The following is a 56490-nucleotide window of genomic DNA, read 5'->3' as shown; positions in this document are numbered from 1 at the left end:
TACTGGCGGCCAGCCTGCGCGCCAACCGTGCCACCTCCGATCGCGACGTGAGCCAGTTGACCCCGCGCGAGCGCGATATCCTGAAGCTCATCGCCCAGGGGTTGCCAAACAAGATGATCGCTCGCCGTCTGGACATCACCGAAAGCACGGTCAAAGTCCATGTGAAGCATATGCTGAAGAAGATGAAGCTGAAGTCACGGGTCGAAGCGGCGGTCTGGGTACACCAGGAGCGCATTTTCTGAGTTTACTCGTCCGACAGCAGCGTCCAGCGCGGATCCTCCTCTGGCAGCGCCAGTAGCGGCTCCGTCAGGGCAAGCGTGATCTCATTGGAAGAGACACGCTGCCCCGCTTCATCTTCCACCACCACCGACAACCGCCAGCGGTTGCTTGCCCCCTCACTGCTATCCCACGCCGGCAGGATAATGCTCCAGCCTTCGCTGTCACTGGCCTTCGCCGGTGAGGTCAGGCTCAGCGCCTGCGTATCGCCCTGCCAGTGCAGGGAACGCACCCCGTTACGGCTGCGAATATCCAGCTTCAGCATGACCGTTTCGCCCGGCTTGAGATCCCACGGCGGCGTCGCCAGCCATACCGAGAGCGTTTTACGCTGACGGAACTCCAGTACCGGCAGGTTCTGACGTTCAGGTGGATCGTAGCGGCTTCCCCGCAGGGAGCGGCTTTCGGCCACTTCGCTGGCGGAGAGCTGTTTTTTCAGCGGCACCCCGAAGCGGTAGTTGAGTTTCAGGCCGAGGTTGTTCTGGCTCACCCCGCTCTCCCCCTGCTTATGCCCGGCGGAAAGGGTCACCAGCGGCACCGGGGTGTAGTTCAGCCCGAGGTTGACCGCCAGCGGATTGTGGTACCCGGTGCCGGTGTGAAACAGATCCACGCTGTCGCCAAAATATTGTTCAAAGCTGATGCTGGTGTTGAGGTGATGATAAAAGGGCAGCCTGGCGTTGGCGCTGATATCGTACCCGCGCGCCATGCGCTGCTCCTGCACCTCCGAGCTGTCACGCCAGCTGGCAAACGGCTGATAGTAGTTGGCCGACAGGCGCAGGTATTCGCCCCAGGCTTCGGCGCCGAGCCCGGCGCGCTGGAGGTTTTCATCGAGCAGATTGTCATAAAAGGTGTTGTAACCCAGCAGCCATTTGCCCGCCACCCAGCGCTGGCCGATACCCGCATTGCTCACCAGACCGTCCTCCTGCTGGGTCAGGCCGAGCTGACTCCAGGTGAGGTAGTGGTTGTTATCCTGCCAGGGTATAAACCAGCTCCCCTTGCTGCCGGTGAAGCGCCCCTCGTCATTGACCAGCAGATCGACGCTGGCATTACCCCACGGCGAAAGCCAGGACTCAATATGCTGGTTCACTTCCTGGCTGACGGCGTCCCGCACCTTGCCCAGGGCAAACTGCCGGGCCTGCTCCTCGGTGGTCAGGCCGTTGTCGGTCATGCTGGCTTCGCCGAACGCTTTCGCCATCTCCGCCAGATGCTTCTCACCTTCCCCCGTCGGGGTCGCCATGCCTAAGTCCGGCAGGCTGTCGCCATTATTATCGAACGGATTTTGCGCCTGATGGATAAACGAATTCGGGGCAGCGTGAACGGCTCCGGCATAACAGAGGAGAAGAAACAGCGAACGAATACGGGGGGAAACAACCATCACCGTCGTGTAAGGGTGCCTGTGTTGAAAGAAAACGGAGTTAACACCTTAGCGTGCCTGAGAAAAAATTTCAGCCCTAAGGTAAATTTCAGGAATATCCTGAAGATTGCCGGGTGGCGATAACGCTTACCCGACCTACGATCCTCCAGGCCTGATAAGCGCAGCGCCATCAGGCATTTACACCTTCACCCCCAGCATACCCTTCAGCTCCGGCACACAGGAGCCGCAGTTGGTGCCGCAGCGCAATTTTACCCCCAGCGCTGCCGCCGAGTCGCATCCCCCCGCAATGGCCTCGCGGATAGCGTTTTCGCCGACGCTAAAGCAGCTACAGATGATGCGCCCCGGATCGCTGAGCTCGCCAGGATCCTGCCCGTCAAGCAGGGCGTGACGCTCCGCCAGCGCGACCGGTGCGGCGTGAAACGCGGCTTCGATAACGCTGTGCGCCAGCGCCGGTACGCCGGTGCCTTGCCAGAATCCCAGCATCAATGCCCCGTCATGCCAGGCCAGGAGGCTGCTGCGCTCGCCCGTCTGCGCGATTTGCAGCTGCCAGCCCTGCCCGGCGCAGTGTGCCAGCAGCCACTCCAACAGCGGCTTGTCCCCCGCCAGGGTCAGGCGCGACACCCCATTTGCCGCTTTGCGCCACCAGTGGACGTACGTCGGCAGGGTCAGTTCCTCCCGGCTGTAAAGCTCCCCCTGCCATGCGGGCTGCCACGGCATCAGCCGCACCGCGGTCTGTTTGCTCTCCGGCTGGCCGGAGTGGGGATCGCAGCGCCCTTCAACCAGGGCATTTACTTTGCCCTGGCGCGAAAAACAGCTGTTCCAGTGCATCGGGACAAACAGCTCCCCGGGGCGCTGCCCATCGTTTATCCGCGCCCGGGCCACCATCAACCCGCGCGGGGCGCTGATGCGCGCCAGTTGTCCGTCGCGCAATCCCAGCCGGGCGGCATCCTGCGGCGAGATCTCTACCGTCGGTTCATCGCGGTGCTGCATCAGGCGCGGCACGTAGCCGGTGCGGGTCATGGTGTGCCACTGATCGCGCATACGTCCGCTGTTGAGGGTAAAGGGATAGAGCAGATTCGGCGTAGCGCCATGCGGCTGCGGGTTGACTGGCACCCGGTGGGCGCGGGTTAATGCCTCGCGGTTGATCGGCCACTGCCAGGGCGTCAGACCATCCCACTGCGCACGGGTCAACTGCGTCAGGGCCGCGAGGTTAAGCTGCCGTTCGCCATGGTTCTCAAAGGCCGTCAGCGCGGCGTGTTCGGCAAAGATGGCGTGAGGATGATCCCAGGCGAAGGCCGCGCCGTGGCCCAGTTTCTCAGCAATACGGGCGATGATCCACCAGTCGGGTTTCGCCTCGCCGGGCGCGGGCAGAAAGGCGCGCTGGCGGGAGATGCGCCGTTCGGAGTTGGTCACCGTCCCCTCTTTCTCCCCCCAGCCGAGCGCCGGAAAACGGATGTGGGCGAAGCGGCTGGTGTCGGTGTCGCGCATCACTTCGGAGACCATCACCAGCGGACAGGCTGCCAGCGCCTGGCAGACCGCATGGCTGTCCGGAAGCGACACCGCCGGGTTAGTACCCATGATCCACACCGCCTTCACCTCGCCGCGGGCAATGGCCTCAAACAGCTCCACCGCCATCAGCCCCGGCGTCTGCGCCAGCCGCTCCGTACCCCAGAAGCGCGCCACGCGGCTCAAATCGTCCGGCGTGAAGTTCATGTGCGCCGCCAGCTGATTCGCCAGCCCGCCCACCTCGCGCCCGCCCATCGCATTGGGCTGACCGGTCAGCGAAAAGGGTCCGCAGCCTTCGCGCCCAATTTTTCCGCTCGCCAGATGGACGTTGATAATGGCATTGCACTTGTCGCTGCCGCTGGTGGACTGGTTGATCCCCATGGTGTAGAGCGTCAGCGCGCGCGGGGCGGCGATAAACCAGGCGTAAAAAGTGGCGACATCGTCGGGCGGCAGGCCGCAAAATTCGGCCACCCGCTCAGGCGGCCAGTCGCTGGCCTGACCGGGGTCGACCGCGTTGAGCAGCCCCACGAACAGCCCGGCGTCGCTGCCCGGCGTCAGGGCCAGATGCAGATCGGCAATGTCGCAGGTTGCGGTACGCCGCGGATCGATCACCACCACCTTCATCGCCGGATTATCAATCTTCGCCTGCGCCAGGCGCTGATAGAGCACCGGATGGGTCCAGGCGGCGTTCGAGCCCACCAGCACCACCAGATCGGTCGTTTCAATATCCTCGTAGCTGCACGGCACCACATCTTCGCCAAAGGCGCGCTTGTAGCCCACCACCGCCGAGGACATGCAGAGCCGGGAGTTGGTGTCGATATTGGCCGCGCCGATAAAGCCTTTCATCAGCTTGTTGGCGGCGTAGTAATCCTCGGTCAGCAGCTGGCCGGAGGCATAAAAGGCCACCGCCTGCGGCCCATGTTTTTCAATAATCTCCCCCAGCCGCGCACCCGCGATATCCAGCGCCTGCTCCCAGCTCACCGGCTGGTTGTCCACCTCCGGGTGCAGCAGGCGGCCCACTAAACCGGTGGTCTCCCCCAACGCCGAGCCTTTGACGCACAGCCGACCGAAGTTGGCTGGATGGTTGTTGTCGCCGCGCACGCTCACCTCGCCGTTTTCGACGCGGGCGATCACGCCGCAGCCCACACCGCAGTAAGGACAGGTCGTTTGGGTTTCCGTCATGAGGCCTCCGCGCGCATCACCAGCTCTTCGCTGCCTACCAGCACCCGGTCACCGTCAACCTTGACCGGCCAGGCGCGCACCGCCACTTCCCCGGTTTCAACATGGCGCCCGTCGCGCAGGCGGATCCGCGTTTTATACAGGGGGGAGATCACCACCGGCTCGCCCCCGGCATCGCCGAGAATCCCGCGCGACAATACGCTGGCGCTGCCGCCCGGCTCGCGATCCTCCAGGGCATAAATCGCCTTGCCGAAGCGGAACAGCGCAATGGGCTGCGTACCCAGACGGGCACCAATGCCCGCCTGTTCCGGGATCTCGTCCAGAGTACAGATATCCTGCCAGCGTTTTGCGGATGCTGGCGCGGCGTCGAGGGTGCGGAACTGCGCCAGGCGGCCCGGGTCCTGCAAAGTGGTCTGCCATTCGCACTGATAGGTATCCACCACCCGCTGCATCTCCTGCTCCAGCTCGGCGGCAATGCCGAGGCTGTCGTCGATGATCACCTCGCGCAGGTATTCCAGCCCGCCCTCGAGGTTATCCCGCCAGGTGCTGGTGCGCTGCAGGCGGTCGGCGGTGCGGATATAGAACATCAGGAAACGGTCGACGTAGCGCAGGAGCGTGGCCTCATCGAGATCGCTGGCGAACAGATCCGCGTGGCGCGGCTTCATCCCGCCGTTGCCGCACAGATAGAGGTTCCACCCTTTGTCGGTGGCGATCATCCCCACATCCTTGCTCTGGGCTTCGGCGCACTCGCGGGTGCAGCCGGAAACAGCCATCTTGATCTTGTGCGGGGCGCGCAACCCCTTGTAACGGTTCTCCAGCGTCACCGCCAGCCCGGTCGAGTCCTGCACGCCGTAGCGGCACCAGGTGGAACCGACGCAGGATTTCACCGTGCGCAGGGATTTGCCGTAGGCGTGGCCGGTTTCAAACCCGGCGTCGATCAGCTGCTGCCAGATCTCCGGGAGCTGTTCCAGCCGGGCACCAAACAGGTCGATACGCTGTCCGCCGGTGATTTTGCTGTAGAGCTGGTAGCGTTTGGCGATCTGCCCGATGGCGATCAGCCCGTCGGCGGTCACTTCGCCAGCGGCCATGCGCGGCACAATGGAGTAGGTGCCATCTTTCTGGATATTGGCAAAGTAACGGTCGTTGGTGTCCTGCAGCGGCAGGTGGGCCGGTTTCAGCAGATATTCGTTCCAGCAGGAGGCCAGCACCGATCCCACCAGCGGCTTACAGATCTCACACCCGTGGCCCTGGCCGTAGCGGCTGATAAGCTGATCAAAGGTGTGGATGCGGTTGACGCGCACCAGGTGGTAGATCTCCTGCCGCGAGTACGCGAAATGCTCGCAGATGTCCTTTTTCACCTCCACGCCCTGGGCCGCCAGCTGGAACTCCATCACCTGTTTCACCAGGGCGCTACAGCCGCCGCAGCCGGTAGCCGCTTTGGTGCACTGTTTTACCGCCCCGATGTCGGTGGCGCCGTTGCTGACCGCCTGGCAGATATCGCCTTTGCTGACGTTGTGGCAGGAGCAGATCTGCGCGCTCTCCGGCAGAGCCGCCACGCCCAGCGCTTTCGGGGCGCTGCCCGCCACCGCAGGCAGGATCAGGGTTTCAGGATCCTTAGGCAGGCGAATGTCGTTGAGCATCATCTGCACCAGGGTCGCGTATTCGCTGGCATCCCCCACCAGCACCCCGCCGAGCAGGGTTTTATTGTCGGCACTGACCACGATCTTCTTGTAGATCTGCTGCGGGCCGTGGGTCCACTGGTAGCTCTGCGCCCCTGCGGTGCGGCCATGGGCATCGCCGAACGACGCGACATCTACACCTAACAGTTTCAGCTTGGTGCTCATATCCGCACCCATAAACGCGTTCTCTTCTCCCGCCAGCGCGGCGGAGGCCACCCGCGCCATCTGATAGCCCGGGGCCACCAGACCGTAGATTTTGCCTTCCCAGAGGGCGCATTCTCCGATAGCGAAGATGTCCTCGTCGGAGGTGCGGCACTGGTTGTCGATAGCAATCCCCCCACGCTCGCCTAGCACCAGGCCGCAACTCCGGGCCAGCGCATCCTGCGGGCGGATCCCGGCGGAGAAGACCACCATATCGGTCGCCAGCTCGCTGCCGTCGGCAAAGCGCAGTACCATCCCGCTGTCGGTTTCTGCGATTTCGGTGGTGGCCTTGCTGGTATGCACCCCCACGCCGAGGGCTTCAATTTTACGGCGCAGCATCGCGGCGCCGTCGTTATCGAGCTGCACCGCCATCAGGTTCGGGGCAAACTCCACCACGTGCGTATCCAGCCCAAGCTGTTTCAGGGCGTTGGCGGCTTCCAGCCCCAGCAGGCCGCCGCCAATCACCACCCCGGTGCGCGAATTTTTTGCATGGGCGGCGATGTTATCCAGGTCGTCGAGAGTACGGTAGACAAAACAGCCCGGCAGATCCCGGCCCGGCACCGGCGGCACAAACGGGTATGAACCGGTCGCCAGCACCAGCTTGTCCCAGTGGGTTTCATGCCCTGCTCCCGTGCGAATCACCCGGGCGTCGCGATCGATGGCGACCACCGGCTGGGAGAGGCGCAGCTCAATGCCGTTATCGGCAAAGAAATCTCCGGCCACCATCGACAGCGAGTCGGCGCTGCGTCCGGCAAAATATTCCGACAGATGGACGCGATCGTAGGCGGCATAGCGCTCTTCGCCGAAGACCACAATCTGATACTGCTGATGCAAACCGCGATTGACGCAGTCTTCAAGAAAATGGTGGCCGACCATACCGTGCCCAACCACAACCAGAGTAGGTTTTGTCATAGCGTTCTGTCCTGCAACCTGCGGCTGCGTAGTGAATCGATCGAACAGCCAGTCCGCCTGAGCGGGTTCTGACGTTGCCAGTAAATCGGTGAGGGTGGCCGCGCTGCGACACTCCCCCATCAGCAGCACGCCTGCCAGCGTGCCGTTGCGAACCAGTAGACGGCGGTAGTGGCGGGTCAGCGGGTCCCAGCTGGTCCACACCGCATCTTTTTCCTGCGCGATAACCTCACCAGCGCTGAACAGCTCAATACCGGTCACTTTCAGGCGCATGCCGTTTTGCGCGGGGATAAAGGGGGCGACGCACTCCCCCGCGAGACGGGCGGCGAGGATCTCCGCCTGGGCGAGGCACGGCGCCACCAGCCCCCAGGTCTCGCCGTTTAATTCACAGCACTCGCCGATGGCGCTGATACCCTCTATTGCGGTGCGCATCTGGTTATCCACCAGGATCCCCCGGCCGCAGGGCACACCACTGGCCTGTGCCAGGGCGATATTGGGCAACACGCCCGTCGCCAGTACCACCCGGGTGGCGGCCAGGGTGCGCCCGTCGCTGAGGGTGACGCTGTCGGGGGTGATCTGCGACAACCCGGCGTTCAGTTCACAGCCGATACCCCGCTCGCAAAGCGCCTGCTCCAGCAGCAGACCCGCCTGCTGATCGAGCTGCTGCTCCATCAGCCACGGACCGCGGTGGACTAACGTGACGTTGTCACCATGCTGTCTTAACGCTGCGGCGGCTTCCACGCCGAGTACGCCGCCCCCCAGCACCACCGCCGGGCCGGGCGTCGCCAGAATAGCGGCCACATCCTCCAGAGTGCGAAAGGTGAAGACGTGGGGCAGATGGCTGCCAGGGATGGGCGGCACGAACGGCTGGGAACCGGTGGCAAAGACCAGTTCATCCCATACGAGCTGTCGGCTGTCGGTACGCAGCGTTCGGGCGCTAAAATCCACTGCCCGCACCCGCTCGCCGCACACCACGGTGATGCCGCGCGTCCGATACCAGCTCTCATCATGAAGCTGTGTCGCCGCCGCCTCTTTCTCGCCCCCCAGCACCGGCGAAAGCTGTATGCGGTTGTAGGCGTGTACGCGCTCCTCGCCGATGAGGGTGATCTCAAAGCGGCCAGGCGCGCGCTCGGTCAATGACTCAACCAGCCGCGTTGCCGCCAGTCCGTTTCCAATGATGACCAGGCGCATGGTTATGCTCCTCAGGCCGCTTTCGGCTGTTTTTCATAGAGGAAGTGCAGGATCTGCTGGCGCATATGGTGATAGCGGCTCTCCTCCGCCAGCTGCACCCGGTTGCGCGGGCGCGGCAGATCGACGCGCAAAATCTCGCCTACCGTTGCCGCCGGGCCGTTGGTCATCATCAGCACCCGATCCGAGAGCAGCACCGCTTCGTCCACATCGTGGGTGATCAGCACGATGGTGGTGTTCAGCTCCTGCTGAATGTGCATCACCGAATCCTGCAGATGGGCGCGGGTCAGGGCATCCAGCGCGCCAAACGGCTCATCCATCAGCAGCACTTTTGGCTTCATCGCCAGGGCGCGGGCAATCCCCACCCGCTGCTTCATGCCGCCGGAGATCTCCCCCGGCCGCTTGTGGATGGCGTGCCCCATCTGCACCCGCTCGAGGTTGTGTTCGATCCACTCCCGCCGCTCGGCTTTGCTCATGCTGCGGCGGAAGACCTGATCCACCGCTAGCGCTACGTTGTCAAAACAGGTGAGCCACGGCAGCAGGGAGTGGTTCTGGAACACCACCGCCCGCTCCGGTCCTGGCCCGGCGATCTCGCGGTTATCGCAGAGAAGCCCGCCTTCTGTCGGCAACGTGATGCCGGCGATCAGATTCAGCAGCGTCGATTTGCCGCAGCCGGAGTGGCCGATCAGGCTGATGGTCTCCCCTTCGTGAATATCAAAAGAGACGTTCTGCAACGCCAGGAACTCGCCGCTGGCGGTGGAAAAACGCTGGCTGACGGCCTGGACCTGAATGAGAGGTTTCATCATGTGCTCCTTATTTTTCCTGCCAGCTGAAACGGCGGGCGATCAGCATCAGCCCCTGCTCCAGCAGCAAACCCACCACGCCGATAATGACGATGGCGATGAGAATGTTTTCAACGTTGAGGTTGTTCCACTCGTTCCAGATCCAGAAGCCGATCCCCAAGCCCCCGGTGAGCATCTCAGCGGCGACAATCACCAGCCACGCGATGCCGATGGAGAGCCGCACCCCGGTCAGGACCGCAGGCAGCACGGCCGGGAAGAGAATGCGGCGCATCACCGTCCACTCGGAGAGCTGCAGCACCCGCGCCACGTTGAGGTAATCTTCCGGAATGCGGCGCACCCCTTCGGCGGTATTGATGACCATCGGCCAGATCGAGCAGATAAAAATGGTCCAGCTGGAAGCAGGCTCCGCCTTCTGGAACAGCAGCAGGCCGATGGGCAGCCAGGCCAGCGGGCTGACCGGGCGCAGCAGCGCAATCAGCGGGGTGAACATGCGGGACATAAAGGTGAACCGGCCAATCATAAAGCCCAGCGGGATGCCGACGATCGCTGCCAGGCCAAAGCCGATAGCGACACGCTGCAACGAGGCCAGCACGTTCCAGCCCACCCCCATATCATTGGGGCCATCTCGGTAGAACGGATCGGCAAATAGCGTGATGGCCGAGTCCAGGGTGCTGAGCGGCGTCGGGAACCCTTTGCTGTTGATAGCCGCCAGCTGCCAGGCGATCACCAGCAACCCCAGGCCAAGCAGCGCCGGAATGATGCGCTGGAGCAGATCGTTGGTCCGGCGGGCAAACCCCGGAGTGCGGCGGCGAACCTGCACCGGCGGCAGGGTAATCACTTCCCCGCTGACCGGCTCGGCGGGTACGGCGGGTGCGGCTTTAATGTTGACGTTTTTCATATCAGGCCCCTGTACGGTGAATGGCGAAACGGTTGGCGTAACCCTTCGGATCGGTGCCGTCCCAGACGGTGCCGTCCATCAGGGTGCTGCTGCGCAGCGGCGATGAAGGTGCGCGAATGCCGCCCACGGCAGTGGCGGCATCCTGCCAGATGTCGGTGCGGTTGATGCGCTGGGCGATAGCGGCGTAATCCGGGTCGGTTTTCAGTAGTCCCCAGCGGCGGAACTGGGTCAGGAACCACATTCCGTCGGAGTGCCACGGGTAGCTCACCGCCCCCTCCTCAAAGAAGCGGATCGGGTTGGCATCCTGCCAGCGGTTGCCGGTTCCGCTGGCGTATTCGCCCAGCATCCGGCCCGTGAGGTACTGCTCTTTGGTGTTGAGCCAGGCGCGCCGGGCCAGCAGCTGCGCGGTCTCCTCTTTGTTCTGCGGTGAGGCGTCGATCCAGCGCTGGGCCTCCAGTAGCGCGCTGACCAGCGCCCGGGCAGTGTTCGGGTATTGCTCTACCCACTCGTGGCGGGTGCCGAGCACTTTTTCCGGGTGTTCCGGCCAGATGGACTGGGAGGTGGCGGCGGTAAAGCCGATGCGATCGTTAATGGCGCGGGCGTTCCACGGCTCGCCGACGCAGAAGCCGACCATATTGCCGATGCGCATGTTCATCACCATCTGCGGTGGCGGCACCACCACGGTGCGCACGTCGTCGAAGGGATTGATACCCGCGCTCGCCAGCCAGTAGTAGAGCCACATGGCGTGGGTGCCGGTGGGAAAAGTGTGGGCGAAGGTGTAGGTGCCCGGAGCCTCCCGGGCGATGAGCTTCTTCAGCCCCTCGACGTCGCGCACGCCCTGCTGAGCCAGATCGCTCGACAGGGTGATCGCCTGCCCGTTCCGGTTGAGGGTCATCAGGTTGGCCATCGGTTTGGCTTTACCGGCGATCCCCAGCTCCAGGCCGTACAGCAGGCCATAGAGAATATGCGCCGCGTCCAGCTCCCCAGCCACCAGCTTGTCGCGTACCGCCGCCCAGCTCGCCTCTTTGCTCGGCACTAGGGTGAAGCCATATTTCTTATCGAACCCTTTCCAGGCCGCGATCGCCAGCGGCGCGCAGTCGGTCAGGGGGATAAAGCCGACGCGCACCGTGTCCAGCTCCGGTTTATCGGAGCCCGCGGCCCATGCGCCCTGCATCAATCCCGGCAACATCAGCGCCCCGCCCGCCAGCGCACTGGCCTGTAAAAAACGCCGTCTTGTCCATTCCACCATGCTCACTCCTGAAAAAATGGCAAAAAAAAGCGCCCGGCAGTGCCGAAGCACCGCAGGACGCCTTTATCCTCAAGAACGACACACCGCCGTTGGCGCGTCGTTAAAATTGTTATGTTGATTAATGCAAGGGTGATGCCAGGTTTTAAATGCTTAAAGGACGGGGCTTTTCTGCCTTCCGACAGCGAGAACGCACCTCAACCATGCAGGCGTTGCCCATCCGGGGTGCATTTACGGCTGCCACAGGGCTTTGACCGTCAGCAACGCGCGGGCGATATCTACCATCCGTTGATTTTTATCCATCGCCATCTTGCGCAGCTGGCACCAGGCCTGCTCCTCACTCATCTGCTGATGGGTCATTAACACGCTTTTGGCCTTCTCGATCACCTTGCGCTCCTCCAGCGTGTCGCGCATCGAGGCCAGCTGGCGGGAGAGCTGCTCAATCTCCTGCGCCTGCTGGCGCACCAGCGGCAGCAGCGGTTTTTGTGGATAGAGAGCCAGCGGCTCTTCCGTCTGCGGCTCTGCACGCGGCTCGTCGTCAGCCCGGCTAATCAGCGCCTCCACCGCCAGCATCAGATCGGCAATCTGCATCTCTTCCAGGGTGCGCAGATGTTCGAGGCGTTCGGTTTGCAGCGAGAACCAGTGCAGCGCCAGCACTCCCTGATCCGCGGCGGGTTGCCGGGTGCAGGCCAGCCGCCGCAACTGTTCGACCTCCGCCCCCGGTACGCTGAGATTGAAAGGATCGTGCAGGCTGGGAGGGGTCAGGGAGAGAAAGACCTCGAAACAGGTTTGCTGGCCGTCGATTCTGTCTACCAGCGTCTGGCGCATCTCATCGCTGAAAAAGCCCTGGGTAAAGCCTATCGCCCCCAGCGCCCGCTCCTGCCCCACCAGCTCTTTGCCCTGCATCAGGCTGTAGAGCGCGACAAATCTGCCCGCGATTTGCGGGTCATCAATGCTGTCATTGAGTTGCGGCACAATACTGAGCAGGTTTCGCAGCATACGGCTATAACGCTCCATCGCCGCCGTAGCGGGCAGCGCGCAAGCCGTAATCGTCTCACGCAGCGCGGGAAGCTGCTCCAGACTTTGCAGGGCGTTGGCCACCCGCTCGCACAGGGCACCACTGGCCATCATCGGCGAGCCGAGCGCCTGGTGCAGCGCCTGCACATGCTCGTCGACCAGCGCGCGGCTGGCTTTACACTCCAGGGCATAGAGCGCCCCTTCGGAACAGAGCCAGATGTTGGAGGCGCCCCGCTCGCACTGTAGCATGTGCGCAAGATGGCTGATCCGGCTCACCAGCGTACCCAGCTGTGCCAGCTTGCACAGCTGCTGTTTACGCAGCAGCCTGGCCTGCTGGAACCATTCCGTGGCGCCGGGTGGACGGCCTGTGTTTATCGTCATGCTTACTCTCCCGGGTCAGTGTCTGCCGAAGAGAGAAGCAATTTTCATGCCTTTTCATTATTCAGGAGTCAACATGCAGAAGATTGTGATTGTCGCTAACGGTGCGGCCTATGGCAGCGAATCGCTGTTCAACAGCCTGCGACTGGCGATTGCCTTACGCGAGCAGGAGAGTGACCTGGATCTGCGCCTGTTTTTAATGTCCGACGCGGTCACAGCCGGACTGCGCGGGCAAAAACCGACGGAGGGCTATAACATCCAGCAGATGCTGGAGATCCTGACGGCGCAGAACGTGCCGGTGAAGCTGTGTAAAACCTGCGCCGATGGCCGCGGTATCAGCGCCCTGCCGCTGATCGACGGGGTGGAGATTGGCACCCTGATGGAGCTGGCGCAGTGGACGCTATCCGCGGATAAACTATTAACTTTCTAATAATCCACAAGAAAAAATATTTTTTTCTTATGAGCGCGGTTCCAGCTTCAAGTTTGCCTGCCCGATGCCGATAGGCTTTTTACAACAACACAGCAGGTATTTCATTATGTTCAGGTCAATTCGCGCTCGTATTATTGCGGCGACGGTCGGATGTCTGATCGCCGCGCTTTTACTGAATACCGTGATTAATTTCCAGGTCACGCGTCAGGATAATCAACAGTCCCAACGTTCGATACTGGCCAGCACCAGCGCCAGCCACAGCATGGCGATTGCCGACTGGGTCAGCAGCAAGACGCTGGTGATCAACTCCCTGCAGAACGTCGTCCTGACCGACGATCCGGTACCGATGTTTAAACAGCTGGCGCAGGCGGGCGGGTTTATCAACGTCTATGCCGGCTACGCCAGCAAAACCGCGAAGTTTTCCAATCCTGAGGGGGTACCTGCCGACTACGATCCAACGGTGCGTCCGTGGTATCAGCAGGCGGTGAGAGAGGATCGCGCCATTGTCACCGCCCCGTATGTGGATACCGGCACCAAAAAGCTGGTGGTCACTTTCGCCGTGCCGGTGAAAGAGAACGGCGAGCTGAAAGCAGTGCTGGCGGGCGATGTGGCGATGGACAGCGTGATCGCCAACGTGCGTGGCATCCATCCGACGCCAGCCAGCAGCGGGCTGCTGGTTGACAGCGAGGGTTCGGTCATTGCCGCCAGCGATCCCGAGCTGACCTTAAAGCCCTTTAAAGCGGTCATCAGCGGCGTCGATCTGGCTGCGCTGAAGAATGGCAACAGCGCCGAGGGGGAGTACAACGGCGTGGCGAAAACCTTCTCCGCAACCCCGATTGCCGGTACCCAGTGGCAGCTGATTGTCGCGCTTGACAGCGATGATGCGACGACAGGTATGCGCACCCTGCTGAAAGCCTCCTCCCTGTCGCTGGTTGTGCTGGTGCTGCTCAGCGCGGTGGTTGTGCATTTCGTGATTGCCCGCCTGCTGAAGCGCCTGTCGGATATTCGCGATGCGATGCACGCCATTGCCAACGGCACCAACGATCTCTCCCAGCGTCTGCCGGAGAAAGGTGACGATGAGGTGGCGCAGATCGCCCATGCTTTTAACGCCTTCAGCGATAAACTCGCGGTGGTGATGGTGCAGTTGCGCGACGCCAGCGCCTCGGTGAAGAACGCCGCCCAGGAGATTGCCGCCGGGAACCAGGATCTCTCTGGCCGCACCGAGCGGGCCGCCTCCAGCCTGCGTGAAACCGCCAGCGCCGTGGAGCAGATCACCGCCTCCGTGGCGCAATCCACCGAATCTGCCGCCGTGGCGAACGCGCAGGCGGGCAAAGCTGCCGAGGCCGCGACGCGGGGCGGCAACGTGGTGTCGCAGGCGATCACCACCATGCAGTCCATCGAAGCCGCCTCGACCAAAATTGGCGACATCACCAGCGTGATTGACGGCATTGCTTTCCAGACCAACATTCTGGCGCTGAACGCCTCGGTTGAAGCGGCGCGTGCCGGTGAGCAAGGGCGCGGCTTTGCCGTGGTAGCGGGCGAAGTGCGCAATCTCGCCAGCCGCAGCGCCCAGGCGGCAAAAGAGATCAAAAGCCTGATCGACTCCACTACCGACAGCGTGGCGACCGGTTCGCGCTATGTGCATCTTGCCGGGCAGAGCATGAATGAGATCGTCACCAGCATTGGCAGCATGTCGGGGATCATGCGGGAGATCACCGTGGCAACCAGCGAGCAGATGAAAGGCATTCAGGAGATTAACCGCGCGGTGCTCAATCTGGACAGCATGGTGCAGCAAAACGCCGAACTGGTGGTGCAGTCGGCTGCCGCCGCCAGCGCCCTGCAGGGTCAGGCAGGCGACCTCGCTGAAACCGCCGGTCATTTCCGCATTTAATTTTAATCCGCTGCCTGAAAGCCGCGTAAAGCGATGTCCGCTGCGCGCTTTCAGGCATTTTGTCATTTTTGTTTAAGGCTTATGCCATTTTTTGATCAAAATCAGCACTCCGACCCCTCCCCTTTGGTGTTATGCCATGAGTGAATTGTGAACAACATCACGCTCAGGATTAGCCGCAAGGAGAGCGTTGTTTCCGGATACGGGGTAAAAAAATGGCACTGGTAAAAGCAAGTCTGAAGTTGTTTGGCGGGGATACGGTCGTGGTGCGCTGCTCAGAGCGTTGTCATATTCATCTGATGAGTAACAAAGCGCCACGTAAAACGCAGGCAGATATTTTAAGCGTACAGAACAGGGACAGCGCCTGGCTCACGGTGCCTTATACCGGAACCTGGGAGGTGCTCATCGACAGCCACAGCCAGTCGCTTGAGCACTCCATCAGCTACGTTGCAGCCTGATCACTCTTCGCCCGGTGGCGCAATGTCACCGGTTTTTTTTTCAGGCAAAGCCGGGGCGCAGCTGACTTTCCGGCGATTCGTTATCCAGCAGTGCCCGCACCCGCGACACCAGCTCGTTCAGACAATCATCCTGCATGCCGAGACGCGTCAGCTCCTGATCGAGCGAGAAGAGATATTGTGCGTTGGTGCCAAGCGGGCCGCTGGCGGCGGCGATCAGCGGGGCGATGACCTGCGCGCGCGTGTCGGCCTCAAACAGCGGATGGCGCGGGTCCATAATAAAGACCAGGGCGTTAACGGTGCGTCCATCATCCAGCTCCAGCCTACACCAGCTCGGTATATAGCAGCCCGTGATCATCTCACGCTTCCATAGCAGCGCCAGCTCCTCTTCAAGGGTCGCATCCGGCAGACGGTAGGCCACGCCGGTGGTGCGTCCGCCCTCTTTTAGTGCAAGCATACGGCCTGGCTGGCAGGCGCTGCCGCGTCCGGCGGTCAGGCGCAAACAGAAGGCACGATGCCAGCCCGGAAGCGTCCCGGTTGCCGATTCAACATACTCCAGCGCCGGGTTCCACATCAGGGAACCATAGCCGAAGAGCCATACCGGACCGTTGTCCGGACGGCAGGCCAGGGTCGCAGCCAGCGACGCTGCGCGCTGCTCGGCTGACCACAGAAGCGACTCTTCGATCGCACCAAAGGCCGTTCTGCAGTCGGCCTTCATAAGAAAATCTCGCGTTAACATATTGCACCTCCGCCACTGCCTGCATCCCTGCCCTCACTTTATGAACCTTCCGGGTCCTTTTACTGCTCAATTAGAAAGCAGTAGGGTGACGATATGCAATAATCTCGCCGGGTGCAACAGAGCGCGAGGCCGACCGCCTTAAAAGTCAAAGCCGACGGTGCAAACTATTAAGCACAGCTAACTAAGCAATGACTATTTCTTCTTATGCCACTTATCATCGTCTCCCTTTTCGTAGTCCTGCTTCACCGCCGCCCAGGCCACCTTGTGAGCGGTCTCCTCACGACTGTCATCGCCCCGACGGTCCTCTTTATCTTTGTACTGATCCCAGGCGCTGTTAAAGGCTTCTTTGTAAATATCCTGCGCGTGGGCAGGCAGTACGTTCTTAACGTTATCCGGTAAATCAGTTTTCGATTTGTATGGCATAGCAACCCCCTCTTTTTATTCACTTAATAAGTGTGGTCGACAATGCCGCAGGCTTCCAGTCGAATCGATAATCCTGGATTTAATTTTCTTAATGCACTGTTATTAAGACCCTATTTAACAAAAATATATTATTATGACGCTCTCGTGAAATAATTCCCCTGTACCGTAAAATTAAGTAAAAGATACTCAGAGATTAACGGCGATCTGTTAATTTAACCTCCTCTTTTTCTATCTATAATTACAAGCACCTGCCAAAACGGAGAAATACATGACAACCGCACACGAGACGGTGAAAACCCGTCATAAGGAGACGTCTCTCATTTTCCCGGTGCTGGCCCTGGCCGTGCTGCTCTTCTGGGGAAGCGCGCAGTCACTGCCAGTGGTCATCGGGATTAATATTCTGGCCCTCGTGGGTATTCTGAGCAGTGCTTTTAGCGTTGTACGCCATGCCGACGTGCTGGCCCACCGCCTGGGCGAACCTTACGGTTCCCTGATTTTAAGTCTTTCCGTCGTTATTCTCGAAGTGAGCCTTATTTCCGCCCTGATGGCGACCGGTGACGCGGCGCCTACCCTGATGCGCGATACGCTCTACTCCATCATTATGATTGTCACCGGCGGGCTGGTCGGCTTCTCGCTGCTGCTGGGCGGGCGCAAATTCGCGACGCAATATCTGAACCTGTTTGGTATTAAGCAGTACCTGATCGCTCTCTTCCCGCTGGCGATTATCGTGCTGGTATTCCCGATGGCGCTGCCGGGGGCCAATTTCACTACCGGTCAGGCCCTGCTCGTGGCGCTGATTTCTGCGGCGATGTACGGCGTGTTTCTGCTGATCCAGACCAAAACGCACCAGAGCCTGTTCGTGTATGAGCATGAAGATGAGAGCGACGACGATGACCCGCACCACGGCAAGCCGTCCGCGCACAGCAGCCTGTGGCATACGGTCTGGCTGGTGGTGCATCTGATTGCGGTCATTGCGGTTACCAAGATGAATGCGGCGCCGCTGGAGACGCTGTTGACGGCGATGAACGCGCCGGTGGCCTTTACCGGCTTCCTGGTGGCGCTGCTGATCCTCTCCCCGGAAGGGCTGGGAGCACTACGTGCCGTGCTGAACAACCAGGTGCAGCGTGCCATGAACCTCTTCTTTGGCTCGGTACTGGCGACCATCTCCCTGACCGTGCCGGTGGTGACGCTGATCGCCTTCCTCACCGGTAACGAGCTGCAGTTCAGCCTGGGGGCACCGGAGATGATTGTGATGGTGGCCTCGCTGCTGCTGTGCCAGATTTCGTTTTCCACCGGGCGCACCAATGTGCTCAACGGTGCGGCGCACATGGCATTGTTTGCGGCCTATCTGATGACGATATTTGCGTGACGCAGTATTACCACCGAACCCGTAGGCCCGCGCAAGCGCAGCGCCGCCGGGCATAAAAAAACCCGCCTCGGCGGGTTTTTTCTTTCATCAAATTAGTTGGACGTATCCAGCTCTTCAAAGCTCTTGACCAGATCGTCAATCGCCTTGATCTGCTTCAGGAACGGCTCCAGCTTATCCAGCGGCAGCGCGGATGGGCCGTCGCATTTCGCGTTGGCTGGATCCGGGTGGGCTTCAATAAACAGACCCGCCAGACCGGTTGCCATACCGGCGCGCGCCAGTTCGGTAACCTGAGCACGACGGCCGCCGGAAGCTGCGCCAAACGGGTCGCGGCACTGCAGGGAGTGGGTCACGTCGAAGATGACCGGCGACTGGTTAGAGACATTTTTCATCACGCTGAAGCCCAGCATGTCGACCACCAGGTTGTCATAACCGAAGTTGGAACCACGGTCGCACAGGATCACCTGGTCGTTACCGCCTTCGATAAACTTATCGACGATGTTCCCCATCTGGCCTGGGCTGACGAACTGCGGTTTTTTCACGTTGATCACTGCGCCGGTTTTCGCCATCGCTTCGACCAGATCGGTCTGACGGGCAAGGAACGCGGGCAGCTGGATCACGTCAACCACGTCTGCCACAGGCTGCGCCTGGCTTGCTTCATGGACGTCGGTGATCACTTTTACGCCAAAGGTCTGCTTCAGCTCCTGGAAAATTTTCATCCCCTCTTCCAGGCCCGGGCCGCGGTAAGAGTGAATAGAGGAGCGGTTGGCTTTGTCAAAAGAGGCTTTGAACACGTACGGGATACCCAGCTTCTGGGTCACGGTCACGTAGTGTTCGCAGATACGCATCGCGAGGTCGCGGGATTCCAGTACGTTCATGCCGCCGAACAGCACGAACGGCAGGTCGTTCGCCACGTTGATATCGCCAATGCTAACCACTTTTTGTTTCATAGGATCGCCTTATTCAGGTGTGAATCGGAATTAAGATTAATGCAGTGTAATCTGTTTGTGCGCGATGGAATTAATCTGCGCGCGGATCATTTCGCTGATCGGATCTTCCGGACACTGCTCAACAAAATAACTCAAATCATTCAGCGCAACGTGGTCACACTCAAGCTGCACGTAGATAAGGCCGCGGTCGCGGATCTCGTACGGATCTTCCGGGTTAAACTGCAGCAGCACCTCACTGGCACGCAAGGCCAGCTCCATCTGCCGCTCTTCCATCAGGGCTGACTTCAGCGTATCCAGCAGCTTGCGGACCACCTCGGCGTTATCCGCTTCGTCCAGATCTTCGTTGTAGAGCTCCGCCATCGGGCTGATGTTGCCCTTCAGCCAGACATCCAGCGTGTGATCGTCGAGCGTGTCGCCATTAAAGGGATTGATTAACCACATCTCGCCGTCCAGCCACTCGGCGCGCAGCAGCATCTGCGTCGGGAAGATGACCGGCACCAGCGGAATATCAAGACGGTGCGCTACCCATAATAAAATCGCCCCCAGGGAGACAGCGCTGCCCTGACGGTTTTTCAGTACCTGATCGAGCCACAGCGCGTCGGAGAGCCGATACACGCCACGCGTATCGCAAAAGCCCCACTCGCCATAAAAAAGCTCAATCAGTTTCTCCAGTTGCCAGTCCTGAGGGCGCGCCTGATTAATCTCTTCACGCGCCAGACTCACCAGTTTCTCCAGTTCATCGTAGACGTATTGTGAAATGAAATCATCGCGGATCATCTCTGATACCTTAATCATTCCATCGCACAGCGGCACTTTGTTAAATTCGAAATCGGCCAAGGACTCCATGACTTACCCCAGTATCGGTATTCTTGTGGTGGCGAGTTTAATGATGATGTACAGCACCACCAGCCCCAGCAGAAAGGCAACAAACCCCGCCTGCTGGCTGCGCGGACGGTGACGTCCCAGCGCAATAAAACCCAAAACGATGTAGATGATAACGCCAAACAGCTTTTCAGTCAGCCATGACCCTTCATCTGTAAACGGCAGATAACCGGTCACCCACATCAACCCCGCGCCGGAAAGAAACAGCACGGTGTCGATGCAGTGCGGCAGCACCCGCACCCAGCGCGCGTTGATAAGGGCGTTATTGCTGTAACGCCACCAGTAACGCAGCGCAAAAAAACTGACGGTCAGGACGACTGCCGTCAGGTGCAGGGCGATCAGTACAGAGAAGCTATTCATGCCATTTGCCCACGGTCAGGCGCTCGTTGCCGCCATAGTCACAACAGGTTTCGACCTGGGCAAAACCGGCCTGCAGGAAGAGATTGCGCACCGCTTCGCCCTGCGTCCAGCCATGCTCCAGCAGCAGCCAGCCATTGCTGACCAGGTGTTGGCGAGACTGGATAATAATATGGCTGAGATCTGCCAGTCCGTGATCCGCCGCAACCAGCGCGCTGCGCGGTTCAAAGCGCACATCCCCTTCGCCGAGATGCGGATCGCACTCATCGATATAGGGCGGGTTACTGACGATCATCTCGAACTGCTGGTCAGCAAGAGCGGTAAACCAGCTGCTCTGCTGCACCGTCACGTTCTTTAACGCCAGGCGCTCAAGGTTACGCTGTGCCAGCGCCACCGCATCGGGCATGAGATCTACTGCCGTCACCTGACAGTTCGGACGCTCGCTGGCCAGCGCCAGGGCGATGGCCCCGGTGCCGGTGCCGAGATCCAGAATGCGCGCGGGGGTGGCGGGCAATCTCGCCAGCGCTTGCTCCACCAGGCATTCGGTATCGGGACGGGGAATTAACGTTGCCGCAGAGACATAGAGCGGCAGCGACCAGAACTCACGCTCGCCCACCAGGTGCGCCACCGGCTCACCGGTTTTGCGGCGCGCCAGAAGCGCGTCAAGCTGAGCCTGCTGGTCAGCAGTCAGCTGCGTTTCGCCAAAGGCGAGAAGATAAGTGCGTGCTTTACCCGTCACATGCTCCAGCAGGATCTCCGCATCGCGACGGGGGCTTTCGCCCCCCGCCAGCGTGCTTATCGCCTGCTGTAGCCAGTGCTGAAAATCCATTAATCCTGCTCTGCCAGCGCTGCCAGCTGGTCGGCCTGGTACTCCTGCACGATAGGTTCGATCAGCAGATCCAGTTTGCCTTCCATCGTCTCATCCAGACGATAGAGGGTCAGGTTGATGCGGTGATCGGTCACACGACCCTGCGGGAAGTTATAGGTGCGGTTGCGATCGCTGCGATCGCCGCTGCCCAGCAGGTTGCGACGGGTTGAGGCTTCCGCCTGCTGGCGTTTCGCCATCTCTGCGGCGTGAATACGGGCACCCAGCACCGAGAGCGCTTTGGCTTTGTTTTTGTGCTGGGAACGTTCGTCCTGACACTCCACCACGATGCCGGTTGGCAGGTGAGTAATACGGATCGCGGAGTCGGTGGTGTTAACGTGCTGACCGCCCGCGCCGGAGGAGCGGAAGGTATCGATACGCAGATCCGCCGGGTTGATATCCGGCAGCTCAGCTTCCGGCAGCTCAGGCATGACCGCCACGGTGCAGGCGGAGGTGTGGATACGCCCCTGGGATTCGGTGGCCGGGACGCGCTGGACGCGATGGCCGCCGGACTCAAACTTCAGGCGACCGTATACGCCCTCGCCGCTGATTTTGGCGATCACTTCTTTATAGCCACCATGTTCGCCTTCGTTGGCGCTCATGATCTCCACGCGCCAGCGGCGGGATTCAGCATAGCGGCTGTACATACGGAACAGATCCCCGGCAAACAGGGCCGCTTCATCCCCGCCGGTTCCGGCGCGGACTTCGACAAAGGCGTTGCGCTCATCGTCCGGATCTTTTGGCAGCAGAAGCACCTGAAGCTGCTGCTCCATCTCTTCGGAGCGGACTTTCGCTTCCTGCAACTCTTCCTGCGCCATCTCGCGCATTTCCGGGTCGTCGAGCATCATCTGCGCGGTTTCAATATCTTCCTGAACCTGTTGCCAGGCGGTAAAGCAGCGCGCAACGTCACTTAATTGTGCATATTCGCGCGACAGGGCGCGGAAACGTTCCTGGTCAGCAATGGTCGCGGCATCGCCGAGCAGCGCCTGAACTTCTTCATGGCGCTCGTGCAGCGCTTCCAGTTTGGCGACAATAGAGGGCTTCATAGGCGTAAGTGCACCTTTTAATTATAAAATGGGTATGGCGCGCTATTCCAGCCCGAGGCTGTCGCGCAGAATATTCAGGCGTTCGTCGTCCCCGTCACGGGCAGCCTGTTGAAGTGATTTGGTTGGGGCATGGATCAAACGGTTGGTCAGTTTCCATGCCAGTTCCTGCATGATGACCTGCGGATCGCCGCCCTGCTCCAGGGCCGCCATCGCTTTGGCAGTCAGTTCATTACGTACCTGTTCCGCCTGACCGCGGTATTCGCGAATCGTCTCGCTGACGCTTTGCGCGCGCAGCCAGGCCATAAATTCGCTGGTTTCCTGCTCGACAATCGTTTCGGCCTGCACCGCCGCCGCTTTGCGCTGGGCGAGGTTGTGGGAAATGATGCTTTGCAGATCGTCCACGCTGTAGAGATAGGCGTTCGCCAGCTTGCCCACTTCCGGTTCGACATCACGCGGAACGGCGATGTCCACCAGCAGCATCGGCTGATTGCGGCGGGACTTAAGGGCGCGCTCTACCATACCTTTGCCGATAATCGGCAGCGGGCTGGCGGTGGAGCTGATGATGATATCCGCCTCGTTCAGACGGGCGTCGATGTCGCTGAGGGCAATCACTTCCGCGCCGACCTCATCCGCCAGCGCCTGGGCGCGTTCACGGGTGCGGTTGGCGATAATCATCTTCTTCACTTTGTGCTCGCGCAGATGACGCGCGACCAGCTCAATGGTTTCGCCTGCGCCGACCAGCAGCACAGAGACCGTCGAGAGGGATTCAAAGATCTGTCGCGCCAGCGTACAGGCGGCAAACGCAACGGAAACGGCACTGGCGCCAATGTCAGTTTCGGTTCGCACTCGCTTGGCGACAGAGAAGGATTTCTGGAACATGCGCTCCAGCTCGCTGGCCTTAAGGTGGCCTTTTTGCGAGTCGGCAAACGCTTTTTTAACCTGCCCGAGGATCTGCGGCTCGCCGAGTACCAGCGAATCAAGGCCGCTGGCCACACGCATCAGATGGCTGACCGCATCGTTATCCTGATGCCAGTAGAGGCTGTTACGCAGCTCTTCTTCGTTCAGGTTGTGGTATTCGCATAACCAGCGGATCAACGCTTCGTGTAGATTATCCTGCTCTTCCACGCTGAGATAGAGCTCAGTACGGTTGCACGTCGACAGCACCACGCCCCCCTGCACCATCGGCTGGGCAAGCAGACTTTCCAGCGCCTGGTCGAGCGTATCCGGCGAAAACGTGACGCGTTCTCGCAGTGAAACCGGGGCCGTTTTGTGGTTAATACCGAGTGCTAAAAGGGTCATATGAGCGGGAGTAGTACCAGCGTTAATAGGGTTAGCAGGGCGCATCATACAGGATGCGCGAGATCAATAAAAGAGACTGCCCCCTTTCGGAGTAATAGGTTACCAGTTCATATTAACCAAAAAAGTTCGCGATGCAGCCAACGCGGCTGAACCTGAAGTAGCATGGTTAATTCTATGATTTAGGATAACTTGAGCGTAGACGCTGCCGCATACGGGCGCTAGCATTAAGAACTATAACCGCCACGTATCTCAAGGATTTGTCATTATTATGACCAGACTGATTCGCCTCCTGCCCCTCGCCGCGCTGGTACTTACCGCATGTTCCATTACGCCGCCCAAAGGGCCAGGCAAAAGCCCTGACTCACCGCAGTGGCGTCAGCACCAGCAGGAGGTGCGTGGTTTAAGCCAGTACCAGACCCGCGGTGCCTTTGCGTATCTGTCGGATCAGCAGAAAGTGTATGCCCGCTTCTTCTGGCAGCAGACCGGCCAGGATCGCTATCGCCTGCTTTTGCTCAACCCGGTGGGGAGCACCGAGATGGAGCTGATTGCCCAGCCAGGCAGCGCGCAAATCACCGATAATAAAGGGCAGAAATATACCGGCACCGATGCCGAAGAGATGATCGGCAAGCTGACCGGGATGCCAATTCCGATTACCAGCCTGCGCCAGTGGATCCTTGGTCTCCCGGGCGACGCCACCGACTACAAACTCGACGATCAGTACCGTCTGAGTGAAGTAAATTACAGCCAGAACGGTAAAAACTGGCACGTGGTCTACGGCGGCTACGACAGCAACACCAAACCGGCTCTGCCAACCAGCCTGGAACTGACCGAAGGCGGCCAGCGCATCAAGCTGAAGATGGATAACTGGATTGTCAAATGATGACCCACTGGCCTTCACCCGCAAAACTTAACCTGTTTTTATACATCACCGGCCAGCGTGCAGACGGCTATCACACCCTGCAGACGCTGTTTCAGTTTATCGACTACGGCGACACCATTTCGATTGAGCCACGTCAGGATGGGCAGCTTCGTCTGCTCACCCCGGTGGAGGGTGTGGCCGATGAAGATAACCTGATCGTGCGGGCTGCACGGCTGCTGATGGCGGCGGCGCAGCAAAGCGGACGTCTGCCAGCAGGCAGCGGCGCGGATATCCGCGTGGAGAAACGGCTGCCGATGGGCGGTGGGCTCGGCGGTGGCTCGTCAAATGCCGCCACCGTGCTGGTGGTGCTTAATCACCTGTGGGGCTGCGATCTCTCGGTGGATGAACTGGCCGCGCTCGGGTTAACGCTCGGGGCCGACGTGCCGGTGTTTGTCCGCGGGCATGCGGCCTTTGCCGAAGGGGTGGGCGAGATCCTCTCCCCGGCCGAACCTGCGGAAAAATGGTACCTGGTTGCCCACCCGGGCGTCAGCATTCCTACCCCGGTTATCTTTAAAGATCCGGACCTTCCACGCGATACCCCCGTCCGGTCAATAGAAACGTTATTAAAATGTGAATTCAGCAACGATTGCGAGGATATCGCAAGAAAACGTTTTCGCGAGGTTGATGAAGCGCTTTCCTGGCTGTTAGAATACGCGCCGTCGCGCCTGACTGGCACAGGAGCCTGTGTCTTTGCTGAATTTGATACGGAATCCGCTGCACGTCAGGTGCTCGAGCTGGCTCCAGAATGGCTGCATGGTTTCGTGGCGCGCGGTATGAATATCTCCCCGCTACAGCAGGCCATTCTGGCGCAATCTGAGTTTCGGTGACAACGTCACCTTGTTCCAGACGTTGCATCGCGCTCTTTAATACACCGCCTGGATAGCATTCGCCTGGCCCGCACAGTTTACGGCGAACTATCCACCACTGGACGCATGCCTGAGGTTCTTCTCGTGCCTGATATGAAGCTTTTTGCTGGTAACGCCACCCCGGAACTAGCACAACGTATTGCCAACCGCCTGTACACTTCTCTTGGCGACGCCGCCGTAGGTCGCTTTAGCGATGGCGAAGTCAGCGTACAAATTAACGAAAATGTACGCGGTGGTGATATTTTCATCATCCAGTCCACCTGTGCTCCAACTAACGACAACCTGATGGAACTGGTTGTTATGGTCGATGCCCTGCGCCGTGCTTCCGCTGGCCGTATCACTGCTGTAATTCCTTACTTTGGCTATGCCCGTCAGGACCGTCGCGTCCGTTCCGCACGTGTGCCAATTACCGCAAAAGTTGTTGCTGACTTCCTCTCCAGTGTTGGCGTTGACCGTGTTCTGACGGTTGACCTGCATGCCGAGCAGATCCAGGGCTTCTTTGATGTTCCGGTTGATAACGTATTCGGCAGCCCAATCCTGCTGGAAGATATGCTGCAGCTGAACCTGGACAACCCGATTGTGGTTTCGCCGGACATCGGCGGCGTGGTTCGCGCTCGCGCTATCGCCAAACTGCTGAATGACACCGACATGGCGATCATCGACAAACGTCGTCCGCGCGCTAACGTTTCTCAGGTGATGCACATCATCGGTGACGTTGCTGGCCGTGACTGCGTGCTGGTTGACGACATGATCGACACCGGCGGCACTCTGTGCAAAGCCGCCGAAGCGCTGAAAGAGCGTGGTGCTAAACGCGTATTCGCTTACGCAACTCACCCGATCTTCTCCGGCAATGCCGTGAACAACCTGCGCAACTCCGTTATTGATGAAGTTGTGGTGTGCGACACCATCCCACTGAGCGACGAGATCAAAGCGCTGCCAAACGTGCGTACTTTGACCCTGTCCGGGATGCTGGCAGAAGCGATTCGTCGTATCAGCAACGAAGAATCTATCTCTGCAATGTTCGAACACTAATCGGACGCAGTCAGAAAACCCGCTACGGCGGGTTTTTTTGTCTGTAGTATTTATTTGTATGATTAATGCCTCCTTCACCTGCCATTGATATGACAGATGATGCGCACATGGATGATGATTGTGAAAAACGCTTCCTCTCATGTTCTTCCCTTCCGCGCCCTCATCGACGCCTGCTGGAAAGAGAAATATACCCTGTCACGCTTCACCCGTGACCTGATCGCCGGGATCACCGTCGGCATCATTGCCATTCCGCTGGCGATGGCGCTGGCCATTGGCAGCGGCGTAGCGCCGCAGTATGGCCTCTACACTGCCGCCGTCGCCGGGATTGTGATTGCCCTGACCGGTGGGTCGCGCTTCAGCGTCTCCGGGCCGACCGCGGCCTTTGTGGTGATCCTCTATCCGGTTTCTCAGCAGTTTGGTCTGGGCGGATTGCTGGTGGCGACCCTGATGTCCGGGGTATTTTTGATTTTGTTCGGTCTGGCGCGCTTTGGCAGGCTGATTGAGTACATTCCACTTTCCGTGACCCTGGGCTTCACCTCCGGGATCGGCATCACCATCGGCACCATGCAGATTAAAGATTTCCTTGGCCTGCAGATGGCCCACGTGCCGGAGCATTACCTGCAAAAAGTGGGGGCGCTGGCGATGGCGCTGCCGACGACAAACCTGGGCGATGCGGCGATTGGCGTGGTGACCCTGGGCACGCTGATCCTCTGGCCACGGCTGGGCATCCGCCTGCCTGGACACCTGCCCGCCCTGCTGCTGGGCTGCGCGGTAATGGGGATAGTCAATCTACTGGGCGGCCACGTCGCCACTATCGGCTCGCAGTTCCACTATGTGTTGGCGGATGGCTCCCAGGGTAACGGTATCCCGCAGCTTCTGCCCCAGCTGGTGCTGCCGTGGGATCTGCCCGGCTCCAGCTTTACTTTAAGCTGGGACTCTCTGCGCGCCCTGCTGCCAGCCGCATTTTCGATGGCGATGTTGGGGGCGATTGAGTCGCTGCTCTGCGCCGTGGTGCTGGACGGCATGACCGGCACCAAACACAAAGCCAACAGCGAGCTGGTCGGTCAGGGGCTGGGGAATATCATCGCGCCGTTCTTCGGCGGCATTACCGCCACAGCGGCCATCGCCCGTTCCGCGGCCAACGTGCGCGCAGGCGCCACGTCGCCGGTCTCGGCGGTGGTCCATTCGGTTCTGGTGATCCTCGCCCTGCTGGTGCTGGCGCCCTTGCTCTCCTGGCTGCCGCTCTCGGCCATGGCCGCCCTGCTGCTAATGGTGGCATGGAACATGAGCGAGGCACATAAAGTCATCAACCTGCTGCGCCGCGCCCCCAAAGACGACATCATCGTAATGCTGATCTGCATGTCGCTGACGGTGCTGTTTGACATGGTCATTGCGATAAGCGTCGGGATTGTGCTGGCATCATTACTGTTTATGCGTCGCATTGCCCGTATGACCCGCCTGGCCAGCGTCAATGTCGCCACGCCGGAAGACGTGCTGGTGCTGCGAGTCATCGGCCCGCTGTTTTTTGCCGCCGCGGAAGGATTGTTCAGCGAGCTGGAGTCGCGCATTGCGGGGAAACGTGTCGTGGTGCTGAAATGGGATGCGGTCCCGGTGCTGGATGCCGGCGGGCTGGACGCCTTCCAGCGCTTTGTCCAACGCCTGCCGGAAGGCTGTGAACTGCGGGTGACCAATCTCGAATTCCAGCCCCTGCGCACGATGGCGCGCGCAGGGGTTCAGCCCATTGCGGGCCGTCTGGCGTTCTATCCTGACCGTGAGGCGGCGTTAGCGGATCTGTGACATCCGCCGCTGCATCATGATACCGATCGCCTGCTGAAGCCACTCGAGCACAGCAGGCGTCATCCAGGTCCCTTTCATCAGATGCGGCTCCTGCTGCATCGCCTCGCGGAATTTTTGCTGAGTTGCAGGATTATCCCCTGCATAAGACTGGAACAGCGCCAGCCAGTTTTCCGCCAGCCGCTGTGCTTCCGGGCTCTCTGCCTGCACCCCTTCCCGGCTTGCCTGATGCAGTTTTGCCACCAGTGCAGGCCACTCCATCATGCGATCAAAATAGTGCGCACGGGTAAACGCCATCTCCTCGGGGGTCAGGTAGCGCTGCCAGATAGCCAGCTTGCTCTCGGCGAAGGCCCGGGTGATGAAATCGAGGATGTCAGCGTCGATTCCTGTCTGCTCACGCATTTGCGGCTCCATGCTGTGCATCTCATTCAGGCGGGTCAGGAAGTCGGGGTTGCCCGCAGTATCCTGCTCAAGCTGCGTCATCCAGCGCGTAGCCAGCCCGGTAGCGCGTGGGTCGGCAACGTCCACCTTCTCCGTCAGCATGCGCCGGGCTTCGGCCACCAGCCCGGCCCAGATCTCTGCCAGAGTGTCACTCTGCTGCGCAAACGGTAATGCCTGTAACTCTTCTTTACTGAACCAGCGATCGTACATCGTCATTAACTCCAGCGTCTGTAACCAGGATTCCAGATCGGGCTCGGTGCCTGCGGCCAGCGCGCTATGCAAACTCACGAGCTGCTCGCGCAGCGTCTGAATGCTGCGCATCTGTTTATCCAGCAGCGCGATTTGCGCGTCCAGGAGATCCACCATGGAACGCGGATCCCGATCGAGAACCTCTTTAATTTCGGCAAGCTCCAGCCCCGCTTTGGCTAACACCTGGATACGGTGTAGCCGCTGTACATCCGCGAGGGTATAAAGACGGTAACCTGCCGCACTTCTGGCAGAGGGCAGCAGCAAGCCGGTTTGCTCATAATGGTGTAATGTCCGAACGGTGATCCCCGCTCGCTTCGCCAACAGGCCAACCTGAATTAACATCGCTGCTCCTTTTATCTCGCCATCGCGGTCACTCTGGTGCCTTACGTTACGTGAGGGTCAAGAAAAAAGGCAAAAAAAAACGGCTTCCGAAGAAACCGTTTTTCGCGCTGTCACAGGTTAGCTGTGCTTATGCTGTTCGCGACGGCAGCGTTTATCGTAATGGCGTACCCACCAGTAGCGATCGCAGACCTGTTCGTGGCCACTGACGCGAGCCCCGGCCAGCCAAAGCACCGCACCCAGGAAGATGCTCAGCACTGCGCCATGGGCGAAGTATTGTGGCAGGTCAAGTTGCGGAAGCTGGTTTAAAATGGAATAACCGACGCCGACAACCATGACGACTAATCCCAACCCCATCAACACGTTACCGAGTAGCGAAGCGTTTTTGCGTTTCATATAGCACCTCCGGAACTTTGGGTTGTAAGGGAATAATCTCCCTATTCCTTGTGTGTAAAGTATAGACACCACCCGTTTTGCGGATTGCGTCAACGATCACAAATACGTACTTCGGTGCAACAAAACTTTACAAATAAGCCTTTGAGTAGCATGAAATTCTAATGATTCAGCTCCGGTATTATTCAGTTTCTACGTGTCGCTTAGCAGAATTTTGTCAACCGACGCGGCAGACAGTACACTACGCGCCAGACTTAGCACTTTCAGGAACAAAAACGTGACGATTAAACTGATTGTCGGCCTGGCTAACCCCGGCGCGGAATATGCTGCCACCCGCCATAATGCTGGCGCCTGGTATGTTGATCTGCTGGCCGAGCGGTTACGCGCCCCTCTGCGTGAAGAGCCTAAATTCTACGGGTTTACCTCTCGCGTTAACCTGGCTGGCGCCGATGTGCGTCTGCTGGTGCCCACGACGTTTATGAATTTAAGCGGTAAAGCGGTGGCCGCGATGGCGACCTTTTATCGCATCAATCCGGATGAGATCCTGGTGGCGCACGACGAACTGGATCTGCCGCCGGGCGTGGCGAAATTCAAACTTGGTGGCGGCCACGGCGGGCACAACGGCTTAAAAGACATCATCAGCAAACTGGGCAATAACCCTAACTTCCATCGCTTACGCGTGGGGATTGGCCATCCGGGCGATAAAAACAAAGTTGTTGGTTTTGTCCTGGGTAAGCCACCGGTTTCCGAGCAGAAACTGATCGACGAGGCGGTAGACGAAGCGGCGCGTTGCACCGAAATCTGGTTGCAGGATGGTTTAACCAAAGCCACCAATCGTCTTCACGCTTTCAAAGCGCAATAACCGGCGCGAAACGGCTTTTTTGCCCCGCAGGCTGCGGGTTACGTGTATAATAGGCGTAGTTATTTACTTTTCTTCGACTCGTTAATGTTAACGTGTTGAATATCAAGACATTAAGGTGATTCAGAAATGGGATTCAAATGCGGTATCGTTGGTCTGCCTAACGTTGGCAAATCCACCCTGTTTAACGCGCTGACTAAAGCGGGCATCGAAGCGGCTAACTTCCCGTTCTGTACCATCGAGCCAAACACCGGTGTCGTACCCATGCCCGATCCGCGTCTCGATCAGCTTGCGGAGATCGTAAAGCCGCAGCGCATTCTGCCAACCACCATGGAGTTCGTGGATATCGCGGGCCTGGTAAAAGGCGCCTCGAAAGGTGAAGGCCTGGGTAACCAGTTCCTGACCAACATCCGTGAAACCGAAGCGATCGGCCACGTTGTGCGTTGCTTTGAGAACGACAACATCATCCACGTGAACAACAAAGTGGACCCGGCGGATGATATCGAGGTCATCAACACCGAGCTGGCACTGGCTGACCTGGATACCTGCGAGCGCGCCCTGCAGCGTGTGCAGAAGAAAGCCAAAGGCGGCGACAAAGACGCGAAAGCGGAACAAGCTGCGCTGGAAAAATGTCTGCCACAGCTCGAAAACGCGGGCATGCTGCGCGCGCTGAAAAACCTGACTGACGAAGACAAAGCGGCGATCAAATACCTGAGCTTCCTGACCCTGAAGCCGACCATGTACATTGCCAACGTCAATGAAGACGGTTTTGAAAACAACCCATACCTGGACAAAGTGCGTGAAATCGCAGCGGCGGAAGGTTCTGTGGTCGTGGCCGTGTGTGCGGCTGTCGAGTCTGATATCGCCGAGCTGGACGATGCCGACCGTGAAGAGTTCATGGCTGAGATGGGTCTGGAAGAGCCAGGTCTGAACCGCGTGATCCGCGCCGGTTACCAGCTGCTGAACCTGCAGACCTACTTCACCGCAGGCGTGAAAGAAGTACGCGCCTGGACTATCCCTGTCGGCGCGACGGCACCACAGGCGGCGGGTAAAATCCACACCGACTTTGAGAAAGGCTTTATCCGTGCCCAGACCATCGCCTTTGAAGACTTTATCACCTACAAGGGTGAGCAAGGCGCGAAAGAAGCCGGCAAGATGCGTGCAGAAGGGAAAGACTACATCGTTAAAGATGGCGATGTGATGAACTTCCTGTTTAACGTTTAATAAATTAAGCGAGCCTGTCTCGCTGTTATTTATCCAGATATAAAAAATCCACGCTGTTGCGTGGATTTTTTATTGCAAGGAGGCCTACCCGAAGTACAGCCGGAATGAATATGCTCCGCCTACTCTAGCACCATCTGCATACGCCTCTCCTTTAGTATATTTATTATCAGTAGAAGGCCCAAATTCATTAAATAGAAAGACAGGCGCTACAAATTCTTTTTTTACTGCCGACCAGGTGATGGCATTATCTGGTGTACACTCATCGCATTTTAATCGTAATGCATATTGCTGATTCTTGATAACCTTTACTTGCTTAAAATCAAACCATGCGTATGCATTATCTTTTAGTGTTTCCATGCTGACGACCTGAACAGCAATAACTTTGCCCGACTTGTCCAGTAACTCCAGTGTTAATGGACCATGATTTTTCCGTGCGAACGTTGCCAGCATCAGCTCAACGCCTCTTAGTGTATCCGTCTCAGCCATAATCGATTGTTCAAAGGTACGTCCTTGAGTAAGGTAACCATAGCCGGTATTAAACACAGGCTGTTCAATAATGGTCATCGACGGCCACGTTTGTAAGTCTAAAAGTTTCACACCCGCTGGGTAAGTCGCCGTACTTAAACCCGCCACCATCACTGCGGCAATAAGGCTTTTTATGATTTCATTGCTTCGTTGGGAAATTACCTTAGCAATTACCAAACAACATACGGGCAAAAATCCGAAGAAATACCTGGCTTGCATTGCACCCGTATAGCCTGTTTTTAAATGCAGATCTCTGATGGTAAAAAAGTAAATTATAAAGAAGATAAAAAACGCAACGATGAGAGAGAATATCATCCTAGAGCAAGGATCATTTTTGACAATTTTTTGTACTGACAGGTATCCAGCCATCAGGGATAACATCAGCAAAATAGTTTTTACAACGACTACCCGCACTTCACTGTCAGGCATGTAGACGTACCCATAAGGTTTAGTCAGACTGAAAAGATTACTGTTAAGGAAATAGCTAACAAAATCCGCAAAGGCCATCCTCTTTGTATCAGGATGTTCAATAAAAAACCACAAAGCGGGCGTACCTTGCGGTGCGGGATAAAACCCACCATATATTTTATGTACACTACAGTAATAGGTAATCACAACCGCTACTGATGCTATAACGATTGCCAACTGTTTTATAGACAACCCTTTTATGAGCTGCAGCAAGCGGGAATAATTGAATACCGCAACACAGACCAGCATGCAAACAATCGCCAGGGAACCTGTAGCTTTGCTGAGCGCTGCAATAATACCCCCAGTACAAATACAAATAACATACGATGTTAATGGTTGCTTGTCCTTATCGTTTTCCATTAACCCCAGTACGCCATAAATAACTAAAGTACAGCCAAGCACATTAATTTGATCGTTATTGACCGCACTTCCTAATAACACAAACATAGGAATCACTAATAAAAAAGCGCTTCCCAAAAAACTCGCAAGCAAGGACTTCGTCGTACGGTATAAAATCCAACAGGTCAACCCAATTATAATAACTGAAATGCCCATGTTTATGAATCGCCCCACATTTGCAAACATATCCTGCAAATGTAACAACTTTGTCAATTCGCCAACCACCAGATAATAGAGTGGCGGATGGTTCAGGTAATTGAGTTTATTGCTTGAAAAAACCAAACCTTCATTATAATCCGGGAAATTGTCTTTTATGACATCGACAACATACCCCATATGTGCAAATTCATCAGGAAAAAAACCCGGATTGTACGAGAATAAATATCCCAATCCTAATAACAGATAAAAAAATGAAAGAAAAAAAATAATTAAAATCAAGCTGAGTTTTTGTTTACTCATCATAATCATCTCAAGCTAAGAGAGTACAGGTAAAATACACAATCGCCAACAACCGTGGTCATTCGACTTAAAATCACCGCTACGACAATGTCAATTTCAGCAAAGAAAGGCTTTAACATTAGAATCAGCAAAAATTCTCTGATGCCTACTCCGGCGGGTGAACCCGGAGTGACAAGGCCTGCAAGCCACGCGATGACATATGCACCGATGAGAGGCAGTACCTGGACCAAAGTCAGCGTCCAGCTATCGGCTATTGAATACAATACGCATAAGAATACGGTCCCGGAAATGAACAGGAATAAGAAATATCTTGCTATGACCATGATTAACCCGGCATGGCCTCGCCATTTCAGCCCCCAGGCAATGAGTGCCGCCATGATAATAAAAACTGACAGTCCGTAAACGGCGCTAAATGCAGGGTATAGCAGAGGCGACATCCAGAGGGTAAATCCAGCCCCCGTAAGAACCAACAGCAGTAGTTCCAGAAAAGCGCTTTTAGCAATCGCTTTGCCGGAAAAGCCGTAAGACATAGCCAGTAACTGCCTACCCGCAAACTGGAAAATATTGCCCGGGACGTATTTAGCTAACTGTGTCAGGCCATAAATTCTGGTGGCTGTCCGGCCGCTAATAGCCTGTCCCAGACTTTTCATCAGTATCCGCCACGCAGAGGCAAGGAGTGCATTTGCCGCGCCATAAATGGCTGCAAGAAGCATAAGTAATGCCAATAATTTTAACGTAAAGGTGTCATCTGGAATCTGAGCCCAATAGACATGGATCCTATGCGCCACAAACAGGACACTCAGCAGAGCAATAATACTTCCTGTATAATTCAGTGCCTTACGTAAATTACTTTTTGTCATGCGGCACGCACATTAACATAGTCCAGGGAAAGGGAGAAGAAACCTCAATAACCTTAAAATACCTTCCTGTGAACGTAACAAAGGCCCTTTTTGACCAGTGCTGTATATGGCCGGGCGTGTTCCCGAGATTTTTCAGATACTTTCCGCGAGCCATATTCAGCACGCACCATACGGGTTCACGTGGAACGCTGATAATGAGATAGTTTTTAACCAGACTCTGTAAGACTTTCATTGCCCGATCTGGATCTTCCAAATGCTCCATTACCTCACAGCACACGATAAGATCTGCACTATCGGTTTCAGGCTTGAGATCGTAGATACTCTTTGCGCTAAAGACATTAGAGTCAAGCCCTGCATTTGCCGCATTCTCTTGAGCAAGAGAGATCACCTCGTAAGAAAAATCACTGCCAACAGCCCGCAAGCCCTGACTATTCCATTTATTTACCCAAAAACCCTCGCCACAGCCAACTTCATGGATCGTTTCCGGGTTTGCTCGTACCACAAAATTTTCAAGAGAAGTGTCAAATCCCTTCATCATCCATTTAACAATAGGATTTTTAGAGCCATACTTGTCAAAAGCATTTCCAAAAACGACTCCGTCTTCCGATTGTCCACCTGATACTTTAAAACCCATAATCACCTCTTCTTATTTGCTCTTAATCATTATTATCATTTTTTGTCTTCGGCCCTGACTCAAGCTGTGCGACCTTGAATCGCAAATCTTCAAGTAGCTTTCTGTTTGCCGATAAAAGATCGGTCACAAATGCGACAAGGATAGTTTGGAACCCCATACCCATCAGTATCGATGCGAGAATTAATGATTGAACATAACCATTCCCGTCGCCAGTGAGGTATTTAAAGAGAAAACGTACGCCCAATAAAAACCCAGCCAAAAATAACACCGCGCCTATACTGCCAAAAAAGCGGAATGGTCGATAAATAACAAAAATACGAACAATGGTAATAATACTTCTTTTAATATAGGATGAAATGCTTTTTACCAAGCGCGAAGGACGAAGATCTTCGTTGACACGAACTGATACTGAGGTAATAGTAATGTTTTTTTGGCCAGCCTGAATAATTGTCTCTAAGGTGTAGGTATAGTCATTAGAAACCATCAATTTTTGTGCAGTCGCTCGCGACATAGCCCTGAAACCACTTGGTGCATCGGGAATATTAGTGTTACTTGCCACCCGAACAACCCAACTACCCAATTTTTGCAGATATTTTTTTACAGGAGAGAAATGTTCTATCGACGAGATGGGGCGCTCTCCGATAACCATTTCAGCGCGATGTTCAAGTATGGGGGCTACTAAAAGGGGAATGTCATCGGCACTGTATTGGTTATCTGCATCGGTATTGACAATGACATCAGCATTCAAATTCAGGCATGCATCGAGGCCAGTCATAAAAGCTTTTGCCAGCCCTTTATTTCCTGCATGCTTCACGATATGGTCAACACCATGTTGTCGGGCTACATTGACGGTGTTGTCAGTACTGCCATCATCAATTATTAGCCATTCTACTTTATCAAAACCAGTAACGTGTCTGGGTAGGGCATTCAAAGCAATAGCAAGCGTTTCAGCTTCATTAAAGCAGGGAATTTGTATGATTAATTTCATTACCCTTCACCTTACATTTTTTGATTGAATTTTACTGCTTCCTTATCGACCGTTACACTTTATATACAAAAACTTCTGTTTACAAATTTCGCTTTTAAAATGTTGTTGTTTTTAAAAGCCTGCCACATCCCCTGCCGCAGAGATATATTCTTATGAAACATAATTGATTTATTTATAGAACTTATGCAAAGGAAAAGATTGTTAAATCAACTACCTAAAGCAGTATATAATCACCTTACATCCGGTCATACCCCATATCCTTTTACCAAACTCACTCCACGGGCGCAGCAAACCCTCTCCTGTATGCCGCAGGCGTCGTCGACAGCTGATTTTTGAAATGATGGCGCATCGTCGCCACGCTGCCAAACCCCACCTCCTCCGCGATACGCTCAATCGACAGCTGGCTATTCTCCAGCAGATCCTGGCTGCGGCTCAGGCGGGCATGGAGCAACCACTGGGCGGGCGTCTTGCCGGTAGTGGCGTTGAAACGGCGCAAAAAGGTACGCGGGCTCATCCCGACAAATTTTGCCAGCGACTCAACGGTATGCGGCTCGGCAAGTCTGGCGTGCAGGTAGTCGAAGAGTGCCCCAAGCCGATGGCCTTCATAAGCGACAGGCACCGCCTGCTGAATAAACTGGGCCTGGCCGCCGTCGCGATGGGGCGACACCACCAGCCGACGCGCGACGCGGTTGGCCGCCACGCTGCCATAATCCCGGCGCACCAGGTGCAGACAAAGATCGATACCCGCCGCGCTGCCTGCGGAGGTCAATACATCACCGTTATCAATATACAGCACGTCAGGTGTGACCTTGATGGCGGGATAACGCTGTTGCAGCAGGTCGGTATAACGCCAGTGGGTGGTAGCCTGCCGGTTGTCGAGTAACCCTGCGGCGGCCAGCACAAAGACCCCGGAACAGATAGAGAGGATCCTCGCCCCACGTCGATGTGCCGCGACAAGCTGCTCGCACAGCGCGGCGGGCACCGGAACATCCGCCCCTCGCCAGCCGGGCACGATGATCGTTCCGGCCTCACTCAGCAATTCCAGCCCGCCATCCACCACCAGCCTGAAGCCGCCCGTTGCGCGTAACTCACCCGGGTCAACGCCCGCCACCGCAAAGCGATACCACTCCTCGCCCATCTCGGGGCGGGGCAGCGCAAAAATTTCGACAGCAATACCGAATTCAAAGGTACAGAGACCGTCATAGGCCAGCACAACCACCAGAGGATTATTCATCACCGCACTCAATGGGTTTTGTCATGATCTTGATGTTATCTGGCATTTCTGCCAGCTGTCAAAGCCGCGTCTCCGCCGTAGAGTAAAGACTCATTCCTGGAGGTGTTTATGAGCTATGTAACTGATTATCCTGCTGCGTCGCCAGATGTCGCAGCAAACCATTTTTTACAGCGACTGAGCGTGGAAACAGACTGCGACGATGTGCATACCGCGTTTAAAGAGGGGGATGTCGATTTTGTGTTGCTGCATGTGGTCGGCAGTCCAGAGGCGTTCGCCCGCCGTCATATTCCTGGGGCGCTGCACCTGCGACATCGCGATATGACCGAGCAAAGAATGGCGGAGTGGCCCTCCGATACAGTGTTTGTGGTCTATTGCGCCGGGCCGCACTGCAACGGTGCGGATCGCGCCGCGCTGAAGCTGGCGCAGATGGGCCGCCCGGTGAAAATTATGATTGGCGGAATGACCGGCTGGGCCGACGAAGGTTTTGCTTTTACCGCCCGGTAAAAGAGCCGCGATCCCGTTTGACCTGCGGGATCGCTGACATCTCTTTCACCTGCCCGACGCCGGATAGATCGTCTCTGTCGGCAGCACCCGCCGATCAAAACGCCGCAAGCCATAATAGAGCGCTGCGGTGCAGAACCACCCAATCACCCACGAGACATCGTTGTCGGCAAACAGCCAGGTCAGTGAGCCGTGGTAGAGCGGGTTTTCAATAAACGGCAGCTGGATCAACACGCCAACAATATAGACGCTGATGGCAAACATGTTCCAGTGCCCGTAGCGACCACGGGAATCGAACAGCGCCGGAATATCTACCGCTTTATGGGAGATAATAAAGTAATCGGTCAGGCTGATGGCGCTCCACGGTACGAAAAAGGCCAACAGGAACAGCAGGAAATGGGTGAAATGCTTCAGGAACGCCGGTTCGCTCAGCAGCGCAATCACGCATGAGAGGGTCACCATCAGGACCACGAAGGTGACGCGGCTTTTCTGGCTCAGCGTCGTCTGTCGACGAAAACCCGAGACAATGGTGGTCAACGACATAAAACTGCCGTAGGCGTTGAGGGTGGTAAAGGTGATTTTGCCAAAGCAGATCGCAAAGTAGATCACCATCGCCATCGCCTCGCTTTTACCCAGCCCGACAATGTAACTCACCTCATGCCCCTTGAAGGCGCTGCCGGCGATTGCCGCGGTGATCACCCCGAGGGTCATGGACGCCTGGGTGCCCAGCACCGTACCGCTGAAGACGGAGAGAAAGGTCTTCACCCCTGAGACGTCCCGCGGCAGGTAGCGGGAATAGTCGGAGACGTAGGGACAAAAGGCGATCTGCCATGAGGAGGAGAGCGACACCGCCAGCAGGAACATCGGCATCGAGAAGTGGTTATTCTGCATCACAGCGCCCACATCGCTCGCGATCAACAGAGCGATAAACAGATAGACAAACGCCAGCACCCCCACCACGCTCGCTACCTTGCCGAGCTTGTGGATCACCTTATATCCCAGCACCGCAATCACGATAATGATCGCGCTGAACAGGATCATACCGGCCACGTTCGAGACCGACAGCAGCCTGGCCATCGCCTGTCCTGCCAGCACTGTCCCGCTGGCGGAGAAGCCGACATACATCACGCACACCAGCGCCAGCGGGATCACCGCGCCCAGCACACCAAACTGGGCGCGACTGATGATCATCTGCGGCAGCCCGAGGCGCGGACCCTGCAGGGCATGAAATGACATCACCACCGCGCCCAGCACCTGCCCCACCAGCAAGCCAATGATGGACCACACCACATCCCCGCCCAGCACCACTGCCAGCGCCCCGGTTACAATGGCGGTGATCTGCAGATTGCCGCCAAACCACAGCGTAAACTGGCTGAAGGGGTGGCCGTGCCGTTCATTATCCGGGATGTAATCGATGGATCGTGTTTCCGAAATTCGCGTCCCGCCGCGCTTTGACTGCGCTTCTGAAGATGAAAAAGACGACATAGTTTCCTCTCTGAGTGGATGATTAATGCCCGTCAGAGACCCTGCTATACCCATGCAACGCCATATGACAGAACATGTATATACAACCATTAACATCCACCCACACGCATCTGATGATGGATTTGTGAACTGAACTGTGAATAATTTGTAATTAAGATGAAAACTATATGTGATTGAGATGGGTTTCGATCGACAGTCAAATCAGGCATCGCCATTACTAATACCCGCTTAAGACAGGAGTGCAGATGAGCAACAACAGACGAGCGGTACCCGGCATTCGCCATTACGCCGGTCCTGCGGGCGGCTGGGGCGCCTTAAAAGCCACGGCGATTGCCGTGCGTACGCAGATGGACACCTTCGACGCCCCCGCCACGCTGCTGCGCACCAACCAGCCCGATGGCTTCGACTGCCCGGGCTGCGCCTGGCCCGACAGAGAACACAAATCCACCTTTCAGTTTTGCGAGAACGGCGCCAAGGCGGTGACCTGGGAAGCGACCACAAAGCGTGTCACCCCGGAATTTTTCGCTGAGCACACCGTCAGTACCCTGTGGTCAAAAAGCGATTTTGAGCTGGAAGGATATGGACGCCTGACCCATCCCATGAAATACGATCCACAGAGCGACACCTTTCGCCCGGTGGCGTGGGACGAAGCCTTTGCCCGTATCGGCGAAGTGCTGCGCGGGCTGGCCCCTGATGAGGTGGAGTTTTACACCTCCGGGCGCGCGTCAAACGAAGCCGCCTTCCTGTATCAGCTGTTTGCCCGTCAGTTGGGCACCAATAATTTTCCCGACTGCTCTAACATGTGCCACCAGGCCACCAGCGTCGGCCTGCCCCGCTCCATCGGGATTGGCAAAGGCACCGTCTCGCTGGAAGATTTCGACCATACTGAGCTGGTGATCTCCATCGGCCATAACCCGGGCACCAACCATCCACGGATGATGGGCACCCTGCACGAGCTCTCCCGCCGGGGCGTACCGATTATCGTTTTTAACCCGCTGCGCGAAACGGCGCTGGAGCGCTTCGCCGATCCGCAAAATGTCAAAGAGATGGCGACATACAGCGCCACCAATATCGCCTCGACGTACTATCAGGTGAAAGCCGGGGGCGATGCCGCGGCGTTAAAAGGTATCGCAAAACATCTGCTGGTGCTGGATGCGCTGGATCACGACTTTATCACCACCCACACGCAAGGGTTTACCGACTTTGCCACCGATATCGCCGCCACGAGCTGGGAGGCCATCGAGCGCGAGTCTGGCCTGAAGCGCGCCGATCTGGAGAACGTGGCGCGCCTCTACGCTAAGTCCAGCGCCACCATCATCACCTACGGCATGGGGATCACCCAGCACAACAAGGGTACCGCCAATGTGCGTTTGATCGCCGATCTCCTGCTGCTGCGCGGCAATTTTGGCAAACCCGGCGCGGGCATCTGTCCGTTACGCGGCCACTCCAACGTGCAGGGAAACCGCACCGTGGGGATCACCGAAAAACCGACCGCGGCCTTTCTGGACCGGCTGGGCACGGTGTTCGGCTTTACCCCACCAGCCACCCACGGCCACGACGCGGTACAGGCGGCGCAGGCGATGATCAACGGCGAGGCCAAAGCGCTCCTCTGCCTCGGGGGGAATTTTGCGGTGGCGATGCCCGATCACGACAGGGCGTTTGCGGCGCTGAAACGTCTCGATCTCAGCGTACATGTCGCCACCAAGCTGAACCGCACCCATCTGCTGGTCGGGAAAGAGACATATCTTCTCCCCTGCCTGGGGCGCACCGAACTGGATATGCAGCAGAGCGGCCAGCAGTCGATCACCGTGGAAGACTCGATGTCGATGGTGCATGCCTCCCGCGGCAAGCTCAAACCGGCCTCTCCCTGGCTACGCTCGGAGCCCGCCATTGTCGCCGGTATCGCCCACGCCACCCTGCCCCACACCAAAACCGACTGGCTGGGTCTGGTGGAGGATTATGACCGCATTCGCGACGCTATCGAGCAGACACTGCCGGGCTTTGAGAACTTCAACGCCCGCATCCGGGTGCCGGGCGGATTTCGAATGCCGCTGCCGCCCACGGAGCGTGTCTGGCCCACCGCCAGCGGCAAGGCGATGTTTTCGCTGTTTGAGGGCGTGAGTGAGAACAGCCCGGGCGAAGGCGAGCGCGTGCTGCGTCTGGTTACACTGCGTAGTCACGACCAGTACAACACGACCATCTATGCCCTGGATGACCGCTATCGCGGGGTGTTCGGTCGGCGCGACGTGCTGTTTATGAACGAAGAGGATATGCAACAGTTGGGGCTGGAGCATGGCGATCGGGTAGATATTCATACCGCCCTCCCCGGCTCACAGCAGCGTCTGGATGACATCACCGTGGTGGCTTACAGCATTGCCCCTGGCACGGTTGCTGGCTACTACCCGGAAGCAAACGTGCTGGTTCCGCTGGATTATCTCGATAAAGAGAGCGGTACGCCGTCGTACAAATCGGTGCCCGTCCGCCTGAGTCTGCGCTCAAAAGAGATCCGCGCCCTCTAATCTCTTCTCACGCCGTCACCGATCCGGTGTGTTGCCCGGATCGGTGATGCTCTCTCTGTTCAATTCGACGTCGGTCAGCAAATAAAAAGGTCAGGTGGGTTCAGCATCTAACACTGACGTTCCGTAGGAATTGTCGATGGTACACAGCCAGCGGTCATTTTCCAGACGGAATACATAGGTTGCACGCCGGGTTATCTCTGTTGTAACGCCCTGGTCATCCGGGTAAAAAAGCTGGGATTCCATGATCACCAGCGCATCGCCTCCGCCTTCAATGATCTGGATATCGCCCTGCTTCACGACGAGCTGATCCTGAAAATAATCAGAGATGGAAATAAAGGCGCTACGGATATTGTCTTTACCTTTAACGATCATACCGGGCTTAATCACCAGCGCGGCGTCGTCTGCGTAGTGCTCCATCAGCGAGTCGAAATCTTTGGCTGAGATCGCCCTGTCACACGCCTTAATGATATTGCGAAGCGGGTGTTCGTACATGTGCATATTCCCTGTTCAGTGATTGCCTCTATTCACTGTATCACCAGCCGGCGCAATGTGTAGGCCAGGCAAGCGAAAGTGCCCGGCAGGCCTTTCTGGAAGAGGTCTCGCAAAGCCAAAAGTAAATCCATGTAATACCAGATTGTGGGTTTTCATACTTCAATCACGGTCATAAAGTGACCGCATTGCGGCACATTTGCCATTGTGCCAGGGAACTATCAGGCGTTGTATGCAGGGAGCAATAAGTGCGTATAGAAGAAGAGGTTTTTCTTGTCGATTATGGTATGAGGAGAAAAAGATTCGTCTACGATCATCGGGTTCATCACAGCTACGTCTTTGTTGCTGGTCACGAGGTATATACCGTGATTGTGGGCAGTCTGTTAGATGAAGCGACATTTACTCAGATCGGATATGAAATGCCGCCAGCCATTCCATTCCCGATCAATGGAATGGCTGAAGTCTGTTTGATACTTTCGACGGTATGGGGGGCCTGGCTGATTTTCGTCATATTAAATTCAAAGGATTAGGCAGCGCTGTTGTTTTGCAATCAGTTTCCCTGGCCCTAATCGCTCACGCAGAGAAACTTCACATTGGGGGATTTGTTTTTCAGGCGGCTTCTGGAGGCGTGGTGGATAAGGGGCGCCGCACTTCTGTGGAAGAGATCTATGACGTTCTGCTTGGGTTAAAAAATGTACCGCGCTAAAATCCGCACACAGGGTTGCCAAAAAGAACGCCGCGACCGCTGATACAGGGAGATTTCCATGCCTACAAGAGAGTTACAGAAGGGAGAGCCTGCTATGTCGTATTGCAATAAGCATGAACATTCCGCTCTTCTTGCCCCTGGTGACAGGGAAAAGAGAGTATTTCAGGCATTAACATCTGCGGAGTTGCACACTCACGGCATCAGTGCAGAGGCATATATTCACGATCTTAAAGCCGAACTGGCTGCAGTTAAAAAACGATCTTCTGCCACCCTACTTCGCAAAAAACTAAATGCATCATCTGGGCGAGAATAACCCGACATCTGAGCGTAGCTTCCAGCAACAGGCCCAACAATCGGGCCTTATTTTTTGCAGATTAAGTGCCTAAAAAGTACCCCGCCGCGCAAAACGCCACCACTCCCGCGATCACCGTGGCAAATAATCCGCGGGTAAGAATGCCCACCAGAGTGGCAAACGCCGCCGCCAGCAGCGAGATGCTGATCCCCGAATCGGTCATTGCAGGTTTACTCATCAGTTCGGCGGCAACCAGGGCGGCCATGATGGCGGAGGGGATAAAGCTCAGCCACTGCAGCAACACTTCCGGCAGCCGAAAGCGGGATAAGAGCAAGATCGGCACGGTGCGCATCAGCGCGGTGACCAGCGCCGAGGCGAGGATCGCCAGCAGAATATTTCTTTCCATCTTATTTTCCTTTCCGGGCGCGTAACAGCAGCGTCGCCAGCGTGGCGGCCAGGGATGCAGCCAGAATGACCACCAGACTGAGCGAGCTACTCCCGGCAGCCAGCAGCGTGATCGCCACCGCGACGACAATATTGATGGTTTCGAGGATCTTCCTGCGGCTGGCAAACCACATCATCAGGATCAGGCCGATAAACATAGACACCAGGCTAAAACCCAGCCCCTCCATCAGCGAGGCGGGCAACGTGGTTGCCAGCCATGCTCCGGCCACACAGGCGATGATCCAGTTCAGCCAGGCGGTAATATTCAGCCCCAGCATCCAGGGGTAGCTGATTTTGCCCTGCGGGCTGGCGCGCTGCACCGCCACGCCAAAGGTTTCGTCGGTCAGCAACAGCCCGCTGACCACTTTCTGCAGGGTGGTGTAGTCACGAAAAAAAACGCTCATGGAGGAGCTCATCAGCAGGTAGCGCAGGTTGACCAGCAGCACGCTCAGCACCACGGAGGCCATTTCCGCCCCTGCGGCCCAGAGTGAGTAAAACAGGAACTGCGCCGAACCGGCGTAGAGCGCGCTGGCCAACAGCGCGATTTGCCCGGTGGTAAACCCGGAGAGTGTGCCTATCGCCCCCGCAGCAAAGCCAATGCTCCAGTAGCCCGCAATGGTGGGGAGACAGGCAGCAATACCGGCCCGAAATTCGTCCGTGGCGGACGCGGGATGGCCGGTATTTATCTTCATCAACATCGTTTCTTCCCTTATATTACTTAGCTCAATAACTATCTTAAGAATCAACAGCAAACGCTATAGTAAAATCCCGCTTAGCAGTGAAATTTCTTCAGGTTGTGGGAGACGCGAAGGTGGCACGACAAAACGGCATTGCTGCCGCAGCTCGGTAATGCTTATTGCTCCCGGCGAATCCCGTACCGGCGAGGCGTTCCAGCGGGATGAAGCAGAGCAACGACCCGCTGGAAAAAGAGTATGTGATGTACCCGCACCGGTTGGGCATTACGACGAGCGCACCGTGAAAGGCTCGCAACAACTCTTTTTGCGGGCCGATATCCGTCAGGCAAAAGGCTTTTTACGCTGCCATTTCGCCCAGGCCCTGACGGTAAAGGAGATTGCGCAGGCGAATTCTATTTTATGCGCACCTTTCCTTCTGATCATCGACGCGTCCTCTGACGCGTCTCTCCTTGGGTTCAAACCCGATAACGCGGCTTCAGAATGAAGGTTCTTTTTCTGAGCTTTTTAACATTACAACTAGTGCTATGCTGCCCAGGATAACAAGCGCAGCCAGTAACACCATCTCCTGAAGACCAACCCTTGCCGATACCTGCCCACCGGCAAGTGCCCCCGTACCGATGGCTGCATTGAAAATGGCGACATAGATGGCTGGTGCAGGCTGTGCGGCCTCTTTCGCGCAACGGAGCAGCCAGGTCTGCAACCCAACGAACACAATTGCCATAGCGGCGCCCCAGATGGCCAGAAGCATGCCAGTGAGCCAGAGCGAAGGTGCGGCAACACTCTTCATACCAAGCATCCCCAACACACCTGCGCTGAGGAGCAAAGCGATCAAAATCAGCAACTTAATGTGTCGATCGATAAGTTTACCGGCAACAACATTCCCCAGCAGTCCGGAGAGGCCTGAAATCAGTAACAGTCCAGAAACGGAAGCCATCGGGACATTCCGGGTTTGGGTCAGCAGAGGCTCAAGATAGGTGAATGCCGCAAAGTGCGCCGAAATAATAGAGGCAGTCGCGCCATAGAGAGTGAGTAGCACCGGATTTTTAACCAGCCCACGATACACATCCAGCCTCAGTGGTTGGGGCGCCTTTATTGTCGGGAGCGTCCAGAATAAGAGAGAGGCGGCAGCCAATGACAGCAGGGAAATCATCGTAAATGCATGGCGCCAACCGGTCATGTTTGCAACAAAACTGGCCAATGGAACGCCCATCACGCTGGCCGCCGAAACGACGCCAAATATCACGGAGGTAGCCAGACCAAGCCTCTCTTGCGGAACAAGCTGTACAGCCACTGCGCCGATCAACGCCCAGAAAACACCGTGGGCCAGCGCCCCCGCCATACGTGCCGTCATAAACAGACTCATCGTGTGAACCTGGGTCACGGCCAGGCAAGAGAGCGCCAGAAACAGTATCAGTCCAACGAGCAGAGCCTTACGCGATATGCGTGACGGCATCGCGCCGGACAACAAGGCGGCCAGTGCGGCAACCCAGCCATAAGCCGTCACCGCAAGCCCCGCCCCGGATTCAGGCTGATTAAAATCCTCCGCCAGCGCGCTGAGCATACCTACGGGTGCAAGTTCGCTGGTGACAATCGAAAACGCGCTTATCCCGAGCGCAGCTACTGCTAACCAGGTGCGCGCTGGCACCGGATTTACCTGTAATACGGTATCGTTCATCTCATAAATACTCTTCAAAGAAAGCGGGGAAATATCTGAAGCGGTGCGGGGAGGAGCAGAATCAGGCTCCCACGCCTTTCATCCCTTCTGGCGTATAGCGTTCTCCGACAACCGGGAGAGTGGATAGCGCGATCCGCAACGCGTCCAGCTCGTCACCGCTGAGCTGGAGATCAAGCGCCGCGGCGTTTTCGCTAAGATGCTGGAGATTGCAGGTGCCCGGGATGGGTACAATGTTGTCTGCCTGCGCAAGTAACCAGGCCAGCGCAATCTGTGAGGGTGTGCAGCCTTTACTGAGGGCAAGGGCGGTTATTACCTCCACCAGTGAGTGATTTTTTGCCAGGTTCTCTGCCTGGAAGCGAGGAAGCGTACTGCGAAAATCGCCATTCTGAGGTACCGGCTCATGTTGAAATCTGCCCGTCAGAAAGCCTCGTCCAAGGGGCGAATAGGCCACAAACCCTATCCCAAGCGTTTTACACAGTGGAATGACACTGGCCTCGGCCTCACGACTCCAGAGGGAATACTCTGTCTGAACCGCCGCGACAGGATGAACCGCGTGAGCGCGCCGGAGCGTCTCAGCACTGACCTCACATAATCCGATGTGGCCAATTTTCCCCTCCTTAACCAGCTCCGCCAACCCGGCCATCGTCTCTTCAATCGCGGTTTTGCTGTCAATACGATGCACGTAGTAGAGATCAATATGCTCCACCCCAAGGCGTTTAAGCGACGCTTCGCAGCTTTTGCGCGCGTAGTCGGGTCTGTTGCAGAGCTCTCTTTTGTATTCGCCGGGCTGTCGCACAATGCCAAATTTTGTTGCCAGCTTCAGGGCGGGCTGACGTGTTTTAATGAATTTTCCCAGTAATTCCTCGTTGTGCCAGGGGCCATAGGTATCAGACGTGTCGAGGAAATTCATTCCCAGGTCCAGCGCTTTATCCAGCACCGCTAACGACGCCTCGTCGTCACGTGGCCCATAGAATTCGCTCATACCCATACAACCCAGACCAAGCGCAGAGACCGTGAGGGAGGAAGTCAGATTACGTTTTTGCATGTTTATCTCCTTGTGAGGATTGCAGTATCATCCTGCGATAAGTGATAAAACAGAGCTGAAAACGGAGAGCCGTTTTCCATAATCGGAAAATATGAAAGCAGATTTCAACTGGGACGATACACGGGTATTTCTGGCCATTGCCCGCGCGGGGACGCTGAGTGGCGCAGCGGAGGCCATGAATATGGGTATTGCCACGCTCTCAAGAAGACTGGATCGGCTTGAAAGCTCGCTGGCAGTACCGCTATTCAGCAGACATCAGAGCGGCTATCGGTTAACGGATGACGGGGAAGCGCTTCTGGAGCGGGCAGAGGCGCTTGAAAGTGCAGGGCTTGCCTTCGGGGAGTCTGCAAAATTACAGGTTAACGTCGCCGGGCTTGTTCGGCTGGCAACATCCGACAACCTGGCCACGCATTTTATTCTTCCTTCGCTGACAGGGCTGCTGGATAGCTACCCCGATCTGCGGGTTGAAGTACTCAGCGGCGTGTCGTCGGTCAATCTGCATCGCAGGGATGCCGATTTAGCGATACGTATGGTTAAACCTGACAGCGGAAATCTGACGCTGAAGCGGCTTGGCACCGTGGGATTCGGGCTTTACGCCGACCGGACATACTTAAAAAAATGGCAAGGTGATGCCACTGAGTTACTGCTCAGTCATGGGCAGTATATTGGCTGGTCGGAATCTCATCAGCACCTGCCCGCTGCGCGGTGGATAACACGGATGCTGCGGGGCAGGCCCTGCCGGGTTGAAGCGAATACGCTGGCAGCACAATTATCGGCCGTTTCGGCGGGTCTGGGGCTTGGGATTTTGCCGCACTTTATGGCGAGGGAAAACGCGCTGCACTGCGTAAATTCAGATATTGGCGTGGATCAGACATTATGGTTAGTTATGCACTCAGACCTGGCACACTCCCGGCGAGTCAGAGTCGTTGCCGATCACTTGATAGCGTTATTTGAAGAGATGAACGATCGTCTCGCGATGCCCTGACCTTGTGCACTGTATATCTCAGGAGGAGCGCAAGTCTCTCCCCTGAACATAAACAGAAACCGGGCCCGCTTACTGCGGACCCGGCTCTTTCACTCTACAAACCCTTATTCCATCACCCGCGCTCGCTTCCCTCGCTGCTCTTCCTCGCTTTCTGCCGCCTTCACCAGCGTAAAGTTAAAGTTCACCTCCGTATGCTCCCCTGCGAGATCGCGCGCCTGCGCCACAGCCGCGTCCGTTACCTTCACCGGGTCCGCAATCAGCTCCGCGCGGGTCGCGAAGGCAAAGTCATCCCAGAGATACTCATCCCCGTTGAGGTTGATCTGGGTGGTCAAGTGTTTGTACCCCGGCGCGGATACAAAGAAGTGCACGTGGGCCGGGCGGTTGCCGTGGCGGCCAAGCGCAGTCAGCAGCTTCTGGGTCGGGCCATCCGGTGGGCAGCCGTAGCCGCACGGCACGATGCTGCGCACGGCGTAGCGGCCATCTTCCCCGGTGCGCACGCGGCGGCGCAGGTTGTATTCGCTCTGGGACTGGTCGAAGAACGAATAGCCGCCGAGGGTGTTAGCATGCCAGATATCCACAATCGCGCCCGCCACCGGCTTACCGTTCAGATCGGTCACCTGGCCCTGCAACCACATGACTTCGCCCTGCTCTTTCCCGTCGTCCATACGGGCAAAGCCTTCGCTCAGCGGGGCGTTGGCGACATATAGCGGCCCTTCGATGGTGCGCGGAGTGCCCACGTCATTGCCGGATGCGGCTTCCTTCTCGTCGGCACGCATATCCAGATAGTGCTCCAGACCCAGTCCCGCCGCCAGCAGCGCCGCTTCCTGGCGTCTGCCCAGCTCGTTAAGGTAGTTCACCGCAATCCAGAACTCTTCATCCGTGACGTCGAACTGCTTGATAGTCTTGCACAGGTCGCTCAGCAGCTGGTGCATGATGTTCTTTAAACGATCGTTACCGCCGGTGGAATTTAAGCCGCTGCTGATCGCCAGTAAGGATTCCAGTTCGGTTTGATGCGCAGGATTCACAGACATTGCATATTCCTCTTTGTAGGGTACGTTTGTTGTTATTGCGAGTGATGAATGGATGAGGGATGCGTACACAGAGGCTGCACGCTGATCTCCATCCACGGGTAGAGCGGCAGCGCGGTCAGGATATCGTGCAGCTCCTGGTTGTCCGCCACGTCAAAAATGCTGACGTTGGCGTACTGTCCGACCACGCGCCAGATGTGCGGCCACTTACCTTCACGCTGTAAGCGCTGGGAGTAGGCTTTCTCTTTTGCCTTGATCGCTTCCACTTCTGCCCCGGGCAGCGAGGACGGGATATTGACCGTCATTTCCACTTTAAAAAGCATCGCGTTTTCCTTTTATTGACGTGCGTAATGACGCAGCTTGTCTTCATCGATTTCAACGCCTAATCCCGGCCCCTGCGGTAATGTCACCTCTCCCTGGCTGAACGCGAGCGGACGGACCACGATGTCATCCTTCAGCAGCAGCGGGCCGAACATCTCGGTGCCCCACTGCATCTTCACCGTCGACCAGGCGTGCAGCGAGGCGACGGTGCCGAGCGTCCCTTCCAGCATGGTGCCGCCGTACAGCGCCACACCCGCCGCCTGCGCCACATGCGCCAGCTTCAGGGCCTGCGCCGGGCCGCCCGCTTTGGCGATCTTCAGGGCATACGCCCCGGTAAAGCCGCCGCTCGCCAGGGCGTAGCCGTCATGGCTGGTCGCCACCGCTTCGTCGGCGAGGATCGGCACCGCAAAGCGCTGGCTGAGGGCGATAAGCCCTTGCCGATCCCACAGCGGGATCGGCTGTTCCACCAGGTCGATACCGCCCGCCTGTAGCTGCGTCATCCCTTTGATGGCGGTGGTCAGATCCCAGGCCTGGTTGACGTCCACTCGCACGCTCACCTCGTCGCCCAGCGCGGCCTTGATCGCCAGAGCGTGGCGAACGTCCTCCTCCAGCCTACGGGCACCGATTTTCAGCTTGAAGGTGTTGTGTCGCCCCTCTGCCAGCAGGCGTTTGCCCTCTTCAATGTCTTTCTGCGTGTCGCCGCTCGCCAGGGTCCAGAGTACCGGCAGGCGCTGAGTCAACGCCCCGCCCAGGAGTGAACTCACCGGCAGCCCCAGCGCCTTGCCCTGGGCATCGAGAAAGGCGGTTTCGAGGGCGGATTTGGCAAAAGTGTTGCCCTTCACGTGGGCGTTCATCCTGTCGGCGAGCTGCGCCACGCCGCTGAACGACTGGCCACACAGCAGCGGGGTGAGATAGGTTTCAATGGCGGATTTGATCGCTTCCGGGCTTTCCGGGCCATAGCTCATGCCGCCGATGGTGGTGGCTTCGCCCCAGCCGGTAACGCCGTTCGCGCAATCCATTCTGACGATGGTGAGCGTCTGGCAACCCATGGTGGCCATCGACAGCTTGTGTGGGCGGATGGTGGGAATGTCCACCAGCCAGCAGGCCAGGGATTCTATGGTGAGGGTCATGTCATGCTCCTGCGGGTTAAAAAGGTCAGCACCTGCTGATTAAAGGCTTCCGGGCAGGCGACGTTCGACAGGTGCGAGGCGGGTAACGCCACATACTCTGTCTGCTTCGCCTGAGCCGCGATCCACTGGGCGTCCGACACGGTGGTGACCAGATCTTCCTCCCCTGCGATAGCCAGCATTGGGCGCAGCATGGCAGCCACGTCACTACGCAGATCGGCAGCGGCCAGCGCTTCGCAGCAGGCGGCGTACCCCTCGGCGGGGGTATCGGCCAGGCTGTCAATCAGCAGCGCCACCTGGCCGGGATTACCCTCACGGAATACCGCCGTGAACCAGCGTTCTGCCGCGGTACTGGCGACAGGGGCCATCCCCTGCTGGCGCACCGTCCCGGCACGCTGCAGCCAGTCTCTGGACTCGCCGATTTTTGCCGCGGTGTTCGCCACCACGATGCGATCAAAACGCGATGGGGCGTGGCGGTTGAGCCACATCCCGGTCATCCCACCGAGGGAGATGCCGCAGAAAAAGGCGCGCTCAATATCCAGATGATCGAGCAGGGCAATCACGTCCTGCCCCAGCGAGTCGAGAGTGATTCCCCCAGCCGAAACCGGGGAGCGGCCATGCCCGCGCGTGTTGTAGCGCAGCACGCGAAAATGGCGGGTAAAGTCGGTCATCTGTTCCTGCCACATCTCCCAGGTGGTACCGAGCGAGTTGGAGAGCACCAGCAGCGGGGCCGCTTCCGGGCCGTCGAGGCGATATTCGAGATCCATTCACGCCTCCTCGGTTTCGGCGTTAAGGGCAAAAGTCAGTGTCACCGGGGTGACGGACTGGAGGTATTCCGCCGTCACGTCGCCGAACAGCTCGCGCACCACAATACCTTCGGCTGTGATATCCATCACCGCCATGTCGGTGTAGATCCGGTCGATACAGGCCATGCCGGTGAGTGGATAGGTGCAGGCTTTGACGATTTTGCAGTCGCCCTGGCGGGTCAGATGTTCGGTCATCACATAGACGCGCTTCGCGCCAATCGCCAGATCCATCGCCCCGCCGACGGCGGGAATTGAAGAGGGCTCGCCGGTGCTCCAGTTCGCCAGATCGCCGCGCTCGGAGACCTGATAAGCCCCCAGCACGCAGATATCCAGGTGGCCGCCGCGCATCATGGTGAACGAGTCGCCGTGATGGAAATAGCAGCCGCCCGCCAGCAGCGTCACCGGCTGTTTGCCAGCGTTAATCAGCTCCGGATCTTCACAGCCCGGTTCCGGCGCTGGCCCCATCCCGAGAATGCCGTTTTCGCTGTGCAGGAAGATCTCGCGATCGGCGGGGAGATAGTTGGCAATCCGCGTCGGCAGGCCGATCCCCAGGTTGACGTAGGCCCCTTCCGGGATGTCGCGGGCAATGCGTTCGGCCAGCTGTTGATGGGTCAGTTTATTCACGGGCTCTCCTTATGCGCTCTGCGGCAGACGTTGCGGCGCGATCGTCACCACGCGCTGGACAAAAATCCCCGGCGTCACCACCGCCTCCGGGTCGAGCTCGCCGAGGGCGACAATCTCGCTCACCTGGGCAATGGTGCAGCGGGCGGCGGCGGCCATGATCGGCCCGAAGTTGCGCCCAGTTTTGTCGTAGACCAGGTTGCCCCAGCGGTCGGCCTTCAGAGCTTTGATCAGGGCGAAATCGGCTTTTAACGGGTACTCGAGGACATAATCTTTGCCGTCGATATGGCGGGTCTCTTTGCCCGCCGCCAGCTCGGTGCCAAACCCGGTGGGGGTGAAGATCGCCCCCAGCCCGGAGCCGCCCGCCTGAATACGTGCCGCGAGATTGCCCTGCGGGACCAGCTCCAGCTCGACTTCGCCGCGGCGGTAGAGATCGTCAAAGACCCAGGAGTCGGTCTGGCGCGGGAAGGAGCAGATCACCTTCTTCACGCAGCCAGCTTTCAGCAACGCCGCCAGGCCATAGTCACCGTTCCCGGCGTTGTTGCTGATCAAGGTCAGATCCCGCGGCTTGCGGCGGATCAGGGCATCGAGCAGTTCGGCGGGCTGTCCGGCGGCGCCAAATCCGCCCACCATCACCACCGCGCCGTCAAAAATATCCGCCACGGCACCGTCGGTGGCGGCAATCCGTTTATCAATCATTCGCTTACCTCGTTATTTTTATGGGAGGACGGCAGGCTGCGCAGGGCGATCCACGCCAGCAGGGCATAGGCCATCAGCAGCAGGGAGATCGGCCAGGAAGCGTCGAAATGCATCAGCAAGGCCACCGCCAGCATCGGCCCCAGGCCGCCGGAGAAGATCGAGCCCACCTCATGCCCCAGCGCCAGGCCGGAGTAGCGCACGCGCACCGGGAACAGGTCGCTCATGATGCAGGGCTGGGTGCCGATCATCGCCCCGTGGCAGAACGGCAGGCCGAGCAGCATCGCCAGCATGATCCAGCCGTAGTCGCCGGTAGAGAGCAGCCAGAAGAACGGAAAAGCCATCACCAGCAGGCCGATGACGCCGATGTAGTAGACCGGCTTGAGGCCAATGCGATCCGAGAGCGCGCCCCAGAAGAGAATGGAGAAGAACTCCACCAGCATCGCCAGAGTCACGGCGCTGATGATCTCCCCGGTGCCGATACCGATGTGTTTGGCGTAAACCACCGAGAAGGTGAAGAAGATATAGGAGGCGCCATTCTCCGGCAGGCGCAGGGCGATAGCCTGCATCAGCGCTTTCGGGTGCTCGCGCACCAGCACCATCAGCGGGATCTTCTCGTGTTTTTCTTCCGGTTTTGCCTGAGTAAAGGCTTTGCTCTCGCGGATGTTTTTACGGATATAGACCCCGACCAGGAAGATGACGATGCTCAGCAGGAAGGGCACACGCCAGCCCCAGCTCATCAGCTCCGCTTCCGGCAACTTCTGCACCAGGTAAAAGGCGAAGGCGGAGAGGACAAACCCGCCGGAGACCCCCATCTGGCTCCAGGCGGTAAAGTAGCCGCGACGGGACGCGGGGGCATTCTCGCTCAGCATCAGCACCCCGCCGCCCCACTCGCCGCCCGATGCCACGCCTTGTAAAAAGCGCAGCGTGATCAGGGAGAGCGGCGCCCAGATGCCGATCTGCGCGTAGGTCGGCAGCAGGCCGATGACAAAGGTGGTGGCCCCCATCAGGGTCAGGGTCATGATCAGGGTCATCTTGCGACTGTAGCGATCCCCGAGATGACCAAAGACGATCCCGCCCAGCGGACGGGCGAGGAAGCCCACCGCAAAACCGGAGAAGGCCAACAGCGTGCCCTGCATCGGGTCGCCGCCCACCGGGAAGAAGAGCGGGCCAAACACCAGCGCCGCAGCGGTGCCGTAGAGGAAGAAGTCATACCATTCCAGGGCATTACCCAGTACCGAGGCGAACACCAGCTTGCGCATCTGCCCGGCATCGTGTGGAACGGCAGCCGCAGCGTTGCGGTTTTCAGTCACGACATTGCTCATCAGCGTTACCCTTATAGTTGGTTTTACGCTTCCACATCATGCCCGATGGCATGGTAGCGACGGTTGAAGTAGACCAGCCCGCGCGGCGCTTCGCTGATGCGTATCGCCTGCACCTGGCAGTAGAAAACGGTGTGGCTACCCACTTCATGACAGGTGTCGATCAGGCAGTCGAAGCTGGCGACCGACGAGCTGAGCACCGGCGCGCCGCTGACCATCACCTGCCAGGAGTCATACGCAAAACGCTGCTCGGAGCGCAGGCTGGCGTTGGCGAAGACCCCGGAGAGATCCTGGTGGTCGCTGGAGAGGACGTTGACGCACAGCGCCCCGTTCTGCTTGAAGTGTTCATTGGCAAAGGAGTTGCGGTTCATGCAGACCAGTAGCGTCGGCGGCGAGTCCGTGACGCTGCAGACGGCAGAAGCGGTAAAGCCAAATTTACCCGCCGGGCCGTCGGTGGTGATCACCGAGACCGCACTCCCCAGCTGTGCCATCGCGTTACGAAATTCGGTTTGCAGTGTCATAAGGGTTTCCTCACAGATCGATGACTAAACGGGCGCTTTTCGCCCGGGAGCAGCACAACAACATCTGGTCGCCGTCGGCTTTCTCTTCGTCGGTCAGGTAGCTGTCGCGATGGTCCGGCTCCCCTTCCAGCACGTCGGTCAGGCAGCTGCCGCAGATCCCCTGTTTGCAGGAGACGCACACCTTCAGCCCGGCCTGGGCCAGCGCCTCGACGATAGTCTGGTTCTCCAGCACCTGGACGGTAATGCCGCTTGCGGCGGCGACCACCTCAAAGGCCGCACCACCGGTGACAACTTCGGCGCTGAAGCACTCCTGATGCACCTGCTCCGGGCGATAACCGAGGCGGGCCGCCTCCTCAGTGACGGCATCCATCAGCCGGGTCGGACCGCAGGTGTAGACGTGGGTATTGGCCGGGACGTCGCTCAGCACCGCTTTCAGATTGAGGCGTTGCGTGTCGCTGAAATGCAGATGCACGCGGTCGGCCCAGGCCGCCTGCTCGAGCCGGGCAATAAATGCCGCCCCGGCCCGGGTGCGGGCGCAGTAGTGCAGGCTGAAGGAGCGGCCGCTGGCGTGCAGTTCGGCGGCCATTGCCAGCATTGGGGTGATGCCGATCCCGCCGCCAATCAGCAGGCAATGGCTGGCGGTCTCCTCCAGCGCAAAGAGGTTGCGCGGATCGCTGACCTGAATGAAATCCCCAACATTCAGCGCATGAGCGGCAAGGGAGCCCCCCTGTGACTTTTTGTCTTTCAGAATGCCGAGCTGGTAGTGGCGACGATCCTGCGGGTCGCCGCACAGGGAGTACGGACGCACCAGGCCGTCTGCCAGATGCAGATCGATATGTGCCCCCGCGTTGAAGACCGGGAGGTCGATCCCGTCAGCATGGGCCAGCGTCAGCAGGAGCACATCGCCCTGCAACTCCCGCCTGATAACCTGTAATGTCAGCATGTTGGCTCCTTAACGCATAAACAGACCGCCGTTGATGTCCCAGGTCGCCCCGGTGACAAACGACGCCTGCTCTGATGCCAGCAAAGCCACCGCCTGGGCGACAAACTCTGCTTCGCCTAACTGGCCGACCGGGATCATCCCCAGCAGCCCGGCCATCTTCTCTTCCGGCACCAGGGCGTGAACCATCGGCAGATCCAGCGGGCCCGGGGCGATGGCATTCACCGTCACGCCGGATTTGCCGAGCTCGCGGGCAAAGATTTTGGTCAGGGTCAGGATCCCGCCCTTCGAGGCGGCATAGTGGGCACCGGAGGCGGTGCCGCCGTTCTGCCCGGCTAACGAGGCCAGGTTGATGATGCGGCCATAGCCACGGCTCGCGAAGTAACGCCCCAGGGTCTGGCAGCCTATAAAGGTGCCGCGCAGGTTGGTGGCGATCACCCGGTCAAACTCCTCCACCGTAATTTCCATCACCGGGGTGGCGAGGGTCAGGGCGGCGTTGTTGACCAGCACCTCCAGGCTGCCGAAGCGTTCAATGGTTGCGTCCAGTGCCTGCGCAAAATCCTGCGGCTGGCAGATATCCAGCCCCAGCGCCAGCACTCTGCCCTGGCCGTCATCGAGACGATCCGCGGCTTCCCGGGCGCGGGCCACATCAACGTCGGTCAGCACCACCTGATACCCCTGCGCCAGCAGGTGAGTGGCAATCACGTTGCCCAGACCGGCGGCCGCGCCGGTCACTAATACGGTTTGCGTCATGGGGGGGTCCTCAGAGGATGTAGCCGATGCTGTGCAGCACATCGTCGCTGTTGACCAGGCGGATCACCTTCCGGGTAATCAGCAACCTGCCCTCCTGCGGTGTCAGGTGCCAGGTGATATCCGCGGCGTAGTGGCGGCTGTGGCCTTTGCGGTGCTCCCACAGGGACTGCGCCCCGCGCACCACAATCAGATCCTCACTGGACTCCAGCAGGCGGAAGCGCGACAGGGTGCGCAGCGTTCTGGCGCGCGGCGTGGTGGAGATGGACTCCCCGCTGTAGAGGCGCTTCACCCGCTTCTCCCGCATGTGGTGATCGTCGCAGGCGTAGTTGAGGGTGTTTTTAAAATCGGTTTCGTTCGGGTCGATAGGTACCACGTACAGGCCGTCGCGCTGCCACAGTTCCAGCCAGGCGTTAAACTCGCCCTGGTCCAGCAGATCGCCTTCGAGATTGATTACGGACATCGCCGCAAACAGCACAGAATCTGG

At 57.9% G+C, this 56490-nt stretch carries 56 protein-coding genes (2 of these 56 running past the window's edge); 17 read left to right on the top strand and 39 right to left on the bottom strand.

Translation table 11 applies throughout. The annotated features are described in order from the left end of the window. Positions 1–242, top strand: partial view of a two-component system response regulator NarL gene (gene narL / locus C3406_RS14255; RefSeq protein WP_103822275.1) — the end only. 409 nt of this gene lie to the left of the window's left edge; the window shows 242 of its 651 coding nt (coding positions 410–651); its start codon lies beyond the left edge, outside the window; it ends in the stop codon at positions 240–242. Positions 243–244: 2 nt separating this feature from the next. On the opposite strand, the gene C3406_RS14250 is transcribed toward narL, so the two are convergent. From C3406_RS14250 to nasR, 7 genes are all read right to left on the bottom strand, one after another. Then, entirely contained in the window at positions 245–1648 is a 1404-nt protein-coding gene (locus C3406_RS14250; protein ID WP_103822276.1) for a YchO/YchP family invasin, read from the bottom strand. 177 nt (positions 1649–1825) lie between these two features. After that, the gene (locus tag C3406_RS14245) at positions 1826–4336 is read right to left on the bottom strand and encodes a nitrate reductase (protein WP_103822277.1); all 2511 of its coding nucleotides are present in this window, start codon (positions 4334–4336) and stop codon (positions 1826–1828) included. Next, positions 4333–8313, bottom strand: a complete 3981-nt coding sequence (nirB, locus tag C3406_RS14240; protein WP_103826466.1) for a nitrite reductase large subunit NirB — start codon at positions 8311–8313, stop codon at positions 4333–4335. The genes C3406_RS14245 and nirB overlap by 4 nt, the downstream gene beginning before the upstream one ends. A gap of 11 nt (positions 8314–8324) precedes the next feature. Then, positions 8325–9113 (bottom strand): ABC transporter ATP-binding protein, encoded by a 789-nt coding sequence (locus C3406_RS14235; RefSeq protein ID WP_103179937.1) that lies wholly within the window; start codon positions 9111–9113, stop codon positions 8325–8327. A gap of 10 nt (positions 9114–9123) precedes the next feature. Then, a complete protein-coding gene (ntrB, locus tag C3406_RS14230) occupies positions 9124–10011 on the bottom strand; it encodes a nitrate ABC transporter permease (RefSeq protein ID WP_103822279.1) in 888 nt (295 codons plus the stop codon). Between the two features lies 1 nt (position 10012). Further along, positions 10013–11260 carry a CmpA/NrtA family ABC transporter substrate-binding protein gene (locus C3406_RS14225; RefSeq protein ID WP_103822280.1) on the bottom strand — a complete coding sequence of 416 codons (1248 nt, stop codon included), beginning with the start codon at positions 11258–11260 and terminating at the stop codon, positions 10013–10015. Positions 11261–11488: 228 nt separating this feature from the next. Further along, positions 11489–12655 (bottom strand): nitrate regulatory protein NasR, encoded by a 1167-nt coding sequence (gene nasR / locus C3406_RS14215; protein WP_103822281.1) that lies wholly within the window; start codon positions 12653–12655, stop codon positions 11489–11491. Between the two features lie 73 nt (positions 12656–12728). On the opposite strand from nasR, the gene ychN reads away from it, so the two are divergent. The 3 genes from ychN to C3406_RS14200 all read left to right on the top strand — a co-directional run bounded on the left by ychN (position 12729) and on the right by C3406_RS14200 (position 15428). Further along, positions 12729–13082, top strand: coding sequence for a DsrE/F sulfur relay family protein YchN (gene ychN / locus C3406_RS14210; RefSeq protein ID WP_103822282.1), 354 nt, complete (start codon positions 12729–12731; stop codon positions 13080–13082). A gap of 106 nt (positions 13083–13188) precedes the next feature. Continuing rightward, positions 13189–14973 (top strand): methyl-accepting chemotaxis protein, encoded by a 1785-nt coding sequence (locus tag C3406_RS14205; protein ID WP_103822283.1) that lies wholly within the window; start codon positions 13189–13191, stop codon positions 14971–14973. Between the two features lie 212 nt (positions 14974–15185). Continuing rightward, on the top strand, positions 15186–15428 hold the full coding sequence (locus C3406_RS14200; protein WP_103822284.1) for a DUF1883 domain-containing protein: 243 nt from the start codon (positions 15186–15188) through the stop codon (positions 15426–15428). Between the two features lie 40 nt (positions 15429–15468). On the opposite strand, the gene C3406_RS14195 is transcribed toward C3406_RS14200, so the two are convergent. Beyond that, the gene (locus C3406_RS14195; RefSeq protein WP_103822285.1) at positions 15469–16164 is read right to left on the bottom strand and encodes a gamma-glutamylcyclotransferase; all 696 of its coding nucleotides are present in this window, start codon (positions 16162–16164) and stop codon (positions 15469–15471) included. A 192-nt stretch (positions 16165–16356) separates the two neighbouring features. Continuing rightward, on the bottom strand, positions 16357–16587 hold the full coding sequence (gene chaB, locus C3406_RS14190) for a putative cation transport regulator ChaB (protein WP_103179945.1): 231 nt from the start codon (positions 16585–16587) through the stop codon (positions 16357–16359). Positions 16588–16855: 268 nt separating this feature from the next. Between chaB and chaA the strand changes: the two genes are divergently transcribed. Then, the gene (gene chaA, locus C3406_RS14185; protein ID WP_103822286.1) at positions 16856–17956 is read left to right on the top strand and encodes a sodium-potassium/proton antiporter ChaA; all 1101 of its coding nucleotides are present in this window, start codon (positions 16856–16858) and stop codon (positions 17954–17956) included. A 92-nt stretch (positions 17957–18048) separates the two neighbouring features. Here chaA and kdsA read toward each other — a convergent pair whose 3' ends face one another. The 6 genes from kdsA to hemA are packed head-to-tail and all read right to left on the bottom strand — an operon-like array spanning position 18049 to position 23352. After that, on the bottom strand, positions 18049–18903 hold the full coding sequence (gene kdsA, locus C3406_RS14180; RefSeq protein WP_103822287.1) for a 3-deoxy-8-phosphooctulonate synthase: 855 nt from the start codon (positions 18901–18903) through the stop codon (positions 18049–18051). 36 nt (positions 18904–18939) lie between these two features. Then, the gene (gene sirB1 / locus C3406_RS14175) at positions 18940–19749 is read right to left on the bottom strand and encodes an invasion regulator SirB1 (RefSeq protein WP_103179948.1); all 810 of its coding nucleotides are present in this window, start codon (positions 19747–19749) and stop codon (positions 18940–18942) included. Between the two features lie 3 nt (positions 19750–19752). Beyond that, on the bottom strand, positions 19753–20145 hold the full coding sequence (gene sirB2 / locus C3406_RS14170) for an invasion regulator SirB2 (protein ID WP_103822288.1): 393 nt from the start codon (positions 20143–20145) through the stop codon (positions 19753–19755). Beyond that, positions 20138–20971, bottom strand: a complete 834-nt coding sequence (prmC, locus tag C3406_RS14165; RefSeq protein ID WP_103822289.1) for a peptide chain release factor N(5)-glutamine methyltransferase — start codon at positions 20969–20971, stop codon at positions 20138–20140. The genes sirB2 and prmC overlap by 8 nt, the downstream gene beginning before the upstream one ends. Then, a complete protein-coding gene (prfA, locus tag C3406_RS14160; RefSeq protein ID WP_103822290.1) occupies positions 20971–22053 on the bottom strand; it encodes a peptide chain release factor 1 in 1083 nt (360 codons plus the stop codon). The genes prmC and prfA overlap by 1 nt, the downstream gene beginning before the upstream one ends. 42 nt (positions 22054–22095) lie before the next feature. After that, positions 22096–23352 carry a glutamyl-tRNA reductase gene (gene hemA / locus C3406_RS14155; protein ID WP_039030718.1) on the bottom strand — a complete coding sequence of 419 codons (1257 nt, stop codon included), beginning with the start codon at positions 23350–23352 and terminating at the stop codon, positions 22096–22098. A gap of 268 nt (positions 23353–23620) precedes the next feature. Here hemA and lolB point away from each other — a divergent pair, with 268 nt between their 5' ends. The 4 genes from lolB to dauA all read left to right on the top strand — a co-directional run bounded on the left by lolB (position 23621) and on the right by dauA (position 27966). Continuing rightward, positions 23621–24232 carry a lipoprotein insertase outer membrane protein LolB gene (gene lolB / locus C3406_RS14150; protein WP_103179953.1) on the top strand — a complete coding sequence of 204 codons (612 nt, stop codon included), beginning with the start codon at positions 23621–23623 and terminating at the stop codon, positions 24230–24232. Further along, a complete protein-coding gene (ispE, locus tag C3406_RS14145; protein WP_103822291.1) occupies positions 24229–25098 on the top strand; it encodes a 4-(cytidine 5'-diphospho)-2-C-methyl-D-erythritol kinase in 870 nt (289 codons plus the stop codon). The genes lolB and ispE overlap by 4 nt, the downstream gene beginning before the upstream one ends. 123 nt (positions 25099–25221) lie before the next feature. After that, positions 25222–26169 (top strand): ribose-phosphate diphosphokinase, encoded by a 948-nt coding sequence (prs, locus tag C3406_RS14140; RefSeq protein ID WP_003856663.1) that lies wholly within the window; start codon positions 25222–25224, stop codon positions 26167–26169. A gap of 120 nt (positions 26170–26289) precedes the next feature. Further along, a complete protein-coding gene (gene dauA, locus C3406_RS14135; protein ID WP_197080164.1) occupies positions 26290–27966 on the top strand; it encodes a C4-dicarboxylic acid transporter DauA in 1677 nt (558 codons plus the stop codon). On the opposite strand, the gene C3406_RS14130 is transcribed toward dauA, so the two are convergent. Next, entirely contained in the window at positions 27952–28995 is a 1044-nt protein-coding gene (locus tag C3406_RS14130) for a MerR family transcriptional regulator (RefSeq protein ID WP_103822292.1), read from the bottom strand. The genes dauA and C3406_RS14130 overlap by 15 nt on opposite strands. Before the next feature lie 117 nt (positions 28996–29112). Next, complete coding sequence (ychH, locus tag C3406_RS14125) at positions 29113–29388, bottom strand: stress-induced protein YchH (protein WP_103179956.1); 276 nt, start codon at positions 29386–29388, stop codon at positions 29113–29115. A 274-nt stretch (positions 29389–29662) separates the two neighbouring features. On the opposite strand from ychH, the gene pth reads away from it, so the two are divergent. After that, positions 29663–30247 (top strand): aminoacyl-tRNA hydrolase, encoded by a 585-nt coding sequence (gene pth / locus C3406_RS14120; protein WP_103179957.1) that lies wholly within the window; start codon positions 29663–29665, stop codon positions 30245–30247. A gap of 126 nt (positions 30248–30373) precedes the next feature. Next, positions 30374–31468 (top strand): redox-regulated ATPase YchF, encoded by a 1095-nt coding sequence (gene ychF / locus C3406_RS14115; protein WP_103822293.1) that lies wholly within the window; start codon positions 30374–30376, stop codon positions 31466–31468. Positions 31469–31552: 84 nt separating this feature from the next. On the opposite strand, the gene C3406_RS14110 is transcribed toward ychF, so the two are convergent. The 5 genes from C3406_RS14110 to ftrA form a co-directional block, all read right to left on the bottom strand. Further along, positions 31553–33322 (bottom strand): DUF2142 domain-containing protein, encoded by a 1770-nt coding sequence (locus C3406_RS14110; RefSeq protein ID WP_158250553.1) that lies wholly within the window; start codon positions 33320–33322, stop codon positions 31553–31555. 2 nt (positions 33323–33324) lie between these two features. Further along, a complete protein-coding gene (locus C3406_RS14105; RefSeq protein ID WP_146052335.1) occupies positions 33325–34179 on the bottom strand; it encodes a hypothetical protein in 855 nt (284 codons plus the stop codon). Next, positions 34166–34813: a class I SAM-dependent methyltransferase gene (locus C3406_RS14100; protein WP_103822296.1), complete on the bottom strand. Its 648-nt coding sequence runs from the start codon at positions 34811–34813 to the stop codon at positions 34166–34168. The genes C3406_RS14105 and C3406_RS14100 overlap by 14 nt, the downstream gene beginning before the upstream one ends. Before the next feature lie 22 nt (positions 34814–34835). Beyond that, entirely contained in the window at positions 34836–35801 is a 966-nt protein-coding gene (locus tag C3406_RS14095; RefSeq protein ID WP_103822297.1) for a glycosyltransferase family 2 protein, read from the bottom strand. Between the two features lie 271 nt (positions 35802–36072). Further along, the gene (gene ftrA / locus C3406_RS14090) at positions 36073–37035 is read right to left on the bottom strand and encodes a transcriptional regulator FtrA (RefSeq protein ID WP_103822508.1); all 963 of its coding nucleotides are present in this window, start codon (positions 37033–37035) and stop codon (positions 36073–36075) included. A gap of 108 nt (positions 37036–37143) precedes the next feature. On the opposite strand from ftrA, the gene C3406_RS14085 reads away from it, so the two are divergent. Further along, entirely contained in the window at positions 37144–37539 is a 396-nt protein-coding gene (locus C3406_RS14085; protein ID WP_103822298.1) for a rhodanese-like domain-containing protein, read from the top strand. 45 nt (positions 37540–37584) lie between these two features. On the opposite strand, the gene C3406_RS14080 is transcribed toward C3406_RS14085, so the two are convergent. Then, positions 37585–38970 carry a purine-cytosine permease family protein gene (locus C3406_RS14080; RefSeq protein WP_199182715.1) on the bottom strand — a complete coding sequence of 462 codons (1386 nt, stop codon included), beginning with the start codon at positions 38968–38970 and terminating at the stop codon, positions 37585–37587. A gap of 296 nt (positions 38971–39266) precedes the next feature. On the opposite strand from C3406_RS14080, the gene C3406_RS14075 reads away from it, so the two are divergent. Beyond that, a complete protein-coding gene (locus C3406_RS14075) occupies positions 39267–41540 on the top strand; it encodes an FdhF/YdeP family oxidoreductase (protein WP_103822300.1) in 2274 nt (757 codons plus the stop codon). Positions 41541–41630: 90 nt separating this feature from the next. On the opposite strand, the gene C3406_RS14070 is transcribed toward C3406_RS14075, so the two are convergent. Beyond that, positions 41631–42032 carry a YybH family protein gene (locus C3406_RS14070; protein ID WP_103822301.1) on the bottom strand — a complete coding sequence of 134 codons (402 nt, stop codon included), beginning with the start codon at positions 42030–42032 and terminating at the stop codon, positions 41631–41633. Between the two features lie 245 nt (positions 42033–42277). Here C3406_RS14070 and C3406_RS26510 point away from each other — a divergent pair, with 245 nt between their 5' ends. Continuing rightward, positions 42278–42559 (top strand): hypothetical protein, encoded by a 282-nt coding sequence (locus C3406_RS26510; protein ID WP_233210568.1) that lies wholly within the window; start codon positions 42278–42280, stop codon positions 42557–42559. 234 nt (positions 42560–42793) lie between these two features. After that, complete coding sequence (locus tag C3406_RS26295; protein ID WP_199182716.1) at positions 42794–43048, top strand: hypothetical protein; 255 nt, start codon at positions 42794–42796, stop codon at positions 43046–43048. A gap of 61 nt (positions 43049–43109) precedes the next feature. Here the strand turns inward: C3406_RS26295 and C3406_RS14060 are convergent, their stop codons facing one another. Both C3406_RS14060 and C3406_RS14055 read right to left on the bottom strand, forming a co-directional pair. Next, positions 43110–43433 (bottom strand): AzlD domain-containing protein, encoded by a 324-nt coding sequence (locus C3406_RS14060; RefSeq protein WP_103822302.1) that lies wholly within the window; start codon positions 43431–43433, stop codon positions 43110–43112. 1 nt (position 43434) lies between these two features. Beyond that, the gene (locus tag C3406_RS14055) at positions 43435–44169 is read right to left on the bottom strand and encodes an AzlC family ABC transporter permease (RefSeq protein ID WP_103822303.1); all 735 of its coding nucleotides are present in this window, start codon (positions 44167–44169) and stop codon (positions 43435–43437) included. Between the two features lie 151 nt (positions 44170–44320). Here C3406_RS14055 and C3406_RS14050 point away from each other — a divergent pair, with 151 nt between their 5' ends. Beyond that, positions 44321–44650: a hypothetical protein gene (locus C3406_RS14050; RefSeq protein ID WP_103822304.1), complete on the top strand. Its 330-nt coding sequence runs from the start codon at positions 44321–44323 to the stop codon at positions 44648–44650. Here C3406_RS14050 and C3406_RS14045 read toward each other — a convergent pair. Both C3406_RS14045 and C3406_RS14040 read right to left on the bottom strand, forming a co-directional pair. Then, the gene (locus C3406_RS14045; protein WP_103822305.1) at positions 44642–45841 is read right to left on the bottom strand and encodes an MFS transporter; all 1200 of its coding nucleotides are present in this window, start codon (positions 45839–45841) and stop codon (positions 44642–44644) included. The genes C3406_RS14050 and C3406_RS14045 overlap by 9 nt on opposite strands. Positions 45842–45902: 61 nt before the next feature. After that, complete coding sequence (locus tag C3406_RS14040; protein WP_103822306.1) at positions 45903–46886, bottom strand: aldo/keto reductase; 984 nt, start codon at positions 46884–46886, stop codon at positions 45903–45905. A 91-nt stretch (positions 46887–46977) separates the two neighbouring features. On the opposite strand from C3406_RS14040, the gene C3406_RS14035 reads away from it, so the two are divergent. Beyond that, a complete protein-coding gene (locus tag C3406_RS14035; protein WP_103822307.1) occupies positions 46978–47871 on the top strand; it encodes a LysR family transcriptional regulator in 894 nt (297 codons plus the stop codon). A gap of 104 nt (positions 47872–47975) precedes the next feature. On the opposite strand, the gene catA is transcribed toward C3406_RS14035, so the two are convergent. The 11 genes in view from catA to C3406_RS13980 are tightly spaced (at most 32 nt apart) and all read right to left on the bottom strand, a layout consistent with a single transcriptional unit that may run on beyond the window. Continuing rightward, positions 47976–48902, bottom strand: a complete 927-nt coding sequence (gene catA, locus C3406_RS14030; RefSeq protein WP_103822308.1) for a catechol 1,2-dioxygenase — start codon at positions 48900–48902, stop codon at positions 47976–47978. Positions 48903–48934: 32 nt separating this feature from the next. Continuing rightward, positions 48935–49222, bottom strand: coding sequence for a muconolactone Delta-isomerase (catC, locus tag C3406_RS14025; RefSeq protein WP_103822309.1), 288 nt, complete (start codon positions 49220–49222; stop codon positions 48935–48937). A gap of 12 nt (positions 49223–49234) precedes the next feature. Continuing rightward, the gene (locus tag C3406_RS14020) at positions 49235–50350 is read right to left on the bottom strand and encodes a muconate cycloisomerase family protein (RefSeq protein WP_103822310.1); all 1116 of its coding nucleotides are present in this window, start codon (positions 50348–50350) and stop codon (positions 49235–49237) included. Further along, positions 50347–51114, bottom strand: coding sequence for a 3-oxoadipate enol-lactonase (gene pcaD / locus C3406_RS14015; protein ID WP_103822311.1), 768 nt, complete (start codon positions 51112–51114; stop codon positions 50347–50349). The genes C3406_RS14020 and pcaD overlap by 4 nt, the downstream gene beginning before the upstream one ends. Further along, on the bottom strand, positions 51115–51777 hold the full coding sequence (locus C3406_RS14010) for a 3-oxoacid CoA-transferase subunit B (RefSeq protein ID WP_103822312.1): 663 nt from the start codon (positions 51775–51777) through the stop codon (positions 51115–51117). 9 nt (positions 51778–51786) lie between these two features. Next, positions 51787–52473: a 3-oxoacid CoA-transferase subunit A gene (locus tag C3406_RS14005; RefSeq protein WP_103822313.1), complete on the bottom strand. Its 687-nt coding sequence runs from the start codon at positions 52471–52473 to the stop codon at positions 51787–51789. Then, positions 52470–53795 carry an MFS transporter gene (locus C3406_RS14000; RefSeq protein ID WP_103822314.1) on the bottom strand — a complete coding sequence of 442 codons (1326 nt, stop codon included), beginning with the start codon at positions 53793–53795 and terminating at the stop codon, positions 52470–52472. The genes C3406_RS14005 and C3406_RS14000 overlap by 4 nt, the downstream gene beginning before the upstream one ends. Before the next feature lie 23 nt (positions 53796–53818). Then, positions 53819–54313, bottom strand: a complete 495-nt coding sequence (locus C3406_RS13995) for a flavin reductase (protein WP_103822315.1) — start codon at positions 54311–54313, stop codon at positions 53819–53821. A 10-nt stretch (positions 54314–54323) separates the two neighbouring features. Next, positions 54324–55256, bottom strand: coding sequence for a PDR/VanB family oxidoreductase (locus C3406_RS13990; protein ID WP_103822316.1), 933 nt, complete (start codon positions 55254–55256; stop codon positions 54324–54326). Between the two features lie 9 nt (positions 55257–55265). Continuing rightward, positions 55266–56006 carry an SDR family NAD(P)-dependent oxidoreductase gene (locus C3406_RS13985; RefSeq protein ID WP_103822317.1) on the bottom strand — a complete coding sequence of 247 codons (741 nt, stop codon included), beginning with the start codon at positions 56004–56006 and terminating at the stop codon, positions 55266–55268. 10 nt (positions 56007–56016) lie between these two features. Then, positions 56017–56490 carry the 3' portion of an aromatic-ring-hydroxylating dioxygenase subunit beta gene (locus C3406_RS13980; protein WP_103822509.1) on the bottom strand. It continues 6 nt past the right edge of the window, so 474 of the gene's 480 nt are visible here — the last part of the coding sequence; its start codon lies off the right edge, out of view — the gene reads right to left on this strand; it ends in the stop codon at positions 56017–56019.

The organism is Leclercia sp. LSNIH8, assembly GCF_002920195.1.
Taxonomy (GTDB): Bacteria; Pseudomonadota; Gammaproteobacteria; order Enterobacterales; family Enterobacteriaceae; genus Enterobacter.
Note: the sequence above shows the minus strand (reverse complement) of the source record. Positions and strands in the feature narration are given on the sequence as shown.

What these genes read in the sequence shown, in the direction of transcription:
- C3406_RS14250 (WP_103822276.1), bottom strand. Translation starts at nt 1,648, where the DNA reads ATGGTTGTTTCCCCCCGTATTCGTTCGCTGTTTCTTCTCCTCTGTTAT.
- C3406_RS14245 (WP_103822277.1), bottom strand. Translation starts at nt 4,336, where the DNA reads ATGACGGAAACCCAAACGACCTGTCCTTACTGCGGTGTGGGCTGCGGC.
- nirB (WP_103826466.1), bottom strand. Translation starts at nt 8,313, where the DNA reads ATGCGCCTGGTCATCATTGGAAACGGACTGGCGGCAACGCGGCTGGTT.
- C3406_RS14235 (WP_103179937.1), bottom strand. Translation starts at nt 9,113, where the DNA reads ATGAAACCTCTCATTCAGGTCCAGGCCGTCAGCCAGCGTTTTTCCACC.
- ntrB (WP_103822279.1), bottom strand. Translation starts at nt 10,011, where the DNA reads ATGAAAAACGTCAACATTAAAGCCGCACCCGCCGTACCCGCCGAGCCG.
- C3406_RS14225 (WP_103822280.1), bottom strand. Translation starts at nt 11,260, where the DNA reads ATGGTGGAATGGACAAGACGGCGTTTTTTACAGGCCAGTGCGCTGGCG.
- nasR (WP_103822281.1), bottom strand. Translation starts at nt 12,655, where the DNA reads ATGACGATAAACACAGGCCGTCCACCCGGCGCCACGGAATGGTTCCAG.
- ychN (WP_103822282.1), top strand. Translation starts at nt 12,729, where the DNA reads ATGCAGAAGATTGTGATTGTCGCTAACGGTGCGGCCTATGGCAGCGAA.
- C3406_RS14205 (WP_103822283.1), top strand. Translation starts at nt 13,189, where the DNA reads ATGTTCAGGTCAATTCGCGCTCGTATTATTGCGGCGACGGTCGGATGT.
- C3406_RS14200 (WP_103822284.1), top strand. Translation starts at nt 15,186, where the DNA reads ATGGCACTGGTAAAAGCAAGTCTGAAGTTGTTTGGCGGGGATACGGTC.
- C3406_RS14195 (WP_103822285.1), bottom strand. Translation starts at nt 16,164, where the DNA reads ATGTTAACGCGAGATTTTCTTATGAAGGCCGACTGCAGAACGGCCTTT.
- chaB (WP_103179945.1), bottom strand. Translation starts at nt 16,587, where the DNA reads ATGCCATACAAATCGAAAACTGATTTACCGGATAACGTTAAGAACGTA.
- chaA (WP_103822286.1), top strand. Translation starts at nt 16,856, where the DNA reads ATGACAACCGCACACGAGACGGTGAAAACCCGTCATAAGGAGACGTCT.
- kdsA (WP_103822287.1), bottom strand. Translation starts at nt 18,903, where the DNA reads ATGAAACAAAAAGTGGTTAGCATTGGCGATATCAACGTGGCGAACGAC.
- sirB1 (WP_103179948.1), bottom strand. Translation starts at nt 19,749, where the DNA reads ATGGAGTCCTTGGCCGATTTCGAATTTAACAAAGTGCCGCTGTGCGAT.
- sirB2 (WP_103822288.1), bottom strand. Translation starts at nt 20,145, where the DNA reads ATGAATAGCTTCTCTGTACTGATCGCCCTGCACCTGACGGCAGTCGTC.
- prmC (WP_103822289.1), bottom strand. Translation starts at nt 20,971, where the DNA reads ATGGATTTTCAGCACTGGCTACAGCAGGCGATAAGCACGCTGGCGGGG.
- prfA (WP_103822290.1), bottom strand. Translation starts at nt 22,053, where the DNA reads ATGAAGCCCTCTATTGTCGCCAAACTGGAAGCGCTGCACGAGCGCCAT.
- hemA (WP_039030718.1), bottom strand. Translation starts at nt 23,352, where the DNA reads ATGACCCTTTTAGCACTCGGTATTAACCACAAAACGGCCCCGGTTTCA.
- lolB (WP_103179953.1), top strand. Translation starts at nt 23,621, where the DNA reads ATGACCAGACTGATTCGCCTCCTGCCCCTCGCCGCGCTGGTACTTACC.
- ispE (WP_103822291.1), top strand. Translation starts at nt 24,229, where the DNA reads ATGATGACCCACTGGCCTTCACCCGCAAAACTTAACCTGTTTTTATAC.
- C3406_RS14130 (WP_103822292.1), bottom strand. Translation starts at nt 28,995, where the DNA reads ATGTTAATTCAGGTTGGCCTGTTGGCGAAGCGAGCGGGGATCACCGTT.
- ychH (WP_103179956.1), bottom strand. Translation starts at nt 29,388, where the DNA reads ATGAAACGCAAAAACGCTTCGCTACTCGGTAACGTGTTGATGGGGTTG.
- ychF (WP_103822293.1), top strand. Translation starts at nt 30,374, where the DNA reads ATGGGATTCAAATGCGGTATCGTTGGTCTGCCTAACGTTGGCAAATCC.
- C3406_RS14110 (WP_158250553.1), bottom strand. Translation starts at nt 33,322, where the DNA reads ATGATGAGTAAACAAAAACTCAGCTTGATTTTAATTATTTTTTTTCTT.
- C3406_RS14105 (WP_146052335.1), bottom strand. Translation starts at nt 34,179, where the DNA reads ATGACAAAAAGTAATTTACGTAAGGCACTGAATTATACAGGAAGTATT.
- C3406_RS14100 (WP_103822296.1), bottom strand. Translation starts at nt 34,813, where the DNA reads ATGGGTTTTAAAGTATCAGGTGGACAATCGGAAGACGGAGTCGTTTTT.
- C3406_RS14095 (WP_103822297.1), bottom strand. Translation starts at nt 35,801, where the DNA reads ATGAAATTAATCATACAAATTCCCTGCTTTAATGAAGCTGAAACGCTT.
- ftrA (WP_103822508.1), bottom strand. Translation starts at nt 37,035, where the DNA reads ATGAATAATCCTCTGGTGGTTGTGCTGGCCTATGACGGTCTCTGTACC.
- C3406_RS14085 (WP_103822298.1), top strand. Translation starts at nt 37,144, where the DNA reads ATGAGCTATGTAACTGATTATCCTGCTGCGTCGCCAGATGTCGCAGCA.
- C3406_RS14075 (WP_103822300.1), top strand. Translation starts at nt 39,267, where the DNA reads ATGAGCAACAACAGACGAGCGGTACCCGGCATTCGCCATTACGCCGGT.
- C3406_RS14070 (WP_103822301.1), bottom strand. Translation starts at nt 42,032, where the DNA reads ATGTACGAACACCCGCTTCGCAATATCATTAAGGCGTGTGACAGGGCG.
- C3406_RS26295 (WP_199182716.1), top strand. Translation starts at nt 42,794, where the DNA reads ATGCCTACAAGAGAGTTACAGAAGGGAGAGCCTGCTATGTCGTATTGC.
- C3406_RS14060 (WP_103822302.1), bottom strand. Translation starts at nt 43,433, where the DNA reads ATGGAAAGAAATATTCTGCTGGCGATCCTCGCCTCGGCGCTGGTCACC.
- C3406_RS14055 (WP_103822303.1), bottom strand. Translation starts at nt 44,169, where the DNA reads ATGTTGATGAAGATAAATACCGGCCATCCCGCGTCCGCCACGGACGAA.
- C3406_RS14050 (WP_103822304.1), top strand. Translation starts at nt 44,321, where the DNA reads ATGCTTATTGCTCCCGGCGAATCCCGTACCGGCGAGGCGTTCCAGCGG.
- C3406_RS14045 (WP_103822305.1), bottom strand. Translation starts at nt 45,841, where the DNA reads ATGAACGATACCGTATTACAGGTAAATCCGGTGCCAGCGCGCACCTGG.
- C3406_RS14040 (WP_103822306.1), bottom strand. Translation starts at nt 46,886, where the DNA reads ATGCAAAAACGTAATCTGACTTCCTCCCTCACGGTCTCTGCGCTTGGT.
- C3406_RS14035 (WP_103822307.1), top strand. Translation starts at nt 46,978, where the DNA reads ATGAAAGCAGATTTCAACTGGGACGATACACGGGTATTTCTGGCCATT.
- catA (WP_103822308.1), bottom strand. Translation starts at nt 48,902, where the DNA reads ATGTCTGTGAATCCTGCGCATCAAACCGAACTGGAATCCTTACTGGCG.
- catC (WP_103822309.1), bottom strand. Translation starts at nt 49,222, where the DNA reads ATGCTTTTTAAAGTGGAAATGACGGTCAATATCCCGTCCTCGCTGCCC.
- C3406_RS14020 (WP_103822310.1), bottom strand. Translation starts at nt 50,350, where the DNA reads ATGACCCTCACCATAGAATCCCTGGCCTGCTGGCTGGTGGACATTCCC.
- pcaD (WP_103822311.1), bottom strand. Translation starts at nt 51,114, where the DNA reads ATGGATCTCGAATATCGCCTCGACGGCCCGGAAGCGGCCCCGCTGCTG.
- C3406_RS14005 (WP_103822313.1), bottom strand. Translation starts at nt 52,473, where the DNA reads ATGATTGATAAACGGATTGCCGCCACCGACGGTGCCGTGGCGGATATT.
- C3406_RS14000 (WP_103822314.1), bottom strand. Translation starts at nt 53,795, where the DNA reads ATGAGCAATGTCGTGACTGAAAACCGCAACGCTGCGGCTGCCGTTCCA.
- C3406_RS13995 (WP_103822315.1), bottom strand. Translation starts at nt 54,313, where the DNA reads ATGACACTGCAAACCGAATTTCGTAACGCGATGGCACAGCTGGGGAGT.
- C3406_RS13990 (WP_103822316.1), bottom strand. Translation starts at nt 55,256, where the DNA reads ATGCTGACATTACAGGTTATCAGGCGGGAGTTGCAGGGCGATGTGCTC.
- C3406_RS13985 (WP_103822317.1), bottom strand. Translation starts at nt 56,006, where the DNA reads ATGACGCAAACCGTATTAGTGACCGGCGCGGCCGCCGGTCTGGGCAAC.